Annotated in this window: 52 protein-coding genes and 1 other RNA gene (1 of these 53 running past the window's edge); 22 read left to right on the forward strand and 31 right to left on the reverse strand. The window is 59.2% G+C overall.

Annotation, left to right across the window (positions count from 1 at the left end; all coding sequences use genetic code 11):
* Positions 1-111 precede the first annotated feature (111 nt).
* Entirely contained in the window at positions 112-1293 is a 1182-nt protein-coding gene (gene hmpA / locus AC3WK5_RS26105) for an NO-inducible flavohemoprotein (protein ID WP_103319156.1), read from the reverse strand.
* 158 nt (positions 1294-1451) lie between these two features.
* Here hmpA and norR point away from each other — a divergent pair, with 158 nt between their 5' ends.
* The 4 genes from norR (at position 1452) to AC3WK5_RS26125 (ending at position 5523) form a co-directional block, all read left to right on the forward strand.
* Positions 1452-3008 carry a nitric oxide reductase transcriptional regulator NorR gene (gene norR / locus AC3WK5_RS26110; protein WP_054595730.1) on the forward strand — a complete coding sequence of 519 codons (1557 nt, stop codon included), beginning with the start codon at positions 1452-1454 and terminating at the stop codon, positions 3006-3008.
* A gap of 266 nt (positions 3009-3274) precedes the next feature.
* On the forward strand, positions 3275-4183 hold the full coding sequence (locus AC3WK5_RS26115) for a chemotaxis protein CheV (RefSeq protein WP_103319154.1): 909 nt from the start codon (positions 3275-3277) through the stop codon (positions 4181-4183).
* Between the two features lie 3 nt (positions 4184-4186).
* Positions 4187-4669 carry a GNAT family N-acetyltransferase gene (locus AC3WK5_RS26120; protein ID WP_054595728.1) on the forward strand — a complete coding sequence of 161 codons (483 nt, stop codon included), beginning with the start codon at positions 4187-4189 and terminating at the stop codon, positions 4667-4669.
* A 104-nt stretch (positions 4670-4773) separates the two neighbouring features.
* Positions 4774-5523: a YkgJ family cysteine cluster protein gene (locus tag AC3WK5_RS26125; protein WP_103319152.1), complete on the forward strand. Its 750-nt coding sequence runs from the start codon at positions 4774-4776 to the stop codon at positions 5521-5523.
* A 23-nt stretch (positions 5524-5546) separates the two neighbouring features.
* Here the strand turns inward: AC3WK5_RS26125 and AC3WK5_RS26130 are convergent, their stop codons facing one another.
* Positions 5547-5792: a hypothetical protein gene (locus AC3WK5_RS26130; RefSeq protein ID WP_103319149.1), complete on the reverse strand. Its 246-nt coding sequence runs from the start codon at positions 5790-5792 to the stop codon at positions 5547-5549.
* A gap of 211 nt (positions 5793-6003) precedes the next feature.
* Here AC3WK5_RS26130 and AC3WK5_RS26135 point away from each other — a divergent pair, with 211 nt between their 5' ends.
* The 7 genes from AC3WK5_RS26135 to AC3WK5_RS26165 all read left to right on the forward strand — a co-directional run bounded on the left by AC3WK5_RS26135 (position 6004) and on the right by AC3WK5_RS26165 (position 15960).
* Positions 6004-7173 (forward strand): efflux RND transporter periplasmic adaptor subunit, encoded by a 1170-nt coding sequence (locus AC3WK5_RS26135; protein ID WP_103319163.1) that lies wholly within the window; start codon positions 6004-6006, stop codon positions 7171-7173.
* Entirely contained in the window at positions 7170-10265 is a 3096-nt protein-coding gene (locus tag AC3WK5_RS26140; protein ID WP_103319147.1) for a multidrug efflux RND transporter permease subunit, read from the forward strand. The genes AC3WK5_RS26135 and AC3WK5_RS26140 overlap by 4 nt, the downstream gene beginning before the upstream one ends.
* A gap of 8 nt (positions 10266-10273) precedes the next feature.
* Positions 10274-10951 (forward strand): heavy metal response regulator transcription factor, encoded by a 678-nt coding sequence (locus AC3WK5_RS26145; protein WP_103319145.1) that lies wholly within the window; start codon positions 10274-10276, stop codon positions 10949-10951.
* Positions 10941-12305 (forward strand): heavy metal sensor histidine kinase, encoded by a 1365-nt coding sequence (locus tag AC3WK5_RS26150; RefSeq protein WP_103319143.1) that lies wholly within the window; start codon positions 10941-10943, stop codon positions 12303-12305. The genes AC3WK5_RS26145 and AC3WK5_RS26150 overlap by 11 nt, the downstream gene beginning before the upstream one ends.
* A 258-nt stretch (positions 12306-12563) precedes the next feature.
* Entirely contained in the window at positions 12564-12788 is a 225-nt protein-coding gene (locus AC3WK5_RS26155; RefSeq protein WP_103319161.1) for a hypothetical protein, read from the forward strand.
* Between the two features lie 233 nt (positions 12789-13021).
* The gene (locus AC3WK5_RS26160) at positions 13022-14302 is read left to right on the forward strand and encodes an OprD family porin (RefSeq protein WP_371919147.1); all 1281 of its coding nucleotides are present in this window, start codon (positions 13022-13024) and stop codon (positions 14300-14302) included.
* A gap of 149 nt (positions 14303-14451) precedes the next feature.
* Positions 14452-15960, forward strand: coding sequence for a sensor domain-containing diguanylate cyclase (locus tag AC3WK5_RS26165; RefSeq protein WP_103319138.1), 1509 nt, complete (start codon positions 14452-14454; stop codon positions 15958-15960).
* A gap of 748 nt (positions 15961-16708) precedes the next feature.
* Here AC3WK5_RS26165 and lpxC read toward each other — a convergent pair.
* The 18 genes from lpxC to rsmI form a co-directional block, all read right to left on the reverse strand.
* Positions 16709-17620 (reverse strand): UDP-3-O-acyl-N-acetylglucosamine deacetylase, encoded by a 912-nt coding sequence (gene lpxC / locus AC3WK5_RS26170; protein ID WP_054595720.1) that lies wholly within the window; start codon positions 17618-17620, stop codon positions 16709-16711.
* 112 nt (positions 17621-17732) lie between these two features.
* Positions 17733-18926, reverse strand: a complete 1194-nt coding sequence (gene ftsZ, locus AC3WK5_RS26175) for a cell division protein FtsZ (RefSeq protein ID WP_054595719.1) — start codon at positions 18924-18926, stop codon at positions 17733-17735.
* A 90-nt stretch (positions 18927-19016) separates the two neighbouring features.
* Positions 19017-20279 carry a cell division protein FtsA gene (ftsA, locus tag AC3WK5_RS26180; protein ID WP_019693553.1) on the reverse strand — a complete coding sequence of 421 codons (1263 nt, stop codon included), beginning with the start codon at positions 20277-20279 and terminating at the stop codon, positions 19017-19019.
* A gap of 14 nt (positions 20280-20293) precedes the next feature.
* Positions 20294-21160 (reverse strand): cell division protein FtsQ/DivIB, encoded by an 867-nt coding sequence (locus tag AC3WK5_RS26185; RefSeq protein ID WP_054595718.1) that lies wholly within the window; start codon positions 21158-21160, stop codon positions 20294-20296.
* Positions 21161-21164: 4 nt separating this feature from the next.
* The gene (locus AC3WK5_RS26190; protein WP_103319136.1) at positions 21165-22133 is read right to left on the reverse strand and encodes a D-alanine--D-alanine ligase; all 969 of its coding nucleotides are present in this window, start codon (positions 22131-22133) and stop codon (positions 21165-21167) included.
* Positions 22130-23590 (reverse strand): UDP-N-acetylmuramate--L-alanine ligase, encoded by a 1461-nt coding sequence (murC, locus tag AC3WK5_RS26195; RefSeq protein WP_054595716.1) that lies wholly within the window; start codon positions 23588-23590, stop codon positions 22130-22132. Before murC ends, AC3WK5_RS26190 begins: the two co-directional genes overlap by 4 nt.
* A complete protein-coding gene (murG, locus tag AC3WK5_RS26200) occupies positions 23583-24653 on the reverse strand; it encodes an undecaprenyldiphospho-muramoylpentapeptide beta-N-acetylglucosaminyltransferase (RefSeq protein WP_103319133.1) in 1071 nt (356 codons plus the stop codon). Before murG ends, murC begins: the two co-directional genes overlap by 8 nt.
* Entirely contained in the window at positions 24643-25860 is a 1218-nt protein-coding gene (gene ftsW / locus AC3WK5_RS26205; protein ID WP_054595714.1) for a putative lipid II flippase FtsW, read from the reverse strand. The genes murG and ftsW overlap by 11 nt, the downstream gene beginning before the upstream one ends.
* Positions 25857-27203 carry a UDP-N-acetylmuramoyl-L-alanine--D-glutamate ligase gene (gene murD, locus AC3WK5_RS26210; RefSeq protein WP_054595713.1) on the reverse strand — a complete coding sequence of 449 codons (1347 nt, stop codon included), beginning with the start codon at positions 27201-27203 and terminating at the stop codon, positions 25857-25859. Before murD ends, ftsW begins: the two co-directional genes overlap by 4 nt.
* 5 nt (positions 27204-27208) lie before the next feature.
* A complete protein-coding gene (gene mraY / locus AC3WK5_RS26215) occupies positions 27209-28291 on the reverse strand; it encodes a phospho-N-acetylmuramoyl-pentapeptide-transferase (RefSeq protein ID WP_054595712.1) in 1083 nt (360 codons plus the stop codon).
* The gene (locus AC3WK5_RS26220; protein ID WP_103319130.1) at positions 28291-29658 is read right to left on the reverse strand and encodes a UDP-N-acetylmuramoyl-tripeptide--D-alanyl-D-alanine ligase; all 1368 of its coding nucleotides are present in this window, start codon (positions 29656-29658) and stop codon (positions 28291-28293) included. The genes mraY and AC3WK5_RS26220 overlap by 1 nt, the downstream gene beginning before the upstream one ends.
* The gene (locus AC3WK5_RS26225) at positions 29651-31114 is read right to left on the reverse strand and encodes a UDP-N-acetylmuramoyl-L-alanyl-D-glutamate--2,6-diaminopimelate ligase (protein ID WP_054595710.1); all 1464 of its coding nucleotides are present in this window, start codon (positions 31112-31114) and stop codon (positions 29651-29653) included. The genes AC3WK5_RS26220 and AC3WK5_RS26225 overlap by 8 nt, the downstream gene beginning before the upstream one ends.
* Entirely contained in the window at positions 31114-32853 is a 1740-nt protein-coding gene (locus AC3WK5_RS26230; protein WP_173859986.1) for a peptidoglycan D,D-transpeptidase FtsI family protein, read from the reverse strand. The genes AC3WK5_RS26225 and AC3WK5_RS26230 overlap by 1 nt, the downstream gene beginning before the upstream one ends.
* Entirely contained in the window at positions 32853-33146 is a 294-nt protein-coding gene (ftsL, locus tag AC3WK5_RS26235; protein WP_103319127.1) for a cell division protein FtsL, read from the reverse strand. Before ftsL ends, AC3WK5_RS26230 begins: the two co-directional genes overlap by 1 nt.
* Entirely contained in the window at positions 33143-34090 is a 948-nt protein-coding gene (rsmH, locus tag AC3WK5_RS26240; protein WP_371919146.1) for a 16S rRNA (cytosine(1402)-N(4))-methyltransferase RsmH, read from the reverse strand. Before rsmH ends, ftsL begins: the two co-directional genes overlap by 4 nt.
* Positions 34087-34542, reverse strand: a complete 456-nt coding sequence (gene mraZ, locus AC3WK5_RS26245; protein WP_019693566.1) for a division/cell wall cluster transcriptional repressor MraZ — start codon at positions 34540-34542, stop codon at positions 34087-34089. The genes rsmH and mraZ overlap by 4 nt, the downstream gene beginning before the upstream one ends.
* Positions 34543-34945: 403 nt before the next feature.
* Positions 34946-35299: RNase P RNA component class A (rnpB, locus tag AC3WK5_RS26250), an RNA gene on the reverse strand.
* A gap of 75 nt (positions 35300-35374) precedes the next feature.
* Positions 35375-36247, reverse strand: coding sequence for a 16S rRNA (cytidine(1402)-2'-O)-methyltransferase (gene rsmI, locus AC3WK5_RS26255; RefSeq protein ID WP_054598243.1), 873 nt, complete (start codon positions 36245-36247; stop codon positions 35375-35377).
* Positions 36248-36455: 208 nt separating this feature from the next.
* Between rsmI and AC3WK5_RS26260 the strand changes: the two genes are divergently transcribed.
* From AC3WK5_RS26260 to AC3WK5_RS26275, 4 genes are all read left to right on the forward strand, one after another.
* Positions 36456-38267, forward strand: a complete 1812-nt coding sequence (locus AC3WK5_RS26260) for a penicillin-binding protein activator (protein WP_103319125.1) — start codon at positions 36456-36458, stop codon at positions 38265-38267.
* Positions 38267-38629, forward strand: coding sequence for a YraN family protein (locus tag AC3WK5_RS26265; protein WP_019693569.1), 363 nt, complete (start codon positions 38267-38269; stop codon positions 38627-38629). Before AC3WK5_RS26260 ends, AC3WK5_RS26265 begins: the two co-directional genes overlap by 1 nt.
* 101 nt (positions 38630-38730) lie before the next feature.
* A complete protein-coding gene (locus AC3WK5_RS26270; RefSeq protein ID WP_007904374.1) occupies positions 38731-39324 on the forward strand; it encodes a phosphoheptose isomerase in 594 nt (197 codons plus the stop codon).
* Entirely contained in the window at positions 39321-39899 is a 579-nt protein-coding gene (locus AC3WK5_RS26275) for a BON domain-containing protein (RefSeq protein WP_103319122.1), read from the forward strand. The genes AC3WK5_RS26270 and AC3WK5_RS26275 overlap by 4 nt, the downstream gene beginning before the upstream one ends.
* 124 nt (positions 39900-40023) lie before the next feature.
* Here AC3WK5_RS26275 and AC3WK5_RS26280 read toward each other — a convergent pair whose 3' ends face one another.
* The 7 genes from AC3WK5_RS26280 to rplM form a co-directional block, all read right to left on the reverse strand.
* On the reverse strand, positions 40024-40437 hold the full coding sequence (locus AC3WK5_RS26280; protein WP_054595704.1) for a ClpXP protease specificity-enhancing factor: 414 nt from the start codon (positions 40435-40437) through the stop codon (positions 40024-40026).
* 16 nt (positions 40438-40453) lie between these two features.
* Complete coding sequence (locus AC3WK5_RS26285) at positions 40454-41071, reverse strand: glutathione S-transferase N-terminal domain-containing protein (RefSeq protein WP_103319119.1); 618 nt, start codon at positions 41069-41071, stop codon at positions 40454-40456.
* A 150-nt stretch (positions 41072-41221) separates the two neighbouring features.
* Complete coding sequence (locus AC3WK5_RS26290) at positions 41222-42004, reverse strand: cytochrome c1 (protein ID WP_054595703.1); 783 nt, start codon at positions 42002-42004, stop codon at positions 41222-41224.
* Complete coding sequence (locus tag AC3WK5_RS26295) at positions 42004-43215, reverse strand: cytochrome b (RefSeq protein WP_054595702.1); 1212 nt, start codon at positions 43213-43215, stop codon at positions 42004-42006. The genes AC3WK5_RS26290 and AC3WK5_RS26295 overlap by 1 nt, the downstream gene beginning before the upstream one ends.
* Positions 43215-43808, reverse strand: a complete 594-nt coding sequence (gene petA / locus AC3WK5_RS26300) for a ubiquinol-cytochrome c reductase iron-sulfur subunit (protein ID WP_019693575.1) — start codon at positions 43806-43808, stop codon at positions 43215-43217. The genes AC3WK5_RS26295 and petA overlap by 1 nt, the downstream gene beginning before the upstream one ends.
* Before the next feature lie 252 nt (positions 43809-44060).
* Positions 44061-44453, reverse strand: coding sequence for a 30S ribosomal protein S9 (rpsI, locus tag AC3WK5_RS26305; protein WP_002555064.1), 393 nt, complete (start codon positions 44451-44453; stop codon positions 44061-44063).
* A gap of 14 nt (positions 44454-44467) precedes the next feature.
* Positions 44468-44896, reverse strand: a complete 429-nt coding sequence (gene rplM / locus AC3WK5_RS26310; RefSeq protein WP_019693576.1) for a 50S ribosomal protein L13 — start codon at positions 44894-44896, stop codon at positions 44468-44470.
* 248 nt (positions 44897-45144) lie between these two features.
* On the opposite strand from rplM, the gene AC3WK5_RS26315 reads away from it, so the two are divergent.
* Positions 45145-46185, forward strand: coding sequence for an NADP(H)-dependent aldo-keto reductase (locus AC3WK5_RS26315; protein ID WP_103319117.1), 1041 nt, complete (start codon positions 45145-45147; stop codon positions 46183-46185).
* Between the two features lie 104 nt (positions 46186-46289).
* Here AC3WK5_RS26315 and AC3WK5_RS26320 read toward each other — a convergent pair whose 3' ends face one another.
* Entirely contained in the window at positions 46290-47426 is a 1137-nt protein-coding gene (locus AC3WK5_RS26320; protein WP_103319115.1) for an acyl-CoA dehydrogenase family protein, read from the reverse strand.
* A 243-nt stretch (positions 47427-47669) separates the two neighbouring features.
* On the opposite strand from AC3WK5_RS26320, the gene AC3WK5_RS26325 reads away from it, so the two are divergent.
* The gene (locus AC3WK5_RS26325; protein ID WP_173859988.1) at positions 47670-48566 is read left to right on the forward strand and encodes a GlxA family transcriptional regulator; all 897 of its coding nucleotides are present in this window, start codon (positions 47670-47672) and stop codon (positions 48564-48566) included.
* Between the two features lie 191 nt (positions 48567-48757).
* On the opposite strand, the gene AC3WK5_RS26330 is transcribed toward AC3WK5_RS26325, so the two are convergent.
* Complete coding sequence (locus tag AC3WK5_RS26330) at positions 48758-49726, reverse strand: GlxA family transcriptional regulator (RefSeq protein ID WP_103319112.1); 969 nt, start codon at positions 49724-49726, stop codon at positions 48758-48760.
* An 89-nt stretch (positions 49727-49815) separates the two neighbouring features.
* On the opposite strand from AC3WK5_RS26330, the gene AC3WK5_RS26335 reads away from it, so the two are divergent.
* The 5 genes from AC3WK5_RS26335 to AC3WK5_RS26355 all read left to right on the forward strand — a co-directional run bounded on the left by AC3WK5_RS26335 (position 49816) and on the right by AC3WK5_RS26355 (position 56274).
* A complete protein-coding gene (locus AC3WK5_RS26335) occupies positions 49816-50607 on the forward strand; it encodes an MBL fold metallo-hydrolase (protein WP_103319109.1) in 792 nt (263 codons plus the stop codon).
* Between the two features lie 321 nt (positions 50608-50928).
* Positions 50929-52875 carry a flavin monoamine oxidase family protein gene (locus AC3WK5_RS26340; RefSeq protein ID WP_103319107.1) on the forward strand — a complete coding sequence of 649 codons (1947 nt, stop codon included), beginning with the start codon at positions 50929-50931 and terminating at the stop codon, positions 52873-52875.
* 176 nt (positions 52876-53051) lie between these two features.
* Positions 53052-53939, forward strand: a complete 888-nt coding sequence (locus tag AC3WK5_RS26345) for a nitrilase family protein (RefSeq protein WP_054595695.1) — start codon at positions 53052-53054, stop codon at positions 53937-53939.
* Between the two features lie 17 nt (positions 53940-53956).
* Positions 53957-55177: a hypothetical protein gene (locus AC3WK5_RS26350; protein ID WP_103319104.1), complete on the forward strand. Its 1221-nt coding sequence runs from the start codon at positions 53957-53959 to the stop codon at positions 55175-55177.
* A 101-nt stretch (positions 55178-55278) separates the two neighbouring features.
* On the forward strand, positions 55279-56274 hold the full coding sequence (locus AC3WK5_RS26355; RefSeq protein WP_103319101.1) for an asparaginase: 996 nt from the start codon (positions 55279-55281) through the stop codon (positions 56272-56274).
* Between the two features lie 51 nt (positions 56275-56325).
* Here the strand turns inward: AC3WK5_RS26355 and zapE are convergent, their stop codons facing one another.
* Positions 56326-57420, reverse strand: coding sequence for a cell division protein ZapE (gene zapE / locus AC3WK5_RS26360; protein ID WP_054595692.1), 1095 nt, complete (start codon positions 57418-57420; stop codon positions 56326-56328).
* A 90-nt stretch (positions 57421-57510) separates the two neighbouring features.
* On the reverse strand, positions 57511-57671 hold the 3' portion of the coding sequence (locus AC3WK5_RS26365; protein WP_054595691.1) for a tryptophan--tRNA ligase. It continues 1195 nt past the right edge of the window; only the last 161 of its 1356 coding nucleotides appear in the window; its start codon lies beyond the right edge, outside the window; it ends in the stop codon at positions 57511-57513.

The raw sequence follows: 57671 nt of genomic DNA on the forward strand, positions 1-57671 counted from the left end.
TGGCTAGAGTCAGAATCGGGCTTTTAGTCCCACCCACCCCTTCAAGTCTAAACATACAAGCGGGCTTGCTCGCGAAGCAGGCGACTCGGTCTTCCCTGGTCGCCGCAACCGTTACTCCAGCGCAGCAGCCGGGCCGAAGAACTCGTAGCGGCTCTGCTTCTCTGGAACACCCAAGGCCTTGAGGTGGCGCTTGATCGCGGCCATGAAGCCTTTCGGGCCGAGGAAGTAAGCGTCCAGGTCGCGCTCTTGCGGCAACCAGTCGGCCAACAGCTCCTGACTCAACAGCCCGACCTTATCCGCCGCAGGGCTGACGCCGTCATCTTCGGCGTAGCAGTAGAAGCGCTTGAGTTGCGGGTGACGCTCGGCCAGGCCGTCGATCCAGTCGCGGAAGGCATGCACGCCACCGTTACGCGCACAGTGGATAAAGTGCACCGGACGCTCGGTGGCCAGCGCCGCTTCCAGCATCGGCAGGGTTGGCGTGATGCCGACGCCGCCGCTGATCAGCACCAGCGGTTTGTCGCTGGCGGTCAGGGTGAATTCGCCCGCGGGCGGGAACAACAGGATGCTCGCGCCGACGTGAAGCTGGTCGTGCAGGTAATTCGAGGCACGACCGCCCTCTTCGCGCTTGACGCTGATGCGGTACTGACCGTTGTCGCCCAAGGACGACAGCGAGTAGTTGCGACGAATTTCTTCGCCATCGAGGATCAGTTTCATGCCGATGTACTGACCCGGTTCTGCCGCGAGGATCGGCCCCTTGTCCGCTGGTTCAAAGTAGAACGAGGTGATTTCCGCGCTCTCTTCCACGCGCTTGGCCAGTTTGAATTCCCGCGCCCCGCGCCAGCCGCCGACCGCTGCGGCCTTCTGGTCGTAGATCGCGGTTTCGGCGCCGATCAAAATGTCGGCCAGTTGGTTGTAGGCAGCGCCCCAGGCGCTCATCACTTCTGGCGTGGCGATCTCGTCACCGAGCACTTCGGAAATCGCCCGCAGCAGGCAGGCGCCGACAATCGGGTAATGCTCCGGCAGGATTTGCAGGGCAACGTGCTTGTTGATGATCTTCGCCACCAGATCGCCCAACTGGTCGAGCTGATCGATGTGCCGCGCATACATCAGCACCCCGCGAGCCAAAGCCCGTGGCTGGTCGCCGCTGGCCTGGTGCGCCTGATTGAACAGCGGACGAACCTCTGGGTACTCGGAGAGCATCATGCGGTAGAAGTGAGTGATCAGGGCTTCGCCACCGCTTTCCAGCAGCGGTACGGTGGATTTGACGATGGCACGGTCTTGAGCGCTAAGCATTAAGGGAGTACTCCTGAACGACTGGGTTTATAGTTTTCTACCCATGACGTATCAGTTTCCGTGCCAACAATTAAAACCATATAAATCAACAAGTTAATAAACATGTAGTCATAACGACACAAGCGGATTTATAGTCACCTCGACTACATGGAGTCAATATGACTGCAAAACCCTTGCTCACCGCGTTGCTGCCACTGGTCTCCGACCTTTCCCGCGAATTGCCCGAAGGCGAGCGCTACCGGCGCCTGCTCGAAGCCATGCGCGCGCTGCTCCCCTGCGATGCCGCCGCCCTGCTGCGGCTCGACGGTGAATGGCTGGTACCGTTGGCAGTGGATGGCCTGAGCACCGACACCCTCGGCCGGCGCTTCAAGGTCAGCGAACACCCGCGCTTTGAAGCGTTGCTCAGCCGCTCGGAGCCGACGCGTTTCCCCAGCGACAGCACCTTGCCCGACCCTTATGACGGTTTGGTCGACGGCCACGGCGATCACCTGGAAGTCCACGACTGCATGGGCTGCCCGCTGTTTATCGATGAGCGTCCGTGGGGCTTGCTGACCCTCGACGCGCTGGATCCGGAGCGCTTCGAGCCGATCGAACTGGACGCCTTGCAAGCCTTTGCCAGCCTCGCCGCCGCCACGGTCAACGCCGCCGAACGCATCGAACGGCTGGCCAATCGCGCAGAAGATGAACACCAGCGCGCCGAGGTCTATCGCCAGGCCAGCGGTCAGCAGAGTCGCGAAATGATCGGCCAGAGCAAAGCGCACAAGCGCTTGGTGGAAGAAATCAACCTGGTCGGCGGTAGCGACCTGACGGTGCTGATCACCGGAGAAACCGGGGTCGGTAAAGAGTTGGTGGCCCAGGCGATCCACGCCGCTTCACCGCGTGCCGACAAACCGATCATCAGCCTCAACTGCGCCGCGCTGCCCGACACGCTGGTAGAAAGCGAGTTGTTCGGCCACGTGCGCGGCGCCTTCACCGGGGCGCTGAACGACCGGCGTGGCAAATTCGAACTAGCCAATGGCGGCACGCTGTTTCTCGATGAAGTGGGCGAGTTGTCGCTGGCGGTGCAGGCCAAATTGCTCCGTGTGCTGCAAAGCGGTCAGTTACAACGCCTGGGTTCGGACAAGGAGCATCAGGTCGACGTGCGCCTGATCGCCGCGACCAACCGTGACCTCGCCTTCGAGGTGCGCAGTGGCCGCTACCGCGCCGACTTCTACCATCGCCTCAGCGTCTACCCGTTGCTGGTGCCGGCGCTGCGTGATCGCGGTCGGGATGTGTTGTTGCTCAGCGGTTACTTTCTTGAACAGAACCGCTCGCGGATGGGCCTCAACAGCCTGCGCCTGAGCAGCGACGCCCAAGCGGCATTGCTGGCCTACAGTTGGCCGGGTAACGTCCGCGAACTGGAGCACTTGATTGGTCGCAGTGCCTTGAAAGCGCTGGGCAACTCGCGGGAACGGCCGAAGATTCTCAGCTTGAGCGCGGCGGATCTGGACTTGCCCCACACGCCCCTTGAAACGCCTTCTGCGCCAGCCAGCATTGAACCGGCGCCCACCGTTGAAGTGTTCGGCGACCTGCGCCAGGCCACCGAGAACTATCAACGCCAGTTGATCACCGCTTGTCTTGAGCGCCACCAAAACAACTGGGCCAGCGCCGCCCGTGAGCTAGGCTTGGACCGAGCGAACCTTGGGCGGATGGCCAAGCGGTTGGGCATGAAGTAACCCCGAATCACCCCCGTCATTGTGGCGAGGGGGCTTGCCCCCGTTCGGCCGCGAAGCGGTCGTGACATCAGCCATGAAGTTTTATCAGGAATAAAGCGCGGACCGCTTCGCGCTCCAACGGGGGCAAGCCCCCTCGCCACAGGGTTCGATGATGGGTTAATAGACAGGGAAATCCCTAAAGCCCGCCCCGCTTACGTCGATAACCCGATATCAATAGTTGCTGGCGGTCCTACAATCGCCCATCACCTTTTCCACAGAAGGTTTTTATGTCCTCCAACAAAGCCCGCGCAGATTCACTTTCGCTTCTGCTCTTTACCTTGCGCAGTGGCAAGCTGATGGCGATCAACCTGCTGAAAGTCAGTGAAATCATCCCCTGCCCGCCGCTGACCAGGCTGCCGGAGTCGCACCCGCACGTCAAAGGCATCGCCACCCTGCGCGGAACCTCGCTGTCGGTCATCGACCTGAGCCGGGCGATCGGTGAGCGGCCGCTGGAAGACCCGGACGGTGGCTGCCTGATCGTTACCGACGTCAGCCGTTCCAAACAGGGCCTGCACGTTCAGGCGGTGAGCAAGATCGTCCATTGCCTGACCACCGACATCCGCCCACCACCCTACGGCTCCGGCGGCGTGCGCGCGTACATCACCGGCGTGACCTCGGTCGACGGCACGCTGGTGCAGGTGCTCGACATCGAGAAAGTCATCCACGGCATCGCCCCGGCACAAATCGAAACAGCCCCGACCGAGCTGAGCATGGAAGACGCCGAAGTACTGGGCAACGCACGCATTCTGGTGGTCGATGACAGCCAGGTGGCGCTGCAACAATCGGTACACACCCTGCGCAACCTCGGCCTGCAATGCCACACCGCACGCAGCGCCAGAGAAGCCATCGACTGCCTGCTGGACCTGCAAGGCACTGCACAGCAGATCAACCTGATTGTATCGGACATCGAAATGTCCGAGATGGACGGTTACGCCCTCACCCGGACCCTGCGTGAAACCCCGGACTTTTCCCACCTCTATATCCTGCTGCACACCTCGCTGGACAGTGCGATGAACAGCGAAAAAGCCCGTCTGGCCGGGGCAAATGCGGTGCTGACCAAGTTCTCCTCGCCAGAGCTGACCAGATGCCTGATCGCCGCCGCAAAAGCTGTCACGCAGCAAGAACAAGGTCATTGAGCCTTGGCTGAAGAGTATTGCCTGCTGCTGCGGCGCGACCTCGCTGGAGTGTTGCCCGCCATTGCCTGGCCTCCAGGCATTGTGCTGAACCAATACCGCCCCGAGCTGGCCGAAGCGGTTCATCAACTGATGGAGCAGGGTTATCAGCACGGCGGCGGTCGAGTACCGGCGCTGGAGGTGTGGCGCGAGCGCTTTGAAAGCGATGCGGAATATGACCCGGCGCTGTGTTTCATCGCCTCGGACCCTCAAGGCGTTGTCGGCGTGGCCCAGTGCTGGACCAGCGCCTACATCAAGAACCTGGTGGTGCATCCACGGGCTCAGGGCCAAGGCTTGGGACGAGCGTTGTTGTTGCATGCCTTCAGTGTGTTTCAACAGCGTCGCGAAGGGTTTGTTGACCTCAAGGTCCTGGAAGATAACCAGCGCGCTAGGCGGCTGTATGAAAGCGCCGGGATGCGCGTGGTGCGCCGGGAGCTGGTTCCAGACTGATACCGCTATCGCGGCCAGCGACTGGCGCACAACTTGCTTTGCCCCCCTCCCTCGCGGTGGTTTTCCGCCATCGCTGACGCCTCTGGAATGTGACCGGTCGCCTAATGAATACGACGTTTTCCTGCGTAGGTTGCGGCAAGTGCTGCACCGACCACCATGTGCCCCTGACCCTCGCCGAGGCCCGGATGTGGACGGCTGACGGCGGTGCCGTGATCGTGCTGGTGGAAGGCTTTCTCGGCAATGGCCTGGGCCTTCCGGCCTTGCAACGCGAGCACGCCGAACGCCGTTCCGTGGTGGTGCCCAGCGGTGCGACCCAGGCCCACGTAGCGATTACCTTCGCTGCATACAACGCCGGTCGCTGCCGGAATCTTGACGAAGACAACCTCTGCCGCATCTACGATCGCCGGCCGCTGGTGTGCCGCATCTATCCGATGGAAATCAATCCGCACATTCCCCTGACGCCAACCGCCAAGGACTGCCCGCCCGAATCGTGGGAGCAAGGTCCTGCGTTGATTGTCGGCGGTCAGTTGGTTGATCAGGCATTGGCCGACCTGATCCAGCGCTCGCGTCAGGCAGACCGCGACGATGTCCAGGCCAAGGAAGCGATTTGCGAACTTCTGGGGATTCGCACCACGGCGCTCAAGGGTGACGGGTTTACCGCCTACCTGCCGGACATGGCGGCGTTTGCCTCGGCGATTGATCAGGTTCAGGCAGCGCCGTTGCCGGGTTCGGCCGGTGAATGGCTGTTCCATGTGTCGGGCAACGACATTGCTGAGCAAGTGCAGGCCGCTGGCGCGAACGTGGTCACGGCAGAGCCGCTGAACTATGCGTTTATCTCGTTGCGCGCGGCCTGAGATTTATAACGCAGAGGGACGACTCAGCGTTTGCCCATCGAGCGACGGGTGCCAGGAGGCGCTGCGCCCGGGACCTTAGTGTGGCCATTCTTGGCGCCGTTCTTGTACCACGGCTGGCTGGCGTTTTTGGCGGAGGCCAACTCGCCCGGTTTGAACGGGAACTTGAAGGCCGGAATCGCCGCTTTGGTTTCGCTGTCGGCGCTGGAGTCGACGCTGTCTGGCAGGTCAGCCTGTTCGTCAGCAGCAGGCGCTTGTATCGGGGAAGTCATGAATGCTCCGGGTGTTACAGTGAGTCGGGCCCGATGGGTGGGCCGCGAAAGGCCGGCAGTATACCTGCGCGCCCGTGATCTTTAACCTCCCGACGCATGAATGGTCACCTTTGCTGACAGCCCTGTCAGTTAGCCGTCACCCTGCTGACCGCAACGAAGGACTATAACTAGGCCATTATTTCCCGTCTTTTTGCCCCGGCGTTCGATGCTCATGCCCATTCCAGGAAAAAAACTGCTGATCGCCGCGTTGCTGGTGACGGTCACTGCCGTGGCCATTGGCGTTGCGCTCAAACCGGCAACGAGCAAACTCGCGGCCCCCACCGCGATTCCGGTACGGGTGGTCAGCGTTGTCGAACGCGACGTGCCGCGCTATGTCAGCGCGATTGGCTCGGTGCTGTCGTTGCACAGCGTGGTTATTCGTCCGCAGATCGATGGCATCCTCACCCGACTACTGGTCAAGGAAGGTCAGTTGGTGAAGGCCGGTGACCTGCTGGCAACTATCGACGATCGCTCGATCCGCGCCAGCCTCGATCAGGCCCGCGCGCAATTGGGCGAAAACCAGGCGCAGTTGCAGGTCGCCGAGGTCAACCTCAAACGCTACAAATTGCTGAGTGTCGATGACGGGGTTTCCAAGCAGACTTACGACCAGCAACAAGCCCTGGTCAATCAGTTGAAAGCCACGGCGCAGGGCAATCAGGCGGCCATCGATGCGGCGCAGGTACAACTCTCCTACACACAGATTCGCTCGCCGGTGACGGGCCGCGTCGGTATTCGCACCGTGGATGAAGGCAACTTCCTGCGCATGAGCGATACCCAGGGATTGTTCTCGGTCACCCAGATCGACCCGATTGCCGTCGAGTTCTCCCTGCCACAGCAAATGCTGCCGACGCTGCAACGGTTGATCAGCGCAACCCCGCCGGCTGACGTGAATGCCTACCTCGGCGCCGACACCAATGGCCAGACCGGCGACTTGCTCGGCGAAGGCCATCTGACGCTCATCGACAACCAGATCAATGCCAACACCGGGACCATTCGCGCCAAGGCCGAATTCAGCAACGCCGGGCAAAAACTCTGGCCCGGGCAACTGGTGACCGTGAAGATCCAGACCGCCGTCGACCAGCATGCGCTGGTGGTGCCGCCGTCCGTGGTCCAGCGCGGGCTGGATCAGCATTTCGTTTACCGGGTCAACGGCGACAAGGTCGAATCGGTTCCGGTGCAAATGGTCTATCAGGACAGCGGGCTGAACATCATCACCGGAGTAAAGGCCGGTGATGTGCTGGTCAGCGATGGTCAGTCGCGGCTCAAGCCCGGTGCCAGCGTGCAGATTCTCGGCGAGCCGCCAGCGCTCACGCAAAGCACTGCGGCGGAGCAACAGCCATGAAAGTCCATGGCGGCATTTCGGCCTGGTGCATCGACCATCCGGTCGCCACGGCACTGCTGACCTTCGCCCTGGTGCTGCTGGGCTTGATCGCCTTCCCGCGCCTGCCCGTCGCCCCTTTGCCGGAAGCCGAGTTCCCGACCATTCAGGTCGCCGCGCAGTTGCCCGGCGCCAGCCCCGACACCATGGCTTCGTCGGTGGCGACGCCGTTGGAGGTGCAATTCAGCGCCATCCCCGGCATGACCCAAATGACCTCCAGCAGTGCCTTGGGTTCGACCAACCTGACCCTGCAATTCACCCTCAACAAAAGCATCGACACCGCCGCGCAGGAAGTTCAGGCCGCGATCAACACCGCCGCCGGCAAGCTGCCCAAGGACATGCCGACGCTGCCGACCTGGCGCAAGGTCAACCCGTCCGACAGCCCGGTACTGATCCTCAGCGTCAGCTCGACGCAAATGCCCGGCACCGAACTCAGCGACTACGCCGAAACCCTGCTGGCGCGGCAATTGAGCCAGATCGACGGCGTCGGCCAGATCTACATCACCGGCCAGCAACGCCCGGCCATTCGGGTCCAGGCCTCGGCCGACAAACTTGCCGCCATCGGCCTGACCCTGGCCGATGTGCGCCTGGCCATTCAGAAAACCAGCCTCAACCTGGCCAAGGGCGCGCTGTACGGTGAGTCGAGCATTTCCACGCTATCGACCAACGATCAGCTGTTCCATCCCGACGAGTACGGCCAGCTCATCGTCTCCTACAAGAACGGTGCACCGGTCCAGCTCCGGGACATCGCCACCGTGGTCAGTGGCTCGGAAGACGCCTACGTCCAGGCCTGGTCCGGCGATCGGCCGGGGGTCAACCTGGTGATCCTGCGGCAGCCGGGCGCGAACATCGTCGACACCGTGGACCGGATTCAAGCCGCGTTGCCGGGCCTGCAAGCGATGCTTCCGGCGTCGATTCAGGTCAACGTGCTGATCGACCGGACCCAGACTATCCGCGCTTCACTGCACGAAGTGGAAGTCACCCTGCTGATCGCGGTCCTGCTGGTGGTCGCGGTGATGGCGCTGTTCCTGCGCCAGTGGTCGGCGACGCTGATCGTTTCCAGCGTACTCGGGGTCTCGCTGATCGCCAGTATCGCGCTGATGTACATCATGGGCTTCAGCCTGAACAACCTGACGCTGGTGGCGATCGTCATTTCCGTAGGGTTTGTGGTCGACGATGCGATTGTGGTGGTGGAGAACATCCACCGCCACCTGGAGGCCGGCGACGGCATGCGCGAGGCGGCGATCAAGGGCGCTGGCGAGATCGGCTTTACCGTGGTCTCGATCAGCTTCTCGCTGGTGGCGGCGTTTATTCCGCTGCTGTTCATGGGCGGCGTGGTCGGCCGGTTGTTCAAGGAGTTCGCCTTGACCGCCACCTCGACCATCATGATTTCGGTGGTGGTGTCGTTGACCCTGGCACCGACCATGGCCGCCCTGTTCATGCGTGCTCCGGTACACGACGCCCACGCGAAACCCGGTTTCGGTGAACGCCTGCTGGCGCTGTATGAACGCGCACTGCGCCGCGCCCTGGCGCATCAGAAACTGATGCTGGGGATCTTCAGCCTGACGCTGTGCATGGCGGTTGCCGGCTACGTGTTTATCCCCAAAGGTTTCTTCCCGATACAGGACACCGGTTTTATCCTCGGCACTACCGAAGCCGCCGCCGACGTGTCGTTTCCGGAGATGGTGAAAAAGCACCATGCCCTGGCCGACATCGTCGCCGCCGACCCGGCAGTGCAGACCTTTTCGCATTCGGTGGGTGTTTCCGGCAGCAACCAGACCATCGCCAACGGGCGCTTCTGGATCTCCTTGAAAAAACGCGGCGATCGCGATGTGTCCGCCAGCGCCTTCATCGACCGGATTCGTCCGCAACTGCTGAAGGTCCCGGGCATCGTGCTGTACCTGCGCGCCGGGCAAGACATCAACCTCAGCTCCGGCCCCAGCCGCGCCCAGTATCAATACGTGCTCAAGAGCAACGACGGTCCGACACTGAACCTCTGGACCCAACGCCTGACCGAAAAACTGCGCAGCATCCCGGCGTTCCGCGACATTTCCAACGACCTGCAACTGGGCGGCAGCATCACCCACATCCACATCGACCGTGCCGCTGCAGCGCGTTTCGGGCTGACCGCCAGCGATGTCGACGAGGCGCTTTATGACGCCTTCGGCCAACGGCAGGTCAACGAGTTCCAGACCGAAATAAACCAGTACAACGTTATCCTCGAACTCGACACCCGCCAGCGCGGCAAGGCCGAAAGCCTCGCCTATTTCCACCTGCGTTCGCCGCTGAGTGGCGAGATGGTGCCGTTGTCGGCGCTGGCCCGTTTCGATGCGCCAACCATCGGCCCGTTGTCCATCGCCCACGACGGCATGTTCCCGGCCGCCAACCTGTCGTTCAACCTGGCGCCCGGCGTGGCCTTGGGTGATGCGGTGATTTTGCTCAATCAGGCGAAGAACGACATCGGTATGCCGGCCTCGGTCAACGGCAATTTCCAGGGCGCGGCCCAGGCGTTCCAGAGTTCACTGGCCAGCCAGCCGTGGCTGATTCTGGCGGCGCTGGTGGCGGTATACATCATTCTTGGCGTGCTCTATGAAAGTTTCGTGCACCCGCTGACGATCATCTCGACCTTGCCTTCCGCTGGCCTCGGCGCCTTGATACTGCTGTGGATCCTCGGCCAGGACTTCTCGATCATGGCGTTGATCGGCCTGGTGCTGCTGATCGGTATCGTCAAGAAGAACGGCATCCTGATGATCGACTTCGCCCTCGACGCCCAGCGCAATCGCGGGCTGTCCCCGCAAGAGGCGATTTTCGAGGCATGCCTTACGCGGTTCCGGCCGATCATGATGACCACCCTCGCCGCCCTGCTCGGCGCGCTGCCGCTGATGCTCGGTTACGGCACCGGCGCCGAACTGCGTCAACCGCTGGGGATCGCGGTGGTCGGAGGTTTGCTGGTCAGCCAGGCGCTGACGCTGTTTACCACGCCAGTCATATACTTATGGCTTGAGCGGGTGTTCCATCGCTCCACACCAGCGCCTGCGCTGGCGACCACACACTGAGGCGGGTCATGCGCGTTCTGATTATCGAAGACGAAGAGAAAACCGCGGATTATCTTTACCGCGGCCTGACCGAACAGGGTTACACCGTGGACCGCGCGCCGGACGGCGTCGAAGGTTTGCACCTGGCGCTCGAAAACGATTACGCGGTGATCATCCTCGACGTGATGCTGCCGGGTCTCGACGGCTACGGCGTGCTGCGCGCCCTGCGTGCCCGCAAACAGACCCCGGTGATCATGCTGACCGCCCGTGAGCGTGTCGAAGACCGGATCAAAGGCCTGCGCGACGGTGCCGACGATTACCTGGGCAAACCTTTCTCGTTCCTCGAACTGGTCGCCCGCCTGCAAGCCTTGACCCGCCGCAGCGGCGGCCATGAACCGGTGCAAGTGACCATCGCCGACCTGTGGGTCGACTTGATCAGCCGCAAGGCCACCCGTGCCGGTACGCGGCTGGACCTGACCGCCAAGGAGTTCTCGCTGCTCAGCGTGCTGGCCCGGCGTCAGGGCGAAATTCTCTCGAAAACCGCGATTGCCGAGATGGTCTGGGACATCAATTTCGACAGCGACGCCAACGTCGTCGAAGTTGCGATCAAGCGTCTGCGGGCGAAGATCGACGGGCCGTTCGAAGAGAAACTGCTGCACACCATTCGCGGCATGGGCTATGTGCTGGAGAGCCGCAGTGCGCAGTAACAGTATCGCCCTGCGCCTGAGCGGCATGTTCACGCTGGTGGCGGCGCTGGTGTTTCTGTTGATCGGCTGGGCGCTGTATCAACAGGTCGAAAAGGGTTTGGCGCTGTTGCCGGCAGCCGAACTGGATGCGCGTTACAGCGTGCTCGAATCCACGGTCGGGCGCTTTGGTACGCCAGAGCACTGGGTGAAGATCAATAACAAACTCAACCTGCTGAGTGAAGAGGACAAGCGCATCAGCTTCTGGATCATCAGCGGCGATGCCAACTACGAGTACGGCAACATCACCCCGCAGATCCGTGCCTTGGCGCAAGGGCCAACCGGCAAGCGCGACGTACAACTGCCGGAGCAGTCCTATCCGATGAAAGTGCTGGTCAGCCAGTTTCCGGCCAAGGACCAGCGCCCACCGTTGCGCTTCATGATCGGCATCGACACGCAAACCTTCTATGAGACCCAGCATCACTTGCTGATCGCCTTGATCAGCCTGGCAATCATCGGTGTGCTGCTGGCCTCGGCGCTGGGTTACTGGGTGGCGCGAATCGGCCTCAAACCGTTGATCAAGTTGTCGCAGGAAGCTCAACGACTGGCACCGCCGTTGCTGTCCTCACGGCTGCAACTGTCGCCGCTGCCGCCAGAACTCAATCAGTTCGTCAGCTCGTTCAACTCGACGCTGGAGCGGGTCGAGCAAGCCTACACGCGACTTGAATCATTCAACGCCGATGTCGCCCACGAACTGCGCTCGCCGCTGACCAACCTGATCGGTCAAACCCAGGTTGCCCTGACCCGTGGGCGCTCGGCGGAACACTACTTCGAAGTGCTGCAATCGAACCTCGAAGAACTCGAACGGCTGCGCTCGATCATCAACGACATGCTGTTTCTGGCCAGCGCCGACCAGGGCAGCAAGGCCACCAAACTGACCACCACCTCGCTCGCGGATGAAGTCGCCACCACTCTGGACTACCTGGATTTCATCCTCGAGGACGCCCAGGTCAAGGTTCAGGTCAGCGGTGATGCCCAGGTGCAGATCGAAATCGCGCACCTGCGCCGGGCGTTGATCAATCTGCTGAACAACGCCGTGCAGCACACGGCTCCCGGCCAGGTCATTCGGGTGCGGATCGATGTTCAGGAGCATCAGGTCAGTATCGGCGTCACCAACCCCGGTGAGCCCATCGCCAGTGAACATCTGTCGCGCTTGTTCGAGCGCTTCTACCGGGTCGACGCCTCGCGCAGCAACAGCGGCGCCAACCATGGACTGGGGCTGGCCATCGTCAAAGCGATCGCGCTGATGCACGGCGGCAATGTGTTTGTGCACAGCGATAACGGCGTGAATACCTTCGGGATCTATTTGCCGATTTGATTCCTGTGGCGAGCGAGCTTGCTCGCGCTGGGCTGCGAAGCGGCCCCAAGACAATCAACCGTGTTTAATCAGATATACCACCTGCCCCGAATTACGACTGCTACGCAGCCGAGCGCGAGCAAGCTCGCTCGCCACAGGTCGGTGTGACTGTTGCTCTTGATGCAACAGTCCTTTATGCAATCCGCTCTTTTTCCCACCCCCCAAGACCTTTACCTTGGCCACACCAAACAGCACTTGCCAAGCAAGAAGGTTTTCAAGATGTCCAACAGTATGGGTATTGCCAGCGCTTTCGTTTTGTCGTCCTTGTTGTTGTCTCCCTTTGCCATGGCTGAAGAATCGCCGGCATTTGTCGCGCATAATGCTGCGCGTGCCGCAGCCTTCGACAAGGCCCAGGCTGAACTGACCGCAAAAGCACAGAAGTCTGAGCAAACCCGGCAAACATCGGCCACTCAGGCTCAACCACAGGTTGAAAAAGACAGCTGATCGGCAACACCACTCAGTTTCCCTCGACACTTCTCAGGGCTCTTTCCCTTGAGAAGTTGTCTTCAAGCCGCTGCTATCAGCGGCTTTTTTTCGTTGTGTATTTGTCAGGCATTCCTTCGTTATTACCCAATAAGAAACCCCCGGATTATTAACTATAACAACGCTTGTTATTGACCCAAGGAGCTGTATCCCGCGTGAGCATCACCCTCAAACTCAGTCCGCTATTCATTGCAATGGCCGCAACGATGGCCGCAAACGTCCAGGCCGCCGACGACTCCAGCCGCGAAGGTTTCGTTGAAGGTGCAAGCCTTAAACTCAATGCCCGCAACTACTACCTGAACCGCAACCGTCAGCAGCAGACTAACGACAACATCGAATGGGGCCAGGGTTTCCTCGGTATCTTCGAATCGGGCTACACCCAGGGCCCGGTCGGTTTTGGCGTGGATGCCAACGCCATGCTCGGGCTCAAACTCGACGGTGGCGGCGGCACCGGTGGCTCGAGCATCCTGCCGATCAGCGATGACAACGGCAAAGCGCCGGGCTCGTTTTCAAGCGCTGGCGGTGCCCTGAAAATGCGCGCCCTCGACACCGAGCTGAAAGCCGGCGACCTGTTCCTCAATAACCCGGTAATCGCCGGTGGCATGAGCCGCATGCTGCCGCAGACCTTTCGCGGTGTCAGCCTGACCAACCACAGCTTCGACGGCTGGCTGATCGAGGGCGGCCAGGCGAGCTTCACCAAGCCTTACAACCAGAGCGGGCACCAGCGTATCGGAACGTCCTACGGCAAACTGGCCGACGGCGACAAAAGCCAGCACCTGAACTGGGCCGGCGTAGCCTGGAGCGGCCTGCCGGGCCTGACCAGCAGCCTCTATGCGTCCGAGCTCAAGGACATCTGGAACCAGTACTACTACGACCTGGACTACACCTACGCGGTCAACGAGCTGGTCAGCCTCAATCCGGGCCTGCACTACTATCACACCCAGGACACTGGCGACGCACTGCTCGGAAAAATCGACAACAACACCTACAGCCTGCACTTCACCGTGGGCGTCGGTAGTCACAGCGTCACTGCCGCTTACCAGCGCGTGAACGGCAACACGCCGTTCGACTACATCGCCCAGGGCGACAGCATCTTCCTCGACAACTCGCAGCAGTATTCGGACTTCAACGGCCCGAACGAGCGTTCATGGAAGCTCAAGTATGCCTATGACTTCGCTGGCGTCGGCGTGCCGGGCCTGACCTCGGCCGTGTCGTATTCACGTGGCACGCTGGACCTGACGAAGGTCGATCCGAACAGTCGCGGTTATGCCAGCTTCTATAACGAAGCGGGTAAAAATGCCAAACACTGGGAGCGTGATGTCGATCTCAAGTACGTGGTCCAGGGCGGTACGGCCAAGGATCTGGCGGTGCGTCTGCAATGGGCCACCAATCGCGGCGGCAACGGCTACGGCGCGCTGGATACCGACACCGATGAATACCGGGTGATCGTCGACTACCCACTGAACGTTTTCTGAGAAAAATTCACAAAAAGGCCAGCACCGGTGCTGGCCTTTTTTGTATCCGGGATCTATACATGCACTGAGATCAACGAACTGATATCTGCAATGCCGCCCGGTTTGTCCGGGAACTACGCTGATGATGTCCCTGCGCAGAAATCAGAACCATGAGTGCAAACCGCACACACCACGCCATAACAGGCTCTGCCCGCCGACCGGAATTGCTGCTGGTTCTCGGCAGCTCGCTGACCGTCGTCGCGATCATCGCCATCGTCACCTTCCTGCTGATCCGCGAACACGCCAATGCCATGCAGGCGGCCACGCGGGGTGCGACCAACATCGTGCAACTGATCGACGCCGATGTGCTGCGCAACGTCGAGCTCTATGACCTGTCACTGCAAGGGTTGATCGCTGCCGCCCAACGTGACGACCTGCAGAAGGTTTCGGCGCAGATCCGCCACCTGGTGCTGTTCGACCGCGCAAGTACCGCACGTTACAAGGGTGATGTGCTGCTGCTCGACAAGCACGGCTATGTGATCGCCAACTCGTCGTCAATTCAGCCCAAACAGGGCAATTTTTCTGACCGTGACTACTTCCAGGCCCACGTCAGCAACAGCGACAGCGGGATGTTTATCAGTCGCCCGTTCAAACCCCGTTGCGACTGCCCCGAGAACGATCAGTGGCGCATCAGCTTCAGCCGGCGCATCTCTTCGCCCACCGGAGAGTTTCTTGGCGTTGCCGTCGCGTCCATGCAACTGGAGTACTTTGACGAGCTGTTCAGCAGCCTGGACATCGGCTCCAACAGTACCCTCAACGTGCTCGACAAGGACGGCATACTCCTGGCGCAAAAGCCCATGCTGACCGATGCCAGCATTGGCAAGAGTTTCGGCAATCGTCCCAACGTCATACGCATCATGCGTGAAGGCAGTGGCAGCTTCAGCAGCCTGTCGAGCATGGACCACCAGGAACGCCTATACACCTTCTCGCGCGTCGGCAACCTGCCGTTGACGGTCAGCGTCGCGCTCTCCATGGACGAAATCTTCGCCAGCTGGAGACGCACCGCGTACGTGATCAGTGGCGCAACCGGTGTGTTGTGCATCGGCTTGATGTGGCTGACCTTGCTGCTGTGCCGCGAGTTTCGCCTGCGCCATCACGCCGAGCAGGAGCTGGCGCAACAGGCCGCCATCGATGCCCTCACCGGCGTGGCTAACCGGCGGACCCTCGACCAGGCGCTGAATCGTGAATGGTCCCGTTCCCAGCGCTCAGGCAAGCCACTGTCGGTGCTGATGATCGACGCCGATCACTTCAAGTCGTTCAACGACCGCCACGGCCATCAGGGCGGCGACGATGCGTTGCGCGTGCTCGCTCGAGTCATCAGCGAAAACATCCGTCGCCCCTCCGATCTCGCCGCGCGCTATGGCGGTGAGGAGTTTGCCGTGGTGCTGGCCGAAACTGACAGCAGCGGTGCACTGCGGATTGCTGAAAATATCCGCGCTGCAGTCGAGCAACTGCCACCGTTCGAAGGCGACGAGTCCCCCATCACCGTCAGCATCGGCCTCTGTACCTCTACAGGACAACCGGGCGAGAGCCTGGAAAACCTGATGTATGCGGCCGACAAGGCGCTGTATCAGGCCAAGCACCGAGGGCGTAATCGAGTAATCAGCGCGCAGGGATAGACGGTGCACCTGATGCCGCCATCGCCGGCAAGCCGTGCTCCTACAGGTCATGCGCGAGCCATCAATCTTCGTAATACCCGCGAACCGTAGGAGCTTGGCTTGCCAGCGATGGCGCCAGTGAGATCGCCATCGCCGGCAAGCCGTGCTCCTACAGGTCATGCGCGCGCCATCAATCTTCGTAATACCCGCGAACCGTAGGAGCTTGGCTTGCCAAAGATGGCACCGGTGAGATTGCCATCGCCGGCAAGCCGTGTTCCTACAGGTCATGCGCGAGCCGTCAATCTTCGTAATACCCGCGAACCGTAGGAGCATGGCTTGCCAGCGATGGCGCCAGTGAGATCGCCATCGCCGGCAAGCCGTGCTCCTACAGGTCATGCGCGAGCCATCAATCTTCGCAATACCCGCGAACCGTAGGAGCATGGCTTGCCAGCGATGGCGCCAGCGAGATCGCTATCGCCGGCAAGCCGTGCTCCTACAGGTCATGCGCGAGCCATCAATCTTCGTAATACCCGCGAACCGTAGGAGCATGGCTTGCCAGCGATGGCGCCAGTGAGATTGCTATCGCCGGCAAGCCGTGCTCCTACAGGTCATGCGCGAGCCATCAATCTTCGTAATACCCGCGAACCGTAGGAGCATGGCTTGCCAGCGATGGCGCCAGTGAGATTGCTATCGCCGGCAAGCCCTGCTCCTACAAGGCATAAAAAAAGGCCACCCGAAGGCAGCCTTTAAAAACTAGAGAGGTTTTTGCTTACACGGCCGCAACTGGACGCATGTAAGAGATCGGTGCAGTGCTGGCGTCTTCAAACGTCACGACTTCCCAAGCATCTTTCTGCTCAATCAATTTGCGCAGAAGCTGGTTGTTCAGTGCGTGGCCCGACTTGAAGCCTTTGAACTCACCAATCAGGCTATTGCCCAGCAGGTAGAGGTCACCAATTGCATCGAGGATCTTGTGCTTCACGAATTCGTCTTCGTAGCGAAGGCCGTCTTCGTTCAGTACACCATCCGCGTCGACCACGATGGCGTTTTCAACGCTACCGCCGAGTGCGAGGTTGTGCTTGCGCAGGTACTCGATATCACTCATGAAACCAAAGGTCCGGGCGCGGCTGACTTCTTTTACGAACGAAGTGCTGGAAAAATCCACGCTGGCACTTTGAGTGCGGTCACGAAACACCGGGTGATCGAAATCGATCTCGAAGCTCACTTTGAAGCCTTCGAAAGGGACGAAAGTGGCGCGCTTGTCGCCGTCTTCCACTGTCACTTCACGCAGGATCCGGATGAACTTCTTGGCTGCGTCCTGTTCTTCCAGGCCAGCCGATTGAATCAGGAATACGAAGGGTCCAGCGCTACCATCCATGATCGGGACTTCGGACGCGGAGAGCTCGACGTAGGCGTTATCGATGCCCAGGCCAGCCATGGCCGAGAGCAAATGCTCCACCGTGTCCACTTTGACGTCACCGTTGACCAGTGTCGTCGACATAGTGGTTTCACCAACGTTTTCCGCGCGAGCAGGAATCTGCACCACAGGGTCCAGGTCGGCACGACAAAACACGATGCCGGTGTCTACAGGTGCTGGCTTGAGGGTCAGGTATACCTTCTCCCCGGAGTGCAGGCCTACACCTGTGGCACGGATAATATTTTTCAGGGTGCGTTGTTTAATCATGGCTTGGGCCGCTTCAGCGCAAATTGCGAACTGGTATCAACAAAGGCTGGCGATAATAGCAGACCAGACCTTTGCTGAACACCAATCACCTTCATAGCCCTGATACATTCCATCAATCGGCCTGACGACGCAGGAATGCCGGGATGTCCAGGTAGTCCAGATCGTCTTGCGGATTCATCTTCGCGGCAGTCGCAGCACCGGCTTGAGCCTGGTTGCGCATGACGGTCGGACGGTCCAGGTCACGGTAGTTTACCGCTGGCTGTTCCTGGCGTGCAGGGGATTGTTGTTGTGGCTGCGAAGCCATGGAGGTGTGAACGGTGTTGTCGATGACCTTGACAGGCTTCTCGATTTTCGCGCCCAGACCGGTGGCAACCACGGTAACGTGCAGCTCGTCGCGCATGTCCGGATCGATAACGGTACCGACCTTGACCATGGCGTGTTCGGAAGCGAAGGCTTCGATGATGCTACCCACGTCGGAGTACTCACCCAGAGACAGGTCAGGACCGGCGGTGATATTCACCAGGATACCGCGTGCACCTTGCAGGTTCACGTCTTCGAGCAGCGGGTTACGGATAGCCGCTTCGGTCGCTTCACGCGCACGGTTAGGACCGCTGGCGCAGCCAGTGCCCATCATCGCCATGCCCATTTCGCTCATCACGGTACGGACGTCGGCGAAGTCGACGTTGATCATGCCCGGACGCTTGATGATATCGGAGATACCGCGAACGGCACCGGCCAGTACATCGTCGGCCTTGGCGAAAGCCGACAAGAGGCTTGCGTCTTTACCGAGGATGGTCAGCAGCTTCTCGTTGGGAATGGTGATCAGCGAGTCGACGCTTTCAGACAGCAGGCGGATGCCTTCGTCTGCGATCTGCATGCGCTTGCGACCTTCGAACGGGAACGGACGAGTCACCACCGCAACGGTGAGGATCCCCATTTCCTTGGCCACTTCGGCAATGATCGGCGCAGCACCGGTACCGGTACCGCCGCCCATGCCGGTGGTGATGAACACCATGTTTGTGCCTTGCAGCACTTCGGCGATGCGCTCGCGGTCTTCCAGAGCGGCCTGACGACCGACCTCAGGGTTCGCGCCAGCACCCAGACCTTTGGTCACGCCGGTGCCCAATTGCAGGATGGTCCGCGCGCCGATGCTTTTCAGCGCTTGGGCATCAGTGTTGGCGCAGATGAACTCAACGCCTTCAATGTTGCTCTTGACCATGTGATTCACAGCGTTGCCGCCGCCACCGCCAACACCGATAACTTTAATAACCGGGCTTGCGGGGATGTTGTCTACGAGTTCGAACATTTTCCCTCTCCTTACATTCTCTAGTTTTTTTCGCCTACTGCGCCTACTGCGTACAACGGTGCTGCGGTGTCACGGTGTTGCGGTAAATCTTCAGAAATTGCCCTGGACCCAGCTTTTGATGCGATCGATCAACGGGCTCTTGGCCTCGTCGTTGTTGTAGCTATCGCGACTGCTGCTGATCCCCGAGAAGGAAATGCCATCGGACTGCTTTTGCAGGCCATACATCAGCAAACCAACGCCGGTGGAATAAATCGGGTTGCGCACTACGTCGTCCAGGCCTCTGACGCCATGCGGTACGCCCAGGCGTACCGGCATGTGGAAAATCTCTTCGGCCAGCTCGACCGCGCCTTCCATCTTCGAAGTACCGCCGGTCAGCACGATGCCGGCCGGGATCAGGTCTTCGTAGCCGCTGCGACGCAGCTCGGCCTGGATCAGCGTGAACAGCTCGTCGTAACGCGGCTCGACCACTTCGGCCAGGGCCTGACGGGACAGCTCGCGCGGCGGACGATCACCGACGCTTGGGACCTTGATGGTTTCACCGGCGCCGGCCAGTTTGGCCAGGGCGCAGGCGTAGCGGATCTTGATTTCTTCGGCGTACTGGGTCGGAGTGCGCAACGCCATGGCGATGTCGTTGGTCACCTGGTCACCGGCAATCGGGATCACCGCGGTGTGACGAATCGCGCCTTCGGTGAAGATCGCGATATCGGTGGTACCGCCACCGATGTCCACCAGGCACACACCCAGCTCTTTCTCGTCATCGGTCAGTACCGAGTACGCCGACGCCAGTTGTTCGAGAATGATGTCGTCGATTTCCAGGCCGCAACGACGCACGCATTTCTCAATGTTCTGTGCAGCGTTCACCGCGCAGGTGACCACGTGGACCTTGGCTTCCAGACGTACGCCGGACATGCCCAAAGGCTCGCGCACGCCTTCCTGGTTATCGATCACGTAATCCTGCGGCAGCGTGTGCAGTACGCGCTGATCCGCCGGAATCGCCACGGCCTGGGCCGCATCGAGCACGCGCTCAAGGTCGGCCGAGCTGACTTCGCGATCACGAATCGCCACGATGCCGTGGGAGTTCAGGCTGCGAATGTGATTGCCCGCCACACCGACAAACGCCGAGTGAATCCGGCAGCCAGCCATCAGTTGCGCTTCTTCGATCGCACGCTGAATGGACTGCACGGTGGATTCGATATTCACCACCACACCCTTCTTCAGGCCGCGGGAGGGGTGAGTACCGATCCCGACGATTTCCAGTTGGCCATCGGCCGCGACCTCGCCTACCAGCGCCACCACCTTGGAGGTGCCGATATCCAGACCGACGATCATTTTGCCGCTTTGCACGTTTGCCATGGTCCTGCCTCTTCTCAATTCTTCGCGACAGCGCGTTGGGCCGTCGTGGGCGCTACAGGTTCCCGCCAGCCAACGGCCAGGCCGTTGGCATAACGCAGGTCGATGCGCGCAATGTTCGTAATCTGTTCTTTAAGCGTCTTGTCGTAGATGGCAATGAAGCGGCGCATCTTTTCCACCAGGTGATCGCGTCCCAGCAACAGCTCGATCCCAGGGCCCGCGCTACCCGCGCCAGTGGTCAGAAACCAGCTGCCGCGTTCACGCAATTCCAGCCGGGCAATCGAGAAGCCCAATGGCCGTAACATCTGGCTCAACACCTGATACTGCTGCATCACTTGCTGCTGGGCCCGTTGTGGGCCGAACAGCTGTGGCAAATGTTCGTAGTTGGCCAATTCACGCGGCGTAAACGCCTGCCCCTGGTTGTTCAGCAACGCTTCGTCACCCCAACGGGCCACGGGCAGTTGCTCCTCCAGGCGAATCACCACCTGGTCAGGCCAGACGCGACGCACTTCGGCGTGGGCAATCCATGGCATCTGTTCCAGCTCGGTACGCATGCTCGCCAGGTCAATGGTGAAGAAGCTCGCCGCCACGTACGGGGCGATCCGCTGCTGCACTGCTTGCTGGCTGATGTAACTCAAATCGCCCTGCACGTTGATCTTGGTGATCGGCCGATCGGCGTACGGCAGCAAGCGCTGTGCACCTTCGTAAGTACCGAACCCCAACGCGACCAACAGCACGGGCCAGAACAAGGCTTTGAGAAAACCAAAATTGGCTTTCGGCAGGCGCACCGACATCGGCTCTTTGGCCACCATTCGGCTGGCACCCCGCGGCACCGGCTTGCGGCCGGGTGCGGATGGCTGATGACGTAGCTGGGCGCCTTGCATGGTCTTAACCTCGCGGCTCTACGTGACTGCCAACACTGGCCGCCAGGATCGCCAGCACCAACTGCTGGAAATCCAGACCGGCGGCGCGTGCGGCCATCGGGACCAGACTGTGATCGGTCATGCCCGGTGCGGTATTGACTTCCAGGAACCAGAACTGCCCATCGGCGTCCTGCATCACGTCAGCCCTTCCCCAACCGGCGATACCCAGCGCCTCACAGGCTTTTGCCGTGAGGTCCATGAGTTCTTGTTCTTTAGTGCTATCGAGGCCACACGGGATCCGGTACTGGGTATCGGAAGCCAGGTACTTGGCGTCGTAGTCGTAGAAAGTGTGAGGCGTGCCCAGAGCGATCGGTGGCAACACCTGATCACGCAGGGTCGCAATGGTGAACTCCGGACCTTGAATCCATTGCTCGACCAACACTTGCGAATCGTAGGTACTGGCCGCTTTCCAGGCTTCGATCAATTCTGCTGCCGAAGTCACTTTGGCCATACCGATACTTGAACCTTCATGCGCCGGTTTGACGATCAAAGGGAAGCCCAGTTCCGTCGCCGCCAAAATACAGTCGGCTTCGCTGGTCAGTACCGCGTGACGTGGCGTCGGAATGCCGAGGCTGTGCCAGACCTGTTTGGTCCGCAGTTTGTCCATGGCCAGTGCAGAGGCAAGGATGCCGCTGCCGGTGTACGGAATACCCAGGCATTCGAGCAAACCCTGCATGCTGCCGTCTTCACCGCCACGACCGTGGAGAATGATGAAGGCGCGGTCGATTTTTTCGTTCAGCAGGCGTTGCAGGAAATCGTCGCCGACGTCGATGCCGAACGCATCCACGCCAGCGGATTGCAGCGCTTCAAGCACCGCGTTACCGGATTTCAGCGAAACCTCACGCTCGGCGCTTTTGCCACCGAACAGCACGGCCACGCGGCCGAAGTCTTTCGGAGCGATTGTCGAGAACAGGTTGGCGTAGGCAGCAGTCATTTCAACTTTCCTTCGTTAGGAGCGACAACGGCACCCGCGAACAACGGACTATTCAACAGTTTCGGTGCAAGACCACCGATATCACCGGCACCCTGGCACAGCAGGATGTCGCCGGCACGCAGCAGCGGCTTGACCACAGGCGCGAGATCGACACCACGTTCGATGTAGATCGGGTCGAGCTGACCGCGCTGGCGGATGCTGTTGCACAATTTGCGGCTGTCAGCCCCCGGAATCGGCTCTTCGCCGGCCGGGTAGACTTCCATCAGCAGCAGCACGTTGGCGTCGGCCAGTACATTGACGAAATCGTCGTACAGGTCGCGGGTGCGGCTGTAGCGGTGCGGCTGGTAAACCATCACCAGGCGGCGCTCTGGCCAGCCACCGCGCACGGCTTTGATCACCGCTGCAACTTCGGTCGGGTGGTGACCGTAGTCGTCCACCAGCATCACGTTGCCACCTTCGACCGGCAGTTCGCCGTAGACCTGGAAGCGTCGGCCAACACCCTGGAAGCCCGACAGTCCCTGAACGATGGCTTCATCGCTGACGCCCTCGTCGGTCGCAATGCAGATGGTCGCCAGCGAGTTCAGTACGTTGTGATTGCCCGGCATGTTCACCGAGACATCCAATGGTTCGCGATCAGGGCGCAGCACGGTGAAGAAGGTCTGCATGCCTTGCTGGCGAACATTGATCGCGCGTACGTCGGCATCTTCGCTGAAGCCGTAGGTCATGGTCGGACGTTTGACCAGCGGCAGGATTTCACGCACCACCGGGTCGTCCAGGCACATCACCGCCAAACCGTAGAACGGCAGGTTGTGGAGGAATTCGACGAAGGTTTTCTTCAGTTTGTTGAAGTCACCGTCGTAGGTCGCCATGTGGTCGGCGTCGATGTTGGTGACCACGGCCACCAGCGGCTGCAGGTGCAGGAAACTGGCGTCGCTTTCGTCGGCTTCGGCGATCAGGTAACGGCTGGTGCCCAGTTGGGCATTGGTGCCTGCTGCATTCAGGCGGCCACCGATCACGAAGGTCGGGTCCAGGCCACCGGCCGCGAACACCGAAGCGATCAGGCTGGTGGTGGTGGTTTTGCCGTGAGTACCGGCGACGGCGATGCCGTGGCGGTAGCGCATCAGCTCGGCGAGCATTTCGGCACGCGGCACCACGGGGATACGACGTTCAAGGGCCGTCGCGACTTCCGGGTTGGAAGGGTTCACGGCACTCGACACCACCAGTACATCGGCGGTCGCGGCATTTTCGGCGCGGTGGCCGATGAAAATCTGGGCGCCGAACGATTCGAGACGCTCGGTCACCGGCGACGCCTTCAGGTCGGAACCGGACACTTGATAGCCCAGGTTCAGCAACACTTCGGCAATTCCGCACATGCCCACACCGCCGATTCCGACGAAGTGGATGCGACGGATGCGGCGCATTTCCGGTTGCGGCATGGCTTTCTGATTTTCAACCATGAACCACCTCCAGGCAGATATCGACCACGTTGCGGGTTGCATCAGGTTTGGCCAGGCGACGAGCGGCGCCAGCCATGTCGTTGAGTCGTTGCGGTTGCATCAAGACCTCTGTCAGGCGTGCAGCGAGATCCGCTGCGCCAGTCGTTCTTTGCGGCATCAGGAAGGCAGCGCCTTCACGGGCCAAATATTCGGCATTGCGGGTCTGGTGATCGTCGATCGCGTGGGGCAAAGGCACCAGCATCGAGGGCAGACCGGCAGCAGCCAGCTCACTGACAGTCAGCGCGCCCGCGCGACAGACCACCAGGTCGGCCCAGCCATAGGCTTGGGCCATGTCTTTGATGAAAGGCTGCACTTGCGCCTCGACACCGGCCGTGCGATAGCGCTCGGCAGTCACTTCATCGTGGTTTTTACCGGCCTGATGAAACACTTCCGGACGCAGTTCAACAGGCACCTGCGACAGGGCTTCAGGCAGTAACTTGTTCAACGGTTCTGCCCCCAGGCTTCCGCCCAGGATCAGCAAACGCGCTTTGCGTCCGGCCAGGGCTGGACGCGCTGTATCGAGGAACAACTCGGTGCGCACCGGGTTACCGGTAGTGCGCCGGCTGCCACTGGCAGCAAAGGTGTCCGGGAAAGCTTCGCAGACTCGCGCGGCCAACGGCACCAGCAACCGATTGGCGGTACCAGCGACGGCGTTCTGTTCATGAACGATGACGGGGACACCGGCCAATCTGGCCGCTACGCCGCCAGGGCCGGTGACATATCCGCCAAAGCCCAGGACGCAGACCGGCTTCAGCTGACGAATGACCGCGCGTGCCTGCCAGATCGCCTTGAGCAATACAAAAGGAGCCTTGAGCAGCGACAGCTTGCCCTTGCCGCGAAGGCCGCTGACGTTGATCAAATGCAGCGGCAGGCCGGCATTCGGGACCAGTTCGTTTTCGATCCCGCGTGGCGTCCCGAGCCAGTGCACGGTGTAACCGCGCGCCTGAAACTCGCGAGCACAGGCCAGCGCCGGGAACACGTGGCCACCGGTGCCGCCCGCCATGATCAGCACGTTAGCGCCCATGGGTCGGCTCCTCGGCGAAGTCACTCTCGCTGAATTCCATCTCTTCGCTGCCCAAGTGGGTTCGACTCTCCCATTCGATGCGCAACAACAAGCCAAGACAGGCGCAGCAGATCACCAACGAACTGCCACCGTAACTGAGGAATGGCAGGGTCAGACCCTTGGTCGGCAGCAGGCCGACGTTCACCCCGATGTTGATCAGGAACTGACCAATCCACAGGAACGACAAGCCGTAGGCGACATAGGCGGCAAAGAACTGCTTGGCCTTTTCTGCCCACAAACCGATGTACATGCCGCGTATGCACACGAAGACGAACAGCGCGACGGTGGCCAGGGAGCCGACCACGCCCAGCTCTTCGGCGAGGACCGAGAACACGAAGTCAGTGTGCGCTTCCGGCAGGTAGAACTGTTTCTGCACGCTGTTGCCCAGGCCAACGCCCAGCCACTCACCGCGACCGAAGGCGATCAGCGCCTGGGTCAGCTGGTAGCCGGAACCGAACTGGTCGGCCCAAGGATCGGTGAAGGTGGTCAGACGCGCCATTCGATAAGGCTGCATCTTGATCAGCAGCACCACCGCCACCACCGCCAGTATCACCATCAAGGTGAAGCGGAACAGCCCGACGCCGCCCAAAAACAGCATCGCCGCCGCGGCCCCCATCATCACGACGGTGGCACCGAAGTCCGGCTCCATCAGCAGCAGGCCGGCCATTGGCAGCAGCACGATGAACGGCTTGAAGAAGCCCATCCAGCTTTCACGCACTTCTTTCTGCCGGCGCACCAGATAACCGGCGAGGTAGATCACCACAAAGACCTTGGCAATCTCGGAAGGCTGGACGTTGAAGAAACTGAAACCGATCCAGCGCATCGAACCGTTCACCTCACGGCCGATCCCCGGGACGATCACCATCACCAGCAAACCGAATGCACCGATCAGCATCAGCCAGCCCAGGCGTTGCCAGGTAGCGATCGGAATCATCATGGTGACGATGCAGGCACCGAAGCCGAGCACGATGTAGACAAGGTGGCGAATCATGTAATACAGGGCGCTGCCCGACTGTACCGCCGCCACTTCGGTCGAGGCAGAGGCGATCATGACCAGCCCCAGGCCGATCAACGCCAGGCAACCGGCGAGCATCGGGAAGTCGAGGTCGATACCGCGCCCGGTGATGATCGGCGACGGGTACGGCTTGATGATATTTCTCAAGCTCATGCCAAGTCCTCCACGGCCCGGGCAAACAGATGCCCACGCTCTTCGTAGTTCTTGAACATGTCGAAACTGGCGCACGCCGGCGACAGCAGCACCGCATCGCCTGGCTGGGCGATGGCGCGGCATTGCTCGACCGCTTCGATCAGCGAGTTGACGCGAATCAGTGGCACGGCATCGCCGATGGCCTGGCCAATCAACTCGGCGTCACGCCCCATCAACACCACGGCGCGGCAGTTGGCCGCGACCGGATCACGCAGGTCCTTGAACTCGGCACCTTTGCCATCGCCACCGGCGATCAGCACCAGTTTGCCTTGTATATCTGCGCCCAGGCCTTCGATAGCGGCCAAAGCGGCGCCAACGTTGGTGGCTTTGGAATCGTTGTAGTAGCTCACGCCATTCAGGTCGCGGACCCACTGGCAGCGATGCTCAAGCCCGGCGAAAGTCCGCAGGCTCGAGAGCATGGCATCGAACGGCAGGCCCACGGCGTGCCCCAGGGCCAAGGCCGCGAGGGCGTTGGACTGGTTATGCGCGCCACGAATTTTCAACTCGCGCACCGGCATCAGGTTCTGGAATTCAAAGGCCAGATACTTCTCGCCATTTTCCTCGCGCAGACCAAAGGCCTTGAAATCCGGCTTGTTCAGCCCGAAGGTCCAGCACGGCAGGCCCTCGCCCATCAACGGACGGCTCAGCGCATCCTGACGATTGACCACCACTTGCTTCGCGCCACGGAAGATCCGGTGCTTGGCCAGGTGATAGGCCGGCAGACCGCTGTAACGGTCCATATGGTCTTCGCTGATGTTCAGCACGGTGGCCACTTCGGCGCCCAGCTGATCGGTGGTCTCCAGCTGAAAGCTCGAGAGTTCCATCACGTACAGCTCGACGTCGTCGCTCAGCAGATCGAGTGCCGGAGTACCGAGGTTACCGCCTACCGCCACGCGCTTACCGGCCGCTGCCGCCATTTCGCCGACCAGCGTGGTCACGGTGCTTTTTGCGTTGGAACCGGTAATGGCAACAATCGGCGCCTTCGCATTACGTGCGAACAATTCGATATCACCCGACAGCTTCACGCCACGGGCAGCCGCCGCCTGCAGGGCCGGAGTCGCCAAGGCCAGGCCCGGGCTCACGTAGAGCTCGTCGGCACGGCAGAGGAATTCGACATCCAGCTCGCCACAACGCACTTCCACCTGCGGGTAGTCACGACGCAGCGTGGCCAGCTCCGGTGGATTTTCCCGCGTATCGGCGACAGCGAACGACACGCCCCGGTTCGCCAGGAAGCGAACCAGGGACATGCCGCTCTTGCCGAGGCCGACAACGATGCGGAAGTGGTCAGAAGCGATCAGAGACACTTGTTCTACCTCAGCTTCAGGGTGGCAAGGCCGACCAGTACGAGAATCACGGTGATGATCCAGAAACGGACGATCACGCGTGGCTCGGGCCAGCCCTTGAGTTCAAAGTGGTGGTGAATCGGTGCCATGCGGAACACGCGGCGACCGGTCAGCTTGAAAGAGGCAACCTGAATGACCACCGACAGGGTTTCCATCACGAACACGCCGCCCATGATGAACAGGACGATTTCCTGGCGGACAATCACTGCGATGGTGCCCAACGCTGCGCCCAGCGCCAGTGCGCCGACGTCGCCCATGAAGACTTGAGCCGGGTAGGTGTTGAACCAGAGGAAACCCAGGCCGGCGCCGATCAGCGCGCCGCAGAACACGATCAGCTCACCTGCGCCCGGTACATAAGGGATCAGCAGGTATTCGGCGAATTTCACGTTACCCGACAGGTAGCAGAAGATCCCCAGCGCGCCGCCGACCATCACCGTTGGCATGATCGCCAGGCCATCGAGGCCGTCAGTCAGGTTGACCGCGTTGCTGGAGCCAACGATCACGAAGTAGGTCAGGACCACGAAGCCAATGCCGAGCGCGATGCTGGCGTCTTTGAACATCGGCACGATCAAGGTCGTTTCAACCGCGCTGGGTGCAGTCATATAAAGGAAGATCGCCGCGCCCAGGCCGAACACCGACTGCCAGAAGTATTTCCAGCGGCTCGGCAAGCCACGAGAGTTCTTCTCGATGACTTTGCGGTAATCGTCGACCCAGCCCACGGCACCAAACAGCAGCGTGACCAGCAACACGACCCACACATAGCGGTTGTGCAGGTCGGCCCAAAGCAAGGTGCTGACGCCAATGGCGGTCAGAATCAGTGCGCCGCCCATGGTCGGAGTGCCCGACTTGGACAAGTGCGATTGCGGGCCGTCATTACGGACAGACTGGCCGATCTGGCGGTTCTGCAACGTGCGGATCATCCATGGACCCAGGCACAGCGACAACGACAATGCGGTCAGCACACCGAGAATCCCGCGCAGGGTCAGGTACTGAAAGACCGCGAAGCCTTTGTAGAACTGTTGCAGATACTCCGCTAACAACAGCAGCATTAATGGTTCTCCCCGCTCGAACCGCACAAAGCCGCAACGACGTTTTCCATCGCAGCGCTTCGCGAGCCCTTGATCAAAATAGTGGTGTTTGTATCGTGTTCGGCGCCCAGCGCCGCGATCAGATCAGCCTGATTGGCAAAGTGACGAGCCTGTTCACCGAAGGCTGCGACGGCATGCGCCATCATCGGGCCAACGGCATAAAGCGCGGAAACCTTGCCGCTGGCGTACGCGCCAACGTCACGGTGCCCCTGCTCCGCCCACTCGCCCAACTCGCCAATATCTCCGAGCACCAGAATGGTGCGGCCGGAAAAGCCGGCGAGTATATCAACGGCGGCGCACATTGAGGTGGGGTTCGCGTTGTAAGAGTCATCAATTACGCGCATGCCATTGGTCGCCAGTTGCGCCACGGCACGGCCCTTGACCGGTTGCACCGCATTCAACCCCGTGGCGATACCGAACAGCGACACGCCCAGGGCATGCGCGGCAGCCGCGGCGGCCAAGGCATTGGCAACGTTGTGGGTGCCAAGCAGGTTCAGTTGAACCTGTTCGACGCCTTGCGGACTGTGCAGCGTGAAGGACGGGCAACCGCGGGCGTCTCGAGCCAGATCAGTAGCATGGAAATCGGCACGGCTGTCGTTCAGGGCAAAGCTCAGCACCTGACGACCCGCGGCACGCTTCTTCCAGATATCAAACGCCTTGTCGTCGAGGTTCAGAACGGCGACGCCATCGGCGTCCAGCCCTTCGAGAATCTCGCCCTTGGCTTCAACGATTTTTTCCGGGCCGCCGAATTCGCCGACGTGGGCGGTCCCGGCGTTGTTGATCACGGCTACATGCGGCTTGGTCATGCCGACGGTGTAGGCAATCTCGCCGATCCGCGAAGCACCCAGTTCGATAACGGCTGCGGTGTGTTCCGCAGTCAGTTCGAGCAAGGTCAGCGGAACGCCAAGGTCATTGTTCAGGTTGCCACGGGTCGCCAGTACCGGACCGCGCGTGCGCAGGATGCTCGCGAGCATTTCCTTGACCGTGGTTTTGCCGCTGGAGCCAGTAATCGCCGCGACCGGGTTCGAATATGCTGCACGGTTCAGCGCGCCGAGTTCGCCAAGGGCCTGACGAGTATCCTTAACCAGCAACTGAGGCAACGTGGAGTTCGTCACTTCACGCTCGACCAGGGCCGCGACCGCGCCTTTGGCAGCCACGTCGTTCAAGTAGTCATGACCGTCGAAACGCGGCCCGGCCAGGGCGACAAACAACTGGCCCGGCTTGATCGCCCGGCTGTCGATGCTGACGCCATCGAAGCTGCTGTCGGCAGTCAGCAGGCGGCCGGCCAATGGGCCAGCCACTTCGCTCAATTTCAAGGCTTTAAGCATGGGCCACCTCCCACGCGGTCAAGGCACGGTCGGCCTCCACCAGATCGGAGAAGTCATGGCGCACGCCGTTGATTTCCTGGTAGTCCTCGTGACCTTTACCGGCCAGCACAATCACGTCATCGGCGCTGGCGCTGGCGATCAACTGGGCAATCGCCTGGCCACGGCCGGCGACGAATCGAACGTTATCTACCGCCGTGAAACCGGCGCGGATGTCATCGAAAATCTGTGCAGGGTCTTCGCTGCGCGGGTTGTCATCGGTGACCAGTACACCGTCAGCCAGACGCTCGACCACTTCGGCCATCAGCGGACGCTTGCCGCGGTCGCGATCACCTCCGCAACCGAACAGGCAGAGCAATTTGCCCTTGGCGTGTGGACGCAGGGCCATCAGGACTTTTTCCAGCGCATCCGGGGTATGGGCGTAGTCGACCACCACCAGCGGCTGAGTACCACCGCCCAGACGCTGCATGCGACCCGCCGGACCTTCGAGTTGTGGCAGTACGTGGAGGATTTCATCCAGCGCGTAATCCAGACCGAGCAAGGCACCGACAGCGGCCAGTACGTTGCTCAGGTTGAAACGGCCGAGCAAGGCACTGCGCAAATGGTGTTCGCCCTGCGGCGTTACCAGCGTGGCGCGCACGCCTTCATCGTCGAACTGCGCTTCACGGCAATAGAGGTAGGCGCTGGCGTCTTCGAGACTGTAAGTGATCAGTCGCGACTCACCCTTTTCAGCCGCGAGTTGCCGACCGAACGCGTCGTCCAGGTTGATCACCCGGCACTTCAGATCGTTCCAGGCAAACAGCTTGGCCTTGGCCTCGCCATAGGCTTGCATGGTCCCGTGATAATCCAGGTGATCGCGCGACAGGTTGGTCATCACCGCCACATCGAACGCCAATGCCGTCACGCGCCCTTGATCCAGGCCGTGGGAGGACACTTCCATGGCCACGGCTTTGGCGCCGGCCTTTTTCAGGTCGGCCAGGGTTGCCTGTACTGCAATCGGGTTCGGCGTGGTGTGCAGGCCGCTTTCCAGTGCGCCGTAGAAACCGGTGCCCAGAGTGCCAACAATGCCGCAGTGCTGCCCCAACAGGTCCAGCGCTTGCGCGACCAGTTGGGTCACGCTGGTCTTGCCGTTGGTGCCGGTCACGCCAACCAGGTTCAGGTTACGGCTCGGGTCGCCATAAAAACGCCCGGCAATATCCGACAATTGCGCGGCCAGGCCCTTGACCGGAATCAGCGGCACATCGGTAATCGGCAGAACAGTCGCACCTTCGACTTCGTAGGCGACTGCGGCGGCACCACGTTGCAAAGCATCGGCAATGTGCGCACGACCGTCGAATTTAGCGCCTGGGACGGCCAGGAACAGGTCGCCCGCTCGGACATTACGGCTGTCCAGGGTTAGTTCGCGAATCAATAGATCACGGTCAGCGTGGGCGAAAATCTTGTTCAGGCTAAGCGACATCAGCCACGCCCTCCATTGGCTTTAACAGGGGTAACCGGGGCCGCGTTGGCTTGCTGGGTGGGCGGCAGGTTGTCCGGCGTGATATTCATCAGACGCAGGGTCCCGGACATCACTTTGCTGAACACCGGCGCCGAAACCAGACCACCGAAGTAACCGGCCTTGCTCGGTTCATCGATGACCACGACGATCGCGTAGCGCGGGTCGCTCATGGGACCAAAACCTGCGAACAGCGAGCGGTAGGAGTTCTCGGCGTAGCCTTTGGTGCCCACCGATGTCTTACGTGCAGTACCGGACTTGCCAGCGACGTGATAGGCCGGCACTTGCGCACGGAATACACCGCGCGGCGCTTCGATCACCTGCTGCAACATGCCCTGCATGGTTTTCGCCACGGCTTCCGGAATCACTTGGGTGGTTTGCGCGGCCTTGTCGGTCTTGATCAGGGTCAGCGGTGCGATACGACCGTTGTTGGCCAGCGCCGAGAAGGCGTGGACCAGCTGAATGGCGGTCACCGAAATGCCGTAGCCGTACGACAGCGTGGCAGTCTCGGCCTTGCGCCATTCGCGGTAGTTCGGCAGGTTGCCGACGCGCTCGCCCGGGAACCCCAGGCCGGTGTCCTGGCCGAGGCCGACTTTCTGCGCAAGACGGAAAATCGTTTCGCCGCCGATATCGAAGGCGACCTTACTCATGCCGACGTTACTGGAGTTGATCAGAATGCCGGTCAGGTCAAGCACCGGGCCTTCAGTCTTGGATACGTCCTTGATGGTGTATTTACCAATCTGCAAGCTGCCCGGGTACACCTCGACGGTGTCGCTCGGTTTCCAGCGCCCGGATTCGATCGCGGCGCTCATGGAGATCGCTTTCATGGTCGAACCCGGTTCGAACACGTCGATCATCGCGCGGTTACGCATCATCGCCGGTTGCAGGTTGCGACGGTTGTTCGGGTTGTAGGTCGGCTGGTTGACCATAGCGAGAATCTCGCCGGTCTTGACGTCCATGATCACCAGGCTGCCAGCCTTGGCGCCGTTCTCGATGATCGCGTTGCGTAGCTCGCGGTTCGCCAGGTATTGCAGACGCAGGTCAATCGACAACGCCAAGGGCTTGCCGGCCTTGGCGTTTTTGGTCACTTGAACGTCTTTGATCAGCCTGCCGCGCCGATCCTTGATGACCTGGCGCTTGCCAGCGACACCGGCCAGCCATTCGTCGTACGCCAACTCCACGCCTTCACGCCCGTGGTCATCGATGTCGGTAAAGCCGACCATGTGCGCGGTGACTTCGCCAGCCGGGTAGAAACGCCGGAACTCTTCGATGCCGTAAACGCCCGGCACTTTCAGATCGAGCGCAACCTGGCCCTGCTCGGGGGTCAACCCGCGCACCAGATAGATGAATTCTTTATTCGCCTGAGCTTCGAGTCGCTCGGCCAGGACTTTAGGGTCTTGCCCCAGCACCATCGCCAGTGCCGGCCACTTCTCCTTGGCCAGCTGCATTTCCTTGGGGTTGGCCCACAGGGTGGTGACCGGGGTACTCACGGCCAACGGTTCGCCGTTACGGTCGGTGATCAAACCACGGTGAGCCGGGATCGGGATGTGTCGAACACTGCGCGCATCGCCCTGACCAATCAGGAAGTCACGGTCGATCACCTGCAGGTCGACAATGCGCCACGCAATGGCGACCACCATGACGCCCAGCAAGCCGAGCACCACACGAAACCGCCACGGAAAGAGCGCCCCTTCGAGTTTCATCATGGCGCCACCATCCGTACATCAGCGGCGCCGGGAATGCGCATCTTCAGTTGTTCGGTGGCCAATACTTCGATACGGCTGTGGGCGGTCCAGGTGCTCTGCTCGAGAATCAACCGGCCCCACTCTGCCTGCGCCTTGTCGCGCACACTCAACTCGTTGTACAGCGAGTTCAGCAACTGGCGGTTCCAGTGAGCGCTATAGGAAACTCCGATCGCGGAGACCAATACGGCAATAAATAGCAGCAGCATGAAAAAGCTTCCGCCTGGAAGTGGCTTGGCGAAGAGCTTGCTCACCGAAGTTTCTCCGCGACACGCATGACGGCGCTACGGGAACGAGGATTGGCTTTGAGTTCGGCTTCGCCAGCGAACTGCGGTTTGCCATGAATCTTGATTTTCGGCACAAAGGCTTCGAAACGTACCGGCAGGTTGCGCGGCAGGTTGTCGGTTTCGCCCTTGACCAGTTTGCGCATGAACTGTTTGACGATGCGGTCTTCCAGCGAGTGGAAGCTGATCACCACCAGGCGACCACCGACTTCGAGAGCGTCAAGCGCGGCTTCGAGGCCGGTCTCAAGATCGCCCAACTCGTTGTTGACGTGAATTCGCAGGCCCTGGAACGCGCGGGTAGCCGGGTTCTTGCCCTTTTCCCAGGCAGGGTTGGCGACTTTCAGGACTTCAGCCAGATCGCCAGTGCGCTCGAAGGGCTTGATATCGCGGCGCTCGGCCACGGCACGGGCCATACGACCGGAGAAGCGCTCTTCGCCGTATTCCTTGAACACGCGGGCAATTTCTTCGACGGGTGCGGTGTTGACGAACTCTGCCGCACTGATCCCGCGAGACGGGTCCATGCGCATGTCCAGCGGGCCGTCATTGAGGAAGCTGAAGCCACGTTCCGGGTCGTCAAGCTGTGGCGAAGACACGCCCAGGTCGAGCAGAACGCCGCTGACCTTGCCGGCCAGACCGCGTTCGGCAACTTCCGAACCGAGCTCGGCAAAGCTGCGCTGCACAACGACAAAGCGGCCGTCTTCGGCCGCTAGCGTTTGCCCGGTGGCAATCGCCTGAGGATCTTTGTCGAACCCCAGCAACCGACCATCGGGTCCAAGCTGGCTGAGAATCAGGCGGCTATGCCCGCCGCGCCCGAACGTGCCATCCAGATAGCAGCCATCAGGGCGTACGGCGAGAGCCTCAACGGCTTCGTCAAGCAGTACGGTGATGTGGTTAAAGCCGCTATCAATAGTCACAGGATCAAATCACGCAGTTCATCAGGCATAGCGCCCGGTTGTTGAATAGCAGCCAGGTCAGCAGCAGAAACCGCATCCCAGGCATCCTCGTCCCACAATTGGAACTTGTTCAGTTGGCCTACCAGCATCGCGCGTTTATCCAATTTGGCGTATTCGCGCAGACGCGGTGGAACCAGAAAACGACCACTGCCATCGAGCTCGAGGTCGACGGCATTACCAATCAGCAAACGTTGCAAACGACGGTTCTCTTCGCGAAGCGAAGGCAGTGCGCGCAGTTTGGTTTCAATCAGCTCCCACTCATCGAGGGGGTAAACACACAAACAAGGATCAACGGCATCAATTGTGACAATTAACTGCCCGGAACTTCGCGAAACGAGCTCGTCACGATACCGGCTCGGCATGGCGAGACGGCCTTTTGCATCGAGACTGATAGCGTTAGCTCCGCGAAACACGTCAGCGTTTCTCCAAATTTTAGCGTTTTACGCTTAAAAAACCCACTTCATGCCACTTTCCGCCACTTGCGCACACTATAGGAATGCGCCCACCACACCGTCAAGGCACGGATTGAAGGAAAACCCTTACAGATCGGAGATTTAGCGCTGTAAAAGAAGGGGTTACGAGTATTTGGCGGATGATTTTGCTCAATAACTTGAAGCAGCACTGAAGGCTACGTTCAGAAGTTAAAGTGATTTGTTAAGAGTAAGATTTTTTCGGTATTACAAAAGCGCTTCTGCTATTGATTCAAGCAGGGAGGGTAATCGCCACTACATCAATGCCTCTGCTTGGGGTTCAGCAGATGGCCAACCAGTATTACCACGCCCTTCCGCCAAAGATTCAAGCCGAAGGAACAAAAAGGTGGAGAGTCGATCTATAAGCCGGGTTCTGTCTTGAACAGTCATTCGTCTACGATGGCCATCACTGGACATCTTTAGCAACCTACCCGGTCCCAGCGCGGGCCACGCCTTGGGACCCTATTTGGTCTTGCTCCAAGTGGGGTTTACCTAGCCACGAACTGTTGCCAGTCGTGCGGTGCGCTCTTACCGCACCTTTTCACCCTTACCGGCACCGAAGTGCTTAGGCGGTTATTTTCTGTGGCACTTTCCGTAGGCTCACGCCTCCCAGGCATTACCTGGCACTTCGCCCTATGGAGCCCGGACTTTCCTCCCCCCCCTAATTTTCATAGAGGGCAGCGACTGTCCAATCGACTCTCCGCCGCAAAGGTTAACGGCAGAGCGCCCGAAGAACAAGCGATAAAAGCCTTTTGCCGCTCTACAACCCGCGTTTTTACTCGCCTTTCTGTTTATCCAGGGCCACCTGGTAGAGAACGTTCTTGCGCTCACCGGTAATTTGCGCCGCCAACGCCGCAGCACGCTTGAGTGGCATTTCCTCGAGCAGCAGATTGAGAATACGCATCGCCTCGCTGCTCACCGCCTCCTCACTCTCAGGCGCCGACCAACCGGACACCAACACCACGCACTCGCCGCGCTGCTGATTGCTATCGTTCTCGACAAATGCACGCAACTCGGCCAACGGCAGCCCCTTGAGGGTTTCGAAGGTTTTGGTCAGCTCGCGAGCGAGCAGCGCCGGACGCTCAGGACCGAATACCAGCTCCATGTCCTGCAAGCATTCGAGAATCCGGTGTGGCGCTTCGTAAAAGATCAGCGTACGCGGCTCTTCCTTTATGGACTCCAGGCGCGCACGTCGCCCCACCGCCTTGGCCGGCAAAAAGCCTTCGAAGATGAACCGGTCGGATGGCAACCCCGCCGCAGACAACGCCGCAATCAGCGCGCAGGCACCGGGAACCGGCACTACATTGATACCTGCCGCCCGCGCCTGACGCACCAGGTGATAACCCGGATCAGAGATCAGCGGCGTTCCCGCATCGGAGATCAGCGCGACATTGTCACCAGCCAGCAAACGCGTGATGAAGCGACTGCCTTCATCGCGCTCATTGTGCTCATGACACGCCGCCAGCGGCGTGGCGATCCCGAAATGTTGCAGCAACCGCAAGGAGTGACGAGTGTCTTCAGCCGCGATCAACGCCACGTCACGCAAGATTTTCAGCGCCCGCGCACTGATGTCATCCAGGTTGCCGATGGGCGTCGCCACCACATAAAGCGAGCCAGCAACGGAATTCAAAGCACCTGGAGCAGTCAAAGCGCACACCTCATGATCGGTAAAACCGGCATTGTAGCGCGTAGAAGTGCCTTGAATACGCGCAGCGATCATCTTGCTCCACGCCCTTTTGTTGATCGTCGTAACATTTACACGACCTAAATTGAAGGTTTCACGCCAGTAACATCGCGCCCCGGCCAGCGCTTGGGTACAATTCCACGCTAATTTGATCGAGTATCAGGAACATTACATGATCGCTTGCCTGCGGCTGTTCTCTGCCCTCTGCCTTGCTGCTCTGTTGGCGGCTTGCGCCAGCTCGCCCTCCTCCAGCCTTGGCGAACTTCCACGGACTGCGGATGCCAGTATCGAGCAATTGCTCGAACAGGCCGCCACCAGCAAAACGCCGGAGAAGGCCGCCCTGTTGCGCCTGAGCGCGGCAGACCTGGCCTACCGCCAGGGTAATGCCGGCCAGTCGGCACAAATCCTTCAGCAGGTCCCGATGGACCAGTTGAAACCCGGCCAACAGGTGTACGCCAGCACCCTGGCCGCCGAACTGGCGATGACTCGCAACCAGCCCAAGGCAGCACTGACCGCCTTGAGCCATCCGAGCCAGCAACACCTGAGCGAGATGCCGGTCGAGCAGCAAGTACGCACCGGCACCGTCCATGCACGCGCCCTTGAAGCCGACGGCCAGACCCTGGCCGCCGCCCGCGAACGCATCTTTATCGCCCCACTGCTCAAGGATGATGCGGCCAGCAAAAACCACGAGGCCATCTGGGCACTCATTGCGTCCTTGCCGAGCGATCAACTGCAACCCATCACCACCGACGACCTCGGCGGCTGGATGAGCCTGGCCGTGGCGGTGAAAAACGCCGCTACGCTGGAACAGCAGCAGGCCGCCATCGACAACTGGCGCGCCCAGCACCCTAAACACCCTGCTGCACTTGTGCTGCCACTGCCTTTGACCAAACTCAAGGAACTGGCCAGCCAACCGATCAGCAAGATCGGCCTGCTGCTGCCGCAAGACGGTCCGCTGGCGTCGGTTGCCAAGGCACTGCGCGAAGGGTTCATGGCGGCTCACTACCAGGCTCAACAAGCCGGACAGAAGCCGCCTGCCATCGAGTTCTATGACAGCTCGCACCTGACCTCGCTGGACGACTTCTATCGCAAGGCACAAGCCGACGGTGTGCAACTGGTCATCGGCCCACTGGAAAAACCGCTGGTCAAACAACTCAGCGCTCGCCCGCAACTGCCGATCACCACGCTGGCGCTGAACTACAGCGAAGGCGAGCAAGGTCCAGCCCAACTGTTCCAGTTCGGCCTGGCTGCCGAAGACGAAGCCCGCGAAGTTTCCCGCCGGGCACGCGCCGACGGCCTGCACCGCGCCGCTGCCCTGGTGCCGAAAGGCGAATGGGGCGATCGCGTGCTTAAAGCCTTCCGCCAGGACTGGGAAGCCAACGGCGGCACCGTCGTGGGCATTGAACGCGTTGATCAGCCAGTGGCCCTGGCCCAGCAAATCGCCGACCTGTTCCAACTGCGTCAGAGCGAAGGTCGCGCCAAGAGCCTGCAAAGCACCGTAGGCTCGCAGGTCGCTGCACAGCCTTCGCGCCGCCAGGACATCGAGTTCATTTTCCTCGCCTCGACACCACAGCAAGCCCAGCAGATCAAGCCAACGCTGAACTTCCAATACGCAGGTGACGTACCGGTTTACGCCACGTCCCACGTATTCAGCGCCAGCGGCGACCAGAACCAGTACAACGACATGAACGGCGTTCGCTTCTGCGAAACCCCATGGCTGCTGGACGCCAACGACCCGCTGCGCAGACAAGTGACCGCTCAATGGCCACAAGCTGCGGGCAGCCTGGGCCGCCTCTACGCAATGGGTGTCGACGCCTATCGCCTGGCGCCGCGCCTGGGCCAACTCAAGGCACTGCCAGACAGCACCATCGAAGGTCAGTCGGGCACCCTGAGCATGACCTCGTCGCAACGCGTTCAGCGTCAACTGCCATGGGCACAGTTCATCAATGGCCAGGTTCAACGCCTGCCTGATACGCCGCGCTGATGCCCGACAGGTCACGCCAACAAAGTGGTCGAGATGCTGAAAGCCAGGCGCTCAAGCATCTCCAGCAACAAGGTCTGCGCCTCCTGGCGCAGAACTGGTTGTGTAAACGCGGCGAGCTTGATCTGGTCATGCTTGACGGCGATACAGTAGTATTCGTCGAAGTCCGCTACAGACAAAACACCCAATGGGGTGGCGCGCTCGGCAGTATCGATGCGCGCAAGCGTCAGAAATTGATACTCGCCGCGCAGTATTTTCTGCAGCGCGAGTCGCGCTGGGCCAACTCCCCCTGCCGTTTCGACGTAGTTGCCATAGACGGCAGCGCGGCTCATTTGAACTGGCTAAGGAACGCCTTTGACAGCTGACTGCTCAAAGGCAAGGCCGATCTTCACTCAACACTTTTGCTCTTTGCTTTGCGGGCCGCACATTGCTGTGCCACCAAGCCGCGCTACTTAAGGTCACACAGATGGACATGCAATCGCGAATTCGCCAGCTTTTTCAGGCCAGTATCGATACCAAGCAACAGGCGATGGACGTACTTGCACCGCACATCGAGCAAGCCAGCCAGGTGATGGTCAACGCCCTGCTCAACGAAGGCAAAATGCTCTCGTGCGGCAACGGCGGTTCAGCCGGTGACGCACAACACTTCTCCTCCGAACTGCTCAACCGCTTCGAGCGTGAACGCCCGAGCCTGCCAGCCATTGCGCTGACGACCGACAGTTCGACGATCACCTCGATCGCCAACGACTACAGTTACAACGAAATCTTCTCCAAACAGATCCGCGCGCTCGGCCAACCCGGCGACGTGCTGCTGGCGATTTCCACCAGCGGCAACTCGGCAAACATTATTCAAGCGATCCAGGCAGCACATGATCGCGAAATGATTGTCGTAGCATTGACCGGACGCGATGGCGGCGGCATGGCATCGCTGTTATTGCCCGAAGACGTCGAAATACGCGTGCCGGCCAATGTCACTGCACGTATTCAGGAAGTCCACCTGCTGGCGATCCACTGTCTTTGCGACTTGATCGACAGCCAACTGTTCGGGAGTGAAGAATGACCCTTAATCGCCTTGGCCTTCTGGCCTTGACTCTAAGCCTGGGCATCAGCGGTTGCAGCTCGGTACTCACCGCGACCCGCGAAACCCCCATTGAAGACGATCGCGGCACTCGCACCTTCGGCAGCAAGATCGACGATTCCCTGATCGAAACCAAGGTCGACGTGAACGTGGCCAAGGCCAGCCCGGGCCTGGCCCAGGGCTCGCGCATCATCGTCACCAGCTTCAACGGTGTGGTGCTGCTCGCCGGGCAAACACCAAGCCCCGACCTCAAGGAACTGGCCGGTCAAGCCGCCGCTGCGGTTCAGCGGGTAAAAACCGTGCACAACGAACTGCAAATAATGCAGCCTTCGTCGATACTGGCCCGCAATAACGATGCCTGGCTGACCACCAAGATCAAAACCCAGATGCTCGCCGACGCCAGCATCCCGGGCTCGCGCATCAAGGTCGTGACCGAGAACGGTATCGTCTACTTGCTGGGGCTGCTGACCAAACAGGAAGCCGAACAGGCCACCAACCTGGTGCAGGGCGTTTCTGGCGTACAGAAGATTGTGAAGCTGTTCGAGTACATCGACTGATACGCAGGAGCACGGCTTGCCGGCAATGGCGTCCTTGAGGCCGCCATCGCGAGCAAGCTTTGCTCCTACAGACCTACAGAAGAGCAGGCACAAAAAAGGCGACCGTTGCAGGTCGCCTTTTTTATTACTTCACTACCTTCAGGCTTGGCCTGCCGCTTGGACGCGGCGGCTCGCTGTCGGGTGGTGGAAGATCATCATCCGGCTCGATCTCTTCCTCGTCTTCCATAGGCGATTCCAGATCGAACACCATGCCCTGACCGTTCTCCCGGGCGTAAATGCCGAGGATCGCAGCGATAGGCACGTACAGCGTATGCGGCACGCCACCGAAGCGCCCTTCAAAGCTGACCGCATCATTATCCATGTGCAGATGGCGCACCGCCGCAGGCGATACGTTCAGGACAATTTGTCCGTCGCTGGCAAAGCCTTGCGGCACCTGCACCGACGGATACTCGGAATTGACCAGCAGGTGCGGGGTGCAATCGTTGTCCACAATCCACTCATAGAGCGCGCGGACCAAATAAGGTCGACTGGAGTTCATAGCGGCTCCTTAAGCCTCAGCGCATATCGCGTTCGACACCAGACAGACTCGCCTGGAAAGCCTCACGCGCAAACTGGCGCTCCATGTAATCAAGCAGCGGCTTGGCAGGCCGCGGCAGTTCAATACCCAGAATCGGTAAGCGCCAGAGTATTGGCAGTAGGCAACAATCCACCAGACTTTGTTCCTCACTCAAGAAAAACGGCTTGTCGGCGAACAGCGGCGAAACGCCAGTCAGGCTCTCACGCAATTCCTTGCGAGCCTGCACACGTGCCGGCTCCTTGGTCCGCGAATCCAGAATCAGATCCACCAGAACACACCAGTCACGTTGAATACGGTGAATCAGCAGACGACTGTTGGCACGCGCCACCGGATAAACCGGCAGCAACGGTGGATGCGGGTAACGCTCATCCAGATATTCCATCACCACGGTCGACTCCCACAACGCCAGGTCACGATCGACCAGGGTGGGCAAGCTGCCGTAAGGGTTCACTTCGATCAGTTTTGGCGGATGACGACCCGCCTCCACACTGATGATCTCGGCGCTGACACCCTTCTCTGCCAGTACGATACGCACTCGGTGGGAATAGTGGTCGGCGGGGTCGGAGTAACAGGCCAACCGATTGGTCACGCCCATGGCGGTCCTCCTCGCTTGTAGAAATTATCGGGAGCGGAAAAACGCGCGCGCCCAGAGGGCGCCTCCCGTAACGCCTGGATGACCAGACTCGTTACACGTTCAGAGACGCCCTTGGGCGCGCGCGATTAACAGCAATTACTTAAAGCTTTATCAATGCACGTCTTTCCAGTATTCACGCTTGAGCAGGTAAGCGAATACGAAGAAGAACGCCAGGTACAGCAACACATAGGTACCGATGCGCTGATGCTGCAGCTTCACCGGGTTGGCCGAATAGGCCAGGAAGGTCACCAGATTCTTGACCTTCTCGTCGAACTGCTGTTCGTTCAGAGCACCGGTTTTTGGCACGATGGTCAGCTGATCGCACGCTTCATGAGTCAGCGGCGTGCCGGTCAGAGGATCATACTGCTTCTTGCCGCCTTCGACGATTTGAACTTGTTTGCAGCCTACCACCTGACGACCCTGCAGGCCGACCAGAACGTTAGGCATACCGACGTTCGGGAACACCTTGTTGTTCACACCCCAAGGACGAGTCGGGTCTTCATAGAACGACCGCAGGTAGCCGTAGAGCCAGTCAGTACCACGAACGCGAGCCACCAGCGTCAGGTCGGGCGGCGCAGCGCCGAACCAGGACTTGGCGTCTGCCGGCTGCATGCCGATGCTCATGTGGTCACCGATCTTGGCGCCCGTGAACACCAGGTTCTTCAGCATCAGATCGTGAGGAATCCCCAGATCGTCGGCAACGCGCTCATAGCGCTGGAACTTGGCACTGTGGCAACCCATGCAGTAGTTGGCGAACGTACGCGCGCCATCTTGCATTGCCGCTTTATCGGAGACGTCGATATCGACTTTTTCGAGCTCTGGACCGCCGTGCTCGGCCGCGAAGGACAAGACAGGCAACGCAGCAAGAATCAGTACAGCAAATAGCTTTTTCATCAGCCAGTCACCCTTTCCGGAACCGGTTTGGTCTTCTCGAGCCTGGTGTAGAACGGCATCAGAATGAAGTAGGCGAAGTACAGGAAGGTACAGACCTGCGACAGCAACGTACGTTCCGGGGTCGGCGCCATGACGCCCAGCCAGCCAAGAATCACGAAGGAGATGCAGAACACCCAGAGCCAGATCCTGCTCAGCCAGCCCTTGTAGCGCATGGACTTGACCGGGCTACGGTCGAGCCAGGGCAGGACGAACAGCAAGGCAATCGAAGCACCCATGGCCACAACACCCAGGAGCTTGTCCGGAACCGCACGCAGAATCGCGTAGAACGGGGTGAAGTACCAGACCGGGGCAATGTGTTCCGGAGTCTTGAAGGCGTTCGCCACTTCGAAGTTCGGCTTCTCGAGGAAGTAACCGCCCATTTCCGGGAAGAAGAACACGATCGCGCAGAAGATGAACAGGAACACCACCACGCCGACGATATCTTTCACGGTGTAGTACGGGTGGAAGGCAATGCCGTCCAGCGGTACGCCGTTCTCGTCCTTGTGTTTCTTGATGTCCACGCCGTCCGGGTTGTTCGAGCCGACTTCGTGCAGCGCCAGAACGTGCAGCACCACCAGACCGAGAATCACGATCGGCAAGGCCACGACGTGCAGGGCGAAGAAGCGGTTCAGGGTAATGCCCGAAATCAGGTAGTCACCACGGATCCACTGGGTCAGGTCGTTACCGATGACCGGGATCGCACCGAACAGCGAGATGATCACCTGGGCGCCCCAGTAGGACATCTGGCCCCACGGCAGCAGGTAGCCCATGAAGGCTTCAGCCATCAGCGCCAGGTAGATCAGCATGCCGAAGACCCACACCAGCTCACGCGGCTTCTGGTACGAACCGTAGAGCAGGCCACGGAACATATGCAGGTAAACCACGATGAAGAACGCCGAAGCACCGGTGGAGTGCAGCAGACGCAGGATCGAGCCGTACTCGACGTCGCGCATGATGTATTCGACGGAGGCGAATGCCTCTTCCGCCGACGGGGTGTAGCTCATGGTCAGCCAGACACCGGTTACGATCTGGTTAACCAGAACCAACAGCGCCAGGGAGCCAAAGAAATAGAAGAAGTTGAAGTTCTTCGGGGCGTAGTACTTGCTGAGATGGTCTTCCCACATTTTAGTGGCAGGAAAGCGCGCATCAACCCAATCCATGAACTTGCTCATCACGCTTTCTCCGTATCGACGCCGATGACAATGATGTCGTTCGACTCATAGGAATGCGGGGGAACTGGCAGATTCAAAGGCGCGGGTTGCGACTTGAAGACGCGGCCAGCCAGATCGTAGTGGGAACCGTGGCAAGGGCAGAAATAACCACCTACCCATTTCGGGCCGAGATCGGCGGGCGCTACTTCTGGGCGGAAGGTCGGAGAGCAACCCAAGTGCGTGCAAATACCGATCAGCAGCAGAACTTCCGGCTTGATCGAGCGCGTCTTGGGGTCCACGTAAGTTGGCTGTACCGAATTCTTGGAGTCTGGATCAGAGAGGTCACCCTCGATCTTTGCAAGATTCCCCAAAATCTCCTGCGTACGGCGGACGATGAATACCGGCTGACCGCGCCATTCAGCAATCATCTGCTGACCTGGTTCGATTTTGCTGACATTCACTTTCACCGGTGCACCTGCGGCTTTCGCCTTGGCACTGGGAAACCATGACCCCACGAACGGGACCGCAGCCCCCACCGCTCCTGCAGCACCCACCACGGATGTGGCTGCTACCAAGAAGCGACGCCGGCCTGCATTCACGCCGTCATTGCTCATTCAGTCCTCTCCCATCAGCTTTGTGGCCTGTTAAATCAGGCATCTACTAAGTAAAAATCTGAACTTATAAAAATTTTGCAGAATGGTAATGAAAAGCCCCAGTTCTGACAAGGTAATTACCATCCAGGGTCAGCGCCAAGCCTTGTAGTATAGGGGCTCTACGGATGTGGCAAGTTGTCACATCATAAATCTTTAAGCAAAAAAAACGCCCAGCTCCGCGAGGAGACTGGGCGCTTTGAACGCGAAAGCGAATTAACGCTTCGAGTACTGCGGACGCTTACGCGCTTTACGCAGACCAACTTTCTTACGTTCAACTTCACGTGCGTCACGAGTAACGAAGCCGGCTTTGCGCAGAGCACCGCGCAGAGTTTCGTCGTACTGCATCAGAGCGCGAGTGATGCCGTGGCGGATTGCGCCAGCTTGACCACTTACACCACCACCGATCACGGTGACGTAGATGTCGAACTTCTCGACAGTCTCAGTCAATTCCAGCGGCTGACGAACTACCATGCGGGCAGTTTCGCGACCGAAGAAATTATCCAGGGAGCGGTTGTTGATGGAGATGTTACCAGTGCCCGGACGCAGGAAAACGCGTGCGGTTGCGGTCTTGCGACGGCCAGTGCCGTAATTTTGAGTCGCCGACATAATGAACTATTCCGTTAAAACTTCAGTTCTTGGGGCTGCTGAGCAGTATGAGGGTGAGCAGCGCCCGCATAGACTTTCAGCTTACGATACATGTCGCGACCCAGCGGGTTCTTAGGCAGCATGCCTTTGACCGCGGTCTCGATCACGCGCTCAGGGGCTTTAGCGATCAGCTTTTCGAAGTTGATCGACTTGATGCCGCCCGGGAAACCGGAGTGGGAGTAGTAGATTTTGTCGGTGGTTTTAGCACCGGTCACACGAATCTGCTCGGCATTGATAACGACGATGTAGTCGCCGGTGTCAACGTGAGGAGTGTACTCAGGCTTGTGCTTGCCACGCAGACGGCTCGCGATCTCGGTGGCCAGACGACCCAGGGTCTGACCAGCAGCGTCGACGACAAACCAGTCGCGCTTTACTGTTTCCGGTTTAGCAGTAAAAGTTTTCATTCTTTATAGCCTCAGGGGCCGCCCTGTAAATTTAGACGGCGGATCTTACTGAATAGTGCGTACTTTGACAAGTCAAAGGCAGCCGGGTACAGACGCTATCGGGGGCTCGGGTCGGCGCGTCCGTTCAACGGCAAGATTCTTCGGCAGGCGGCGCATCACTTCCACTGCAGAAAGAGGTGCGCAATTATGCAGATTGCGAAAAAAAATTCAACCTGCTTTTATGATTGTTTTCCGCCAAGGACTACCCGATGGACTATCGACAGCTGGGCCGTACCGATCTGAACGTGAGTGCAATCTGCCTCGGGACCATGACCTGGGGCGAGCAAAACAGCGAGGCAGAGGCTTTCGCACAGATTGAACGAGCCAAGAGCGCCGGGATCAATTTCATCGACACCGCCGAGATGTACCCGGTGCCGCCCAAAGCCGAAACCTACGCCACCACCGAACGCTACATCGGCAATTACTTCAAGAGTCGTGGCGATCGCGCCGACTGGATTCTGGCGAGCAAGATCGCCGGCCCCGGCAACACCATCGACTACATTCGCGGCGGCCACCTCAAACACAACCGCGAACACATCGTCCAGGCCCTGGACGCCAGCCTCAAGCGCTTGCAGACCGACTATATCGACCTCTACCAACTGCACTGGCCGGAGCGCAGCACCAATTTCTTCGGCCAGCTGGGCTACACGCACAAGAGCGAAGTCAACCTGACCCCGCTGGAAGACACCCTCGAAGCACTCGACGAACAGGTCAAGGCCGGCAAGATCCGCCACATTGGCCTGTCCAACGAAACGCCGTGGGGCACCATGAAGTTCCTCGCGCTGGCCGAAGCCCGCGGCTGGTCGCGTGCGGTGTCGATCCAGAACCCCTACAACCTGCTCAACCGCAGCTTTGAAATCGGCCTGTCGGAAATCGCCATCCGCGAACAATGCGGGCTGCTCGCCTATTCGCCGCTGGCGTTTGGTTTTCTGTCCGGCAAGTACGAAGGCGGGGCGCGTCCGGCAAAAGCTCGCCTGAGCCTTTACAGCCGCTTCAGCCGCTACTTCAACCCGCAGTCGGAAGTCGCGTGCAGCCGTTACGTGGCACTGGCCCGTGAACACGGCCTGGACCCGGCACAAATGGCCCTGGCATTCGTGACCCGACAATCGTTCGTCACCAGCAACATCATTGGCGCGACCACGCTGGAACAACTGGACAGCAACATTGCCAGTTTCGACCTGAAACTATCGGATGAAGTGCTGGCGGGGATCGAGGCGATTCACAAGGATCACCCGAACCCGGCCCCTTGATTGATCTTTAGATCCATTCGCGAGCAAGCCCGCTCCCACAGGTACAGCGTGATCCATGTGGGAGCGGGCTTGCTCGCGAAAGCGGTCTTCCATTCACCCTGAATTCAAAGCGACCGCGCGATGATCTCCTTCATGATTTCATTGGTCCCGGCATAAATCCGCTGCACCCGCGCATCCGCCCAGGCCCGGGCGATCGGGTATTCCCACATGAAACCGTAACCGCCATGCAGCTGCACGCACTCGTCGAGCACCTTGCATTGCAGGTCGGTGCCCCAGTATTTGGCCATCGCCGCCGTCGGCACATCGAGCTTGCCTTGTAAGTGCAGCTCCAGACAGCGGTCGACGAAGACCCGACCAATCTGAATCTCCGTGGCCATCTCCGCCAGTTTGAAACGGGTGTTCTGAAAGTCCGCAATCGCCTTGCCGAACGCCTTGCGCTCGCGGGTGTAATCCAGGGTCCACTGCAACGCCGCCTCGGCTGAGGCCAAACCGCCGATGGCGACCGTCAGACGTTCCTGCGGCAATTCCTGCATCAGATAGGCGAACCCCATCCCGGCCTGCCCCAAGAGGTTTTCCTTGGGCACACGGACGTCCTGGAAAAACAGCTCCGAGGTGTCCTGCGCCTTCATCCCGACCTTCTCCAGGCGCTTGCCCTTTTCGAAGCCCGGGGTGTTCGCCTCCACCAGAAACAGACTGGTGCCCTTGGCCCCGGCCTTGGGATCAGTCTTGGCCACGACAATCACCAGGTCCGCGAGAAAGCCGTTGGTGATGAAGGTTTTCGAACCGTTGATCACGTACTCGTCGCCGTCCAGCAGCGCTGTGGTTTTCACCCCTTGCAGGTCGGAACCGGCGCCTGGTTCGGTCATGGCAATCGCGGTGACCATTTCGCCGGAGACCAGCTTCGGCAGGTACTTGTGCTTCAGCACTTCACTGCCGTAATGCAGGATGTACGGCGCCACGATGTCCGAATGCAGAGAGAAACCGATACCGGTCAAACCCAGTCGACCAACCTCCTCAATCACCACGGCGCTGTAGAGGAAGTCCGCATCGAACCCGCCGTACGCTTCCGGCAAGTGGGAGCAGAGCATCCCCGCCTCCCCCGCCTTGTTCCACAGCGTGCGATCGATGTAGCCCTGTTTTTCCCACTGCGCATGAAACGGCACGGCTTCTTTTTCGAGGAAGGTTCGTACGCTGTCGCGAAACAGCTCGTGCTCGGAACTGAACAAGGTTCTGGGGATCATCGGGGCACCTGTGGTTATTGTGGGTCGCTATTGAATCCCTGAGCCTAAGCCTCCAGTTGATAACAGGACACTGGACACATCAGACAAAAAATAAGACGATCCAGCCGCTTGGTGACCACTTTCCCCTATAAGAATAAATTGAATATGTCTATCCAACTCTCCACGCCCCTGCGGCGCGTCAGCATCCTGGCAATCGATCGGGTTTTTGCTTCTACCCTCATGCAAGCCAAGGATTTCTTCCATCTGGCCAGCCTGCGTTACGGCAAACAACTGGGCCACGGCCTGACCCCGGCGTTCGAAACCCGCCTGGTCAGCCCCGACGGCAAACCGGTCAACAGCTTCAGCGATGTGATCATGCCGGTGGATGGCGGCCTGGAAAACGCCGACATCATCATCCTCCCGGCGTTCTGGGACGATTTCGATACGCTCTGCAAGCGTTATCCACAGGTGCTGCCGTGGCTGCGCGAGCAACACGCACGCGGCGCGGTGCTCTGCGGTGAAGCCACCGGAGTGTTCTGGCTCGCCGAGGCGGGCTTGCTCGATGGCAAGGAAGCGACCACTTACTGGCGTTTCTTCAACGCCTTCGAAGAGCGCTTCCCCAACGTTCAGCTCAATCAGGACAAGCACCTGACCGACGCCGACAACCTGTACTGCGCCGGCGGCACCACCTCGGCCTGCGACCTCTACATTTATTTGATCGAGCGCTTCTGCGGGGCCAACGTGGCCCAGGCCGTGGCCCGCGACATTCTGTATGAAGTGCAGCGCAGTTATTCGCCAGGGCGCATCGGCTTCGGCGGACAGAAGCTGCACCAGGATGTGATCATCCTGCAGATCCAGCACTGGCTCGAAGAGCATTTTGCCGACAAGTTTCGCTTCGAAGACGTCGCCCGCGAACATGGCATGAGCATCCGCAACTTCATGCGGCGCTTCCAGACCGCCACTGGCGACAAGCCGCTGCACTACCTGCAACGGTTGCGCATCGAAACCGCCAAGGGCTTGCTGTCCGCCAGCCGTAAAAGCATCAAGACCATCAGCTATGAAGTCGGCTACGACGACGCGAGCTTCTTCGCCCGGCTGTTCCGCCAGCACACCGAGTTGTCGCCGAACCAGTATCGGCAGCAGTTTCAGCAAGCCGCTTAAGATACACATTCCCTGTGGGAGCGGGCTTGCTCGCGAAAGCGGTGTGTCAGTCGACCTCAATGTTGAATGTCAGGCCGTCTTCGCGAGCAAGCCCGCTCCCACAGGGGATCTTCGGCGCACAAAAAAGGGTCTGCATTGCAGGCCCTTTTTCAACGTATTCGTGTTCGATTTCAACAACCCTGCCCTACTCCTCAATACCGCCCGAACTGCTGCCGGTACTCCAGCGGAGTCAACGCTGTCAGTTCCTTGAACATGCGCCGCAGGTTGGAGTCGCTGCTGAAACCCAACTCGGCACTGATCGTATTGACCGGCGCGGACGTGAGGATCAGGCGTTCGCTGACCTGGTTCAGCTTGATGCAGCGAGCATAGGTTGCGACGGCAACACCGGTTTCACTGCTCACCTTACGCGACAGGGTGCGTTCGGACATGCCGAGCTGCTCCGCCAACCGCTGCACGGTTATCTGTTCGGCCGGCAACTGCTCAACCAGTGCATGCAACTGGCGTAACAGCTTGCTCGACTGCTCAATCAAACTCATGGCCGCAAAGGCGCTATGCGCCTGGGCCGGGCGCGCAAGCACCATCAGCTTGGTGAGATCGCGAAACACTTCCGCGCTGACATACCGCTCGATCAAGGCCTGAGCGATGGGCAAGTAACCGTTCACACCCGACGCGGTAGCCGTCCGTTCGTTAATGATGCTGTGACGTTCGCTTTGCCACTTCACGGCTTTATGCCGCTGCACCATAACGTCTGCCAGCCACCACGTCACCGTTGCTGGCTGACCGTCCAGCCTCCCGCTTGCAGCCAACAAACAGACACCCGTGCAATAACTCCACAACTGCTGTTTCTTCGAGCGTGCCGACAACGCCGAGACCAAAGAGGCATTGGCGGCTAACGTATCACCCACCTGCTGTGCCGACTCGGCCCAAAAACCGGGGATCAATAGCGCGTCAATGTCAGCCTCCGCCAACGCGCTGCCCACCTGTAATGACAAGCCTTGAGCGCATTCAACCGTACCGGCCTGCATTGCAACGAAGCATGTTTCAAAGAACACCCGCGAAGCACGACGATTGGCGGCGTGCAGCAAATCGGCAAATGCCAACAAGCCCGCTGGCATGCAACGAGGGAAAAGCAGCAAGCCGATTCGAAGAGGTGGCGTCATGGCTGAAATCGAATTAATTATGTCCGGGCCTGCCATTCTGTGGTGCAACGCGACTGGACACAATGGTGCTTCTTCCCAGAGGAATCGCCATGAAGATTCATCAGCTACGCAACGCGACAATTATTGTCGAGCTCGGCCCTCATCGCATCTTGGTCGACCCGATGCTGGCGCGAAAACACGCACTTCCACCCTTGCGCATTTTCAGCGCACGAGACCGCAACCCTCTGGTCGAGCTACCCGGCTCGGCAACCGCCGCACTGGAGTCCGTCACTCATTGCCTGATCACCCATTGCCAGAAAGGACACTTCGACCATCTGGATCGCGCCGCGAAAAAGTGGCTGCGCGAGACTCGAACTCCGGTCATCTGCACACCGCACGACGCCGCCCATCTGGCCGAGCATGAGTTGAATGTGCAGCCCTTACCGGCCGATCACGAGCAACCGAGCGCGTTCCTCGGCGGCCAGATCCGCACGATTCGCTGCACCCATGGGCGGGGACTGGTAGGCAAGATGATGGAGCATGGCGTGGGCTATTTGATTGAAATGCCTGGCGAGCCCAGCCTCTACCTGACGGGAGATACGCTGCTCACGCCTGCCGTTCAGGCATTCGTTGCACGGCATCGGCCAGACGTCTCGGTGGTACCGGCAGGCGGTGCGCGATTCGATTTGGGTGGGGACATCATCATGGGGATTGATGAGGTGCTGGCATTCACTCGGCAGTCTTCAGGCACAGTGGTCGCCAATCACCTTGAAGCGCTCAGCCACTGCCCGGTGACACGCCAGTCGTTGGCCAATGCCGCCCGACAGGCCGGCATCGAGTCGCGCCTGCTGATCCCGAACGACGGGGATCTGCTGGAATTCCCGGCCCCGGCGGTGCAATGAAGGCGCGGTTGCCCCAAGGAAAGGATCAACCATGCCTTATGTGGACCGTTGCGGCTTGTGCGCCCGCGCCAGGAACTCGTGGGACTGCATTTCCAGCAGACGGCTGAGGAGCGGCGCCTGCTTCAGAAGCTTTATGTAACTAACAATTCAAACTCGACATTGCGATCTAAACGCAACACCTCGCTTCGCGAGCCTTTATCCTACGAGTAAATCGGAAACCAGAGTGATGGATAACTCAGATTTACACTTGTTAGCCGACTGTTCAAGACTTCAACATACATCCCTGCAAACAAAATATGCACACATCAGGGAAGATCAACAATGACCATCGGCTCTAGTTACAACTATCCCTCACATATCGCTAAAGATATTACTCGAACAAAGCGCTCATCGAACAACAAGTGGAGCGCTCGCTTTCCGAACCCGCCAGACTTATGTTTTGACTATCGAGCATTGGTAGAACAAGAAAACGGCATCGCAAACGCGCCCAACCCACATCATAAAATATGCATCATTGGTGCAGGTGTGACTGGGCTCACTGCCGCCAGGGAGCTTTATCGTTGCGGCTTTACCAATATAACGCTTATAGAACAATCCAAACGCATAGGCGGCAGACACCTTACAATCCCCGGAAGCCGAAACTCCGTAAAAAGTCATACTCCCTTTGAAATGGGGGCGATGCGCATGCCTTTCTTCAACACAGCAGACGAACCGCCTAAAGAAGGTAAGTCTCTGATGGCTTACTACGCCAAGGAGTTTGACTTGGCTATTTCAGACTTCCCAAATCCCGGAAGCCAGTGGGTAACGTCGACTGGCATCTATCTTCGAGAAGGAAGCATGGGAGGCAGCGCTACTCCACAGATGTTGATATGGACAAATGAAGACGGCATGACACCACCTCCTGGCGAGGAGCTTCAACGGGTTTACGCCAAGTGGAAAGCATTTGCTGACCGCATGACCCGCCACGTAGCAGAGGTTTATGCCAGCCAACGGTGGGAAGCCATGTGGGCTGGTATCGTCAAGAAATACGAGGGCATTTCTTTTCGTGACCTGGTCAGCATGCCAATAGTAGACGCTTGGCATGAAAGCTCGCCAGGAGACTTCGGCGGGATGGGAATGTCCCCGGACGAGTCCGCCATTTTCTATTCGATAGGCATCGGTGACGGTAGCTGGGGCGCCTTCTACGATGTCTGCTCGCTTTATCCCCTGCGTACGGCAATTTTTGGATTCAGCAGCCAACTGCAACTGATTCATGGCCGAGTGGACGCGACCGGTGAACCGATAGCCTCACCACACCTGCACAGCGAAGCCGTTTTTGACTCCAAGGGGCTGGTTTTCGACAGACCTCGCTATATCGGGCTCGCCTCTTTGGATGAATGCCTGTTATTCATGAAAACAGACGAAACCGGAAAATCCTTCTACGAACACTGCCTTGAGCGCAGTAATGGTTTCCTCACGGACTCGTCCGTCACAAAACTGAAAAAACTGGACAATCAAAAAATACGCGTCTACTACAACTGGAAATCGAGCCACCCCGGGCAAACTCAGGAATTATTCGACGACTTTGATTCAATCATCATGACCCTTCCCTCATGGCTGATCGAAACTCGAATCAAGCTCGAGGACTTCAATCAAGAAATGCTTCCATTCGAAACGATCAATGCCTATAAAACCGCTCACTGGGAAACCAGTTGCAAAGTCTATGCACCATTAAAAAAATCATTCTTATCAAAAAACACCAAAATCCCACAAGCCATAGTCACAGACAGTTTCATTCACGACATTTATACCTATCGCTATAACGACAACTATAATTATGACTGCATCCTTCTGAGTTACACATGGGAGGATGACGCAACCAAACTCGCGTCCTTCACTGACAAAGAGCTGGTTACGAAATGCGCAAAAGAGCTTGATCGAATCCTTATGAACTCCGCCAATATCCAGGAAAAAATTTCTCCCTATATTGGCATTGATCAAGCAGTCGTCCAACGCTGGATGACCGATAAAAATGCTTTGGGGTGTGCAAAGTTGTACAGGCCCGGAACCTACTACGACGCAGTGGGCTTGATGAAGTACAACAGAGATTTTTCACATATTTCTGGCCTCTATTTTTCTGGCGAGTCTTTTTCAGTCGATGCCGGCTGGACAGAGCCTTGCTTTCGAGGTGCCGTCGATGCAGTCATTCATATCTGCAATAAAACCGAAGCTACATTCAATGGCGGATTTACCATGAGTGACTATCCAGAATACAAACTCAGGACCTGACCTAGACTTTCCCCGCTAAAGAGTCGATGCACGCTGTGTATTGGCTCAACCTTGTTCATCTTGGGAAAAGGACTACACGCTTAACGGAAGCCGCTGACTTTCGCTCACTCACCGGTTCAACTCTTATAAACGCACAACTACACAGGTTGAAAAACAATAATAAGAGGTCAGCGTAAATGAGTGAATCAACGAGTCCTGTTCGTGTCGCAGTCGTGCAATTCGACCCACAAGTCGGCATAGAGAATCGTGAAGGGAATTTGCATCACAGCCTGGAACTGGCGCTACAAGCGGTCAATGGAGGGGCAAATCTCATCGTTATGCCCGAGCTTACAAATACCGGCTATTTCTTCAGCAATCGGCAGGATGCTTTCGACCATTCCGAGGCGGTTCCCGGCGGACCGAGTACTCAGAGCTGGGTAGATTTCGCCTGCAAACACAAGGTTTACCTCGTGGCCGGCCTGACCGAACGCGACGGCATGCGGCTCTTCAACACCGGCATTCTTGTCGGACCTGACGGTTTTATCGGGAAATATCGGAAAGCCCATTTGTGGAACCTGGAAAAACTCTGGTTCACTCCAGGCGACCTGGGCTTCCCGGTTTTTGATACACCAATAGGCCGTATCGGATTGTTGATCTGCTGGGATATCTGGTTCCCGGAAGTGCCGCGCATCCTGAGTCAGCAAGGCGCGGACATCATTTGCAGTTTGAACAACTGGGTCTGGACGCCTCCGCCGTTGTTCGATGACGCCGGCAAATGCATGGCTTCGTATCTGACGATGACGGCAGCTCACGTCAACAACGTGTTTATTGCCGCCGCCAGCCGGATCGGCGAAGAACGAGGCGCCCGATACCTGGGCTGCTCACTGATTGCCGGCACCAATGGCTGGCCGATTGGCGCAGTAGCTTCAGCGGACAAGCAGGAAATACTGTTTGCCGACATCGACCTGACCAGCTCCCGTAGCGCCCCCATCTGGAACAACTTGAACGATCTGCATCGCGATCGTCGAGCCGATCTCTACGATCAAATGCTTGGTTACACCCAACACCCTTGTCTCCCGCGCTGATAAGGGGGTCATCACTCATGGACACCACAACCGAAAAACATCGGTTAAATCGGCTTGTCGGCAGATCGCCGTTTGATACTGCGATCATCCTCCTCATGATCGGCACGACACTGCTGATTTTCTGGCTTTCACTCACCAACCGCTCTTCCTGGTCAGCCCATTGGCCAGACTACAGTCACATGGTGACGAGCCTCCCCGAGCCGAGTGCCTGGTTGCGCTGGGTACTGGGAGACATCAGCGAGGTTGCATTCTACAAACACGAGTTCGCCTCTATTGGACTCTTGGCGGGAGCCTATCTGGCTTACTGGGCCAATCGAACGGGGAAATCCTGGCAAGGCTTTGCAATCTCCTATGGCAGCGGGCTATGGCCGTGGCTGATCACCAGTTCGCTGCTTGGACTGCTGTTGAGTAACCTGCTGTGGGGCTGGACGGTCACGGCTACCCATTGGCAACCGACGTTCGCAGCCTTTGTTTCACTGCCAGCGGCGATGGTGCTGATGTTTGGCGGTGGCTGGAAAGTGACGATCAACGGAGCCATCATGGGTGCCATTCTTGTCACCCCGATGTGTTTACTAATCGTTAACTACGTCTGCAATCCACTGGGCCTGCCAGCCGTGATCGGCAATGTCACGGGCATGGCCGCCGCCAGCGTCTTTGCCTTTCTACTCTGTCGTTACGTGCCGAGCCTGGTGAAGTCCGAGCAATCCGCCCCATCTGAGGAGTCATCCGATTCTGCGGCCACACCTGCCCGATCAAAGACGCCCGACTACGGAATCTTCTGGAGCCTGCGCCGGGTGTTGGCAGACTTTTCGGAAGCGCCCTTCTTTGGCAATGAACTGGCCAGCCTCGGGCTGTTACTGGGTGCATTGCTGGCTTACACCTTGAACCCCATGGGTCCGGTATACGGCTCCGGTTTGCTGCCACAACTGATCGGAGCACAGGCTTTGACGTCAGCTTTAGGCGTGGTGATCTGGCGTCGACAATGGATCTTGCGCGGCTGGTATCCCACCTACATTCCGCTGGTGTCCGTAGTGCCGGCGGCGGTTCTGACCTATGGCGGCAGTTGGCAGGTAATAGGATCAAGTGCGCTGCTAGGGGCACTCATCGCGCCACCTTTGGCGTGTGTGATTGCCAAGAGGTTACCGGCTGATATGCACCCCTACATAGGAAATGTCCTGTCCATGGCCATCAGCACCTTGCTGATTGTTCCGCTAATCGGGTTCCTCATAGCCCAATAAATTTCATGCCGCACTTCTCCCATTCGGCTGTACCGAAGTCCTGTCGCTCAGGACCGGGTACAGCCACCTTTTTAATCACATCCAATTGAACGAGGTATGACATGAACCTCCCCAAACTGGCTATTGCGGCGCTCGGCGGTACCGTGAGCATGCAAGCCAGGCATGCTGGTGAAGGTGTTATCCCGACCGTCAGCGGTGAAACCCTGCTGGCCTCAGTACCGGAACTGAAGGAACTGGCCCGGGTGACCGTTGAAACACTCGGCCTATTCCCAAGTGCCTCACTGGATTTCGAGCTCTTGCTGAGCGTCCTTTCCTGGGCGAGATACCAGATTGAGCAAGGCGCTATTGGCGTTGTCATCACTCAGGGCACGGACACCCTCGAAGAAACCGCAACATTTTTCGACTACTTATGGGACCACGACGAACCACTGGTTCTGACCGGCGCCATGCGTTCGGCAGCCCAGGCAGGGGCCGATGGTCCGGCGAATCTGCTGGATGCTTGCCGAGTCGCACGGGCTGAAAACAGCCGTCAGCGAGGCGTTCTAGTGGTAATGAACGGCCAGGTTCACCAAGCGAGCGTCGTCCGCAAAACCGATTCATTGGCGTTGCAGGCGTTTTCCTCCCCTGTCACGGGTCCCGCAGGGATGCTCCTGGAGGGAGCCGTCCGCTATCTACGCCAGCCGTCCCGCCGGAAGCCTTTACCCTTGCCACAACAGACAACACAGACGATTGCCATGCTGGAAGCATCTCTGTCTGCCGACACCTTGATGTTGGAAAACATCCTTGAACTGGGTTACGACGGGCTGGTGATTGCCGGTTTCGGCGCAGGACACGTCTCAGAGCGCTGGGCTGACGCCGTCGAAGCAATCGCAAAAGAAATCCCGGTCATCATTGCGACCCGGACCGGATCAGGCCCCACCGCTCAATCCTCCTACGGCTTCATCGGCAGCGAGATGGATCTGATCCGTAGAGGCGCAGCGATGGCTGGATTTCTTTGTCCGCGCAAAGCCAGAATCCTGCTTTGGCTGCTCGTTGGCTGCCAGCGACTAGATGAGCTGGCTCACTATCTCAACGACGACATCCGGCTTCAAAACTGACGCACAAAAAAGGGCCTGCTATGCAGGCCCTTTTTTATTTTCCGAAACGTCCTACGGCTTGTGCGCCCGCGCCAGGAACTCGTGGGACTGCATTTCCAGCAGACGGCTGAGGGTGCGCTGGAACTCGAAGTTCAGGCGACCGCCGGTGTAAAGGTCTTTGAGCTCGACTTCAGCGGAAATGATCAGCTTGACGTTACGGTCGTAGAATTCGTCGACCATGTTGATAAAACGTCGGGCGATGTCGTCGGTGGTGACGCTCATCTGCTCTACGCCGCTGAGCAACACGGCGTGGAAGATCTTGCCGAGTTCGATGTAGTCGTTCTGGCTACGCGGGCCGTCGCACAGTTCGCGGAAGTCGAACCAGGCCACGTCGTCGCACGTACGCACGGCACGGATCTCACGGTTCTCGATGATCAGCACATCGTTCTCGATGGCCTGAGTGCATTCCGGCGTGAGTGCGCGGAAACTTTTGCGCAGGCTCTCATGGGACGCTTCGTCGAGCGGGGAGTGAAACAGCTCGGCTTGCTCAAGGTGACGCAGACGGTAGTCGACGCCGCTATCGACGTTGACGATGTCGGTGTTCTGCTTGATCAGCGCGATGGCTGGCAGGAAGCGCGCACGTTGCAGACCGTCCTTGTACAGACCGTCCGGTACGATGTTCGAAGTCGCGACCAGGGTCACGCCGTTCTTGAACAGCTCTTCCATCAAAGTGCCGAGGATCATCGCGTCGGTGATGTCGGACACGAAGAACTCATCGAAACAGATCACCCGCGCTTCGTCGGAGAAACGCTTGGCGATGATGGTCAGCGGGTTTTTCTCGCCGCCGAGAGTCTTCATCTCTTCGTGCACGCGCTTCATGAAGCGGTGGAAGTGAGTGCGGACCTTTTCCTTGAACGGCAGCGCTTCAAAGAAGGTGTCGACCAGGTAAGTCTTGCCGCGACCTACGCCGCCCCAGAAGTACAGGCCCTTGACCGGCGCCTGGTCTTTCTTGCCAAACAGTTTGCCGAGCAGGCCGGGTTTGTTCTGCGAGGCCGCGACCAGATCGTCGTACAGGCGCTGCAAATGACGCACGGCAGTTTCCTGGGCGGCGTCATGGAAGAATTCCGGGCGTTTCAGATCAGCTTGATATCGTTCTAGGGGCGTCATAATTCGTTAGCAAGGCAACAAAAACGGGCCGACACTGTAGCGACGACCCTTGAGAATGGCAATCAGCCCTTGGTCGGGCCGAGCCGTTGATTATTCCTGAACAGGCGTCAACGCAACCCGCAAGGCGTCGATGGCGACATCCCGCGCAGTGCTGTCAGCAAACGCCGGGCTGTCGGCAACGCACTCGCCTTCGAGCCAGACGCTGAAGCTCAGGTCTTCACTGCGAACGTCCAGCGCCTGGCCGGATTGCA

It is taken from the genome of Pseudomonas sp. FW306-02-D09B (assembly GCF_058782685.1).

Bases quoted from the DNA above. Each gene is read 5' to 3' on its own strand.
- hmpA (WP_103319156.1), bottom strand. From the start codon at position 1,293: ATGCTTAGCGCTCAAGACCGTGCCATCGTCAAATCCACCGTACCGCTG.
- norR (WP_054595730.1), top strand. From the start codon at position 1,452: ATGACTGCAAAACCCTTGCTCACCGCGTTGCTGCCACTGGTCTCCGAC.
- AC3WK5_RS26115 (WP_103319154.1), top strand. From the start codon at position 3,275: ATGTCCTCCAACAAAGCCCGCGCAGATTCACTTTCGCTTCTGCTCTTT.
- AC3WK5_RS26125 (WP_103319152.1), top strand. From the start codon at position 4,774: ATGAATACGACGTTTTCCTGCGTAGGTTGCGGCAAGTGCTGCACCGAC.
- AC3WK5_RS26130 (WP_103319149.1), bottom strand. From the start codon at position 5,792: ATGACTTCCCCGATACAAGCGCCTGCTGCTGACGAACAGGCTGACCTG.
- AC3WK5_RS26135 (WP_103319163.1), top strand. From the start codon at position 6,004: ATGCCCATTCCAGGAAAAAAACTGCTGATCGCCGCGTTGCTGGTGACG.
- AC3WK5_RS26140 (WP_103319147.1), top strand. From the start codon at position 7,170: ATGAAAGTCCATGGCGGCATTTCGGCCTGGTGCATCGACCATCCGGTC.
- AC3WK5_RS26145 (WP_103319145.1), top strand. From the start codon at position 10,274: ATGCGCGTTCTGATTATCGAAGACGAAGAGAAAACCGCGGATTATCTT.
- AC3WK5_RS26155 (WP_103319161.1), top strand. From the start codon at position 12,564: ATGTCCAACAGTATGGGTATTGCCAGCGCTTTCGTTTTGTCGTCCTTG.
- AC3WK5_RS26160 (WP_371919147.1), top strand. From the start codon at position 13,022: ATGGCCGCAACGATGGCCGCAAACGTCCAGGCCGCCGACGACTCCAGC.
- AC3WK5_RS26165 (WP_103319138.1), top strand. From the start codon at position 14,452: ATGAGTGCAAACCGCACACACCACGCCATAACAGGCTCTGCCCGCCGA.
- lpxC (WP_054595720.1), bottom strand. From the start codon at position 17,620: ATGATTAAACAACGCACCCTGAAAAATATTATCCGTGCCACAGGTGTA.
- ftsZ (WP_054595719.1), bottom strand. From the start codon at position 18,926: ATGTTCGAACTCGTAGACAACATCCCCGCAAGCCCGGTTATTAAAGTT.
- ftsA (WP_019693553.1), bottom strand. From the start codon at position 20,279: ATGGCAAACGTGCAAAGCGGCAAAATGATCGTCGGTCTGGATATCGGC.
- AC3WK5_RS26185 (WP_054595718.1), bottom strand. From the start codon at position 21,160: ATGCAAGGCGCCCAGCTACGTCATCAGCCATCCGCACCCGGCCGCAAG.
- AC3WK5_RS26190 (WP_103319136.1), bottom strand. From the start codon at position 22,133: ATGACTGCTGCCTACGCCAACCTGTTCTCGACAATCGCTCCGAAAGAC.
- murC (WP_054595716.1), bottom strand. From the start codon at position 23,590: ATGGTTGAAAATCAGAAAGCCATGCCGCAACCGGAAATGCGCCGCATC.
- murG (WP_103319133.1), bottom strand. From the start codon at position 24,653: ATGGGCGCTAACGTGCTGATCATGGCGGGCGGCACCGGTGGCCACGTG.
- ftsW (WP_054595714.1), bottom strand. From the start codon at position 25,860: ATGAGCTTGAGAAATATCATCAAGCCGTACCCGTCGCCGATCATCACC.
- mraY (WP_054595712.1), bottom strand. From the start codon at position 28,291: ATGCTGCTGTTGTTAGCGGAGTATCTGCAACAGTTCTACAAAGGCTTC.
- AC3WK5_RS26220 (WP_103319130.1), bottom strand. From the start codon at position 29,658: ATGCTTAAAGCCTTGAAATTGAGCGAAGTGGCTGGCCCATTGGCCGGC.
- AC3WK5_RS26225 (WP_054595710.1), bottom strand. From the start codon at position 31,114: ATGTCGCTTAGCCTGAACAAGATTTTCGCCCACGCTGACCGTGATCTA.
- AC3WK5_RS26230 (WP_173859986.1), bottom strand. From the start codon at position 32,853: ATGAAACTCGAAGGGGCGCTCTTTCCGTGGCGGTTTCGTGTGGTGCTC.
- AC3WK5_RS26260 (WP_103319125.1), top strand. From the start codon at position 36,456: ATGATCGCTTGCCTGCGGCTGTTCTCTGCCCTCTGCCTTGCTGCTCTG.
- AC3WK5_RS26265 (WP_019693569.1), top strand. From the start codon at position 38,267: ATGCCCGACAGGTCACGCCAACAAAGTGGTCGAGATGCTGAAAGCCAG.
- AC3WK5_RS26270 (WP_007904374.1), top strand. From the start codon at position 38,731: ATGGACATGCAATCGCGAATTCGCCAGCTTTTTCAGGCCAGTATCGAT.
- AC3WK5_RS26275 (WP_103319122.1), top strand. From the start codon at position 39,321: ATGACCCTTAATCGCCTTGGCCTTCTGGCCTTGACTCTAAGCCTGGGC.
- AC3WK5_RS26280 (WP_054595704.1), bottom strand. From the start codon at position 40,437: ATGAACTCCAGTCGACCTTATTTGGTCCGCGCGCTCTATGAGTGGATT.
- AC3WK5_RS26285 (WP_103319119.1), bottom strand. From the start codon at position 41,071: ATGGGCGTGACCAATCGGTTGGCCTGTTACTCCGACCCCGCCGACCAC.
- AC3WK5_RS26290 (WP_054595703.1), bottom strand. From the start codon at position 42,004: ATGAAAAAGCTATTTGCTGTACTGATTCTTGCTGCGTTGCCTGTCTTG.
- AC3WK5_RS26295 (WP_054595702.1), bottom strand. From the start codon at position 43,215: ATGAGCAAGTTCATGGATTGGGTTGATGCGCGCTTTCCTGCCACTAAA.
- petA (WP_019693575.1), bottom strand. From the start codon at position 43,808: ATGAGCAATGACGGCGTGAATGCAGGCCGGCGTCGCTTCTTGGTAGCA.
- rpsI (WP_002555064.1), bottom strand. From the start codon at position 44,453: ATGTCGGCGACTCAAAATTACGGCACTGGCCGTCGCAAGACCGCAACC.
- rplM (WP_019693576.1), bottom strand. From the start codon at position 44,896: ATGAAAACTTTTACTGCTAAACCGGAAACAGTAAAGCGCGACTGGTTT.
- AC3WK5_RS26315 (WP_103319117.1), top strand. From the start codon at position 45,145: ATGGACTATCGACAGCTGGGCCGTACCGATCTGAACGTGAGTGCAATC.
- AC3WK5_RS26320 (WP_103319115.1), bottom strand. From the start codon at position 47,426: ATGATCCCCAGAACCTTGTTCAGTTCCGAGCACGAGCTGTTTCGCGAC.
- AC3WK5_RS26330 (WP_103319112.1), bottom strand. From the start codon at position 49,726: ATGACGCCACCTCTTCGAATCGGCTTGCTGCTTTTCCCTCGTTGCATG.
- AC3WK5_RS26335 (WP_103319109.1), top strand. From the start codon at position 49,816: ATGAAGATTCATCAGCTACGCAACGCGACAATTATTGTCGAGCTCGGC.
- AC3WK5_RS26340 (WP_103319107.1), top strand. From the start codon at position 50,929: ATGACCATCGGCTCTAGTTACAACTATCCCTCACATATCGCTAAAGAT.
- AC3WK5_RS26345 (WP_054595695.1), top strand. From the start codon at position 53,052: ATGAGTGAATCAACGAGTCCTGTTCGTGTCGCAGTCGTGCAATTCGAC.
- AC3WK5_RS26350 (WP_103319104.1), top strand. From the start codon at position 53,957: ATGGACACCACAACCGAAAAACATCGGTTAAATCGGCTTGTCGGCAGA.
- AC3WK5_RS26355 (WP_103319101.1), top strand. From the start codon at position 55,279: ATGAACCTCCCCAAACTGGCTATTGCGGCGCTCGGCGGTACCGTGAGC.
- zapE (WP_054595692.1), bottom strand. From the start codon at position 57,420: ATGACGCCCCTAGAACGATATCAAGCTGATCTGAAACGCCCGGAATTC.